This window comes from Rhodopseudomonas sp. BAL398, assembly GCF_033001325.1.
GTDB lineage: Bacteria > Pseudomonadota > Alphaproteobacteria > Rhizobiales > Xanthobacteraceae > JARJEH01.
The window spans coordinates 5648588-5706258 of sequence record NZ_CP133111.1; the positions used below are offsets into that span (position 1 = coordinate 5648588).

54 protein-coding genes (2 of these 54 running past the window's edge) are annotated in these 57671 nt (G+C 62.6%); 38 read left to right on the forward strand and 16 right to left on the reverse strand.

Features of this window, described 5'->3' with window-relative positions; genetic code table 11:
- A protein-coding gene (locus RBJ75_RS26590; RefSeq protein ID WP_201776319.1) for an ABC transporter ATP-binding protein crosses the window boundary here: on the reverse strand, positions 1-69 show its 5' end (the start). Its footprint begins 690 nt before the window's first position; 69 of the gene's 759 nt are visible here — the first part of the coding sequence; it begins with the start codon at positions 67-69; the stop codon falls past the left edge of the window.
- A 340-nt stretch (positions 70-409) separates the two neighbouring features.
- Between RBJ75_RS26590 and RBJ75_RS26595 the strand changes: the two genes are divergently transcribed.
- The 4 genes from RBJ75_RS26595 (at position 410) to RBJ75_RS26610 (ending at position 3583) form a co-directional block, all read left to right on the forward strand.
- Positions 410-1072, forward strand: a complete 663-nt coding sequence (locus RBJ75_RS26595) for a TetR/AcrR family transcriptional regulator (RefSeq protein ID WP_276156903.1) — start codon at positions 410-412, stop codon at positions 1070-1072.
- Positions 1073-1206: 134 nt separating this feature from the next.
- On the forward strand, positions 1207-1965 hold the full coding sequence (locus tag RBJ75_RS26600; RefSeq protein WP_044405064.1) for an enoyl-CoA hydratase-related protein: 759 nt from the start codon (positions 1207-1209) through the stop codon (positions 1963-1965).
- A gap of 29 nt (positions 1966-1994) precedes the next feature.
- Entirely contained in the window at positions 1995-3164 is a 1170-nt protein-coding gene (locus RBJ75_RS26605; RefSeq protein WP_044404960.1) for a thiolase family protein, read from the forward strand.
- The gene (locus RBJ75_RS26610; RefSeq protein WP_044404963.1) at positions 3164-3583 is read left to right on the forward strand and encodes a Zn-ribbon domain-containing OB-fold protein; all 420 of its coding nucleotides are present in this window, start codon (positions 3164-3166) and stop codon (positions 3581-3583) included. Before RBJ75_RS26605 ends, RBJ75_RS26610 begins: the two co-directional genes overlap by 1 nt.
- A gap of 112 nt (positions 3584-3695) precedes the next feature.
- Here RBJ75_RS26610 and RBJ75_RS26615 read toward each other — a convergent pair whose 3' ends face one another.
- Positions 3696-4763, reverse strand: a complete 1068-nt coding sequence (locus RBJ75_RS26615; protein ID WP_052628775.1) for an ABC transporter substrate-binding protein — start codon at positions 4761-4763, stop codon at positions 3696-3698.
- A 479-nt stretch (positions 4764-5242) separates the two neighbouring features.
- Positions 5243-6616 carry a PLP-dependent aminotransferase family protein gene (locus RBJ75_RS26620; protein ID WP_044404966.1) on the reverse strand — a complete coding sequence of 458 codons (1374 nt, stop codon included), beginning with the start codon at positions 6614-6616 and terminating at the stop codon, positions 5243-5245.
- Between the two features lie 285 nt (positions 6617-6901).
- Here RBJ75_RS26620 and RBJ75_RS26625 point away from each other — a divergent pair, with 285 nt between their 5' ends.
- Genes RBJ75_RS26625 through RBJ75_RS26670 form a run of 10 tightly spaced genes read left to right on the forward strand, consistent with a single transcriptional unit; the run spans position 6902 to position 15974 of the window.
- On the forward strand, positions 6902-7228 hold the full coding sequence (locus RBJ75_RS26625) for an NIPSNAP family protein (protein ID WP_044404969.1): 327 nt from the start codon (positions 6902-6904) through the stop codon (positions 7226-7228).
- A gap of 5 nt (positions 7229-7233) precedes the next feature.
- A complete protein-coding gene (locus RBJ75_RS26630) occupies positions 7234-8121 on the forward strand; it encodes an FAD binding domain-containing protein (protein ID WP_044404973.1) in 888 nt (295 codons plus the stop codon).
- Positions 8118-8705 (forward strand): (2Fe-2S)-binding protein, encoded by a 588-nt coding sequence (locus RBJ75_RS26635; RefSeq protein ID WP_044404976.1) that lies wholly within the window; start codon positions 8118-8120, stop codon positions 8703-8705. Before RBJ75_RS26630 ends, RBJ75_RS26635 begins: the two co-directional genes overlap by 4 nt.
- Positions 8702-11098: a xanthine dehydrogenase family protein molybdopterin-binding subunit gene (locus tag RBJ75_RS26640; RefSeq protein ID WP_052628776.1), complete on the forward strand. Its 2397-nt coding sequence runs from the start codon at positions 8702-8704 to the stop codon at positions 11096-11098. Before RBJ75_RS26635 ends, RBJ75_RS26640 begins: the two co-directional genes overlap by 4 nt.
- Positions 11099-11107: 9 nt before the next feature.
- Positions 11108-12082, forward strand: coding sequence for an amidohydrolase family protein (locus RBJ75_RS26645; protein ID WP_044404978.1), 975 nt, complete (start codon positions 11108-11110; stop codon positions 12080-12082).
- 9 nt (positions 12083-12091) lie between these two features.
- Positions 12092-12559: an SRPBCC family protein gene (locus tag RBJ75_RS26650; RefSeq protein WP_052628777.1), complete on the forward strand. Its 468-nt coding sequence runs from the start codon at positions 12092-12094 to the stop codon at positions 12557-12559.
- Positions 12560-12569: 10 nt separating this feature from the next.
- Positions 12570-13379, forward strand: coding sequence for a 3-oxoadipate enol-lactonase (gene pcaD, locus RBJ75_RS26655; RefSeq protein WP_160297896.1), 810 nt, complete (start codon positions 12570-12572; stop codon positions 13377-13379).
- 32 nt (positions 13380-13411) lie between these two features.
- Positions 13412-14392: an ABC transporter substrate-binding protein gene (locus RBJ75_RS26660; protein ID WP_080900821.1), complete on the forward strand. Its 981-nt coding sequence runs from the start codon at positions 13412-13414 to the stop codon at positions 14390-14392.
- Complete coding sequence (locus RBJ75_RS26665; protein ID WP_044404984.1) at positions 14389-15204, forward strand: ABC transporter permease; 816 nt, start codon at positions 14389-14391, stop codon at positions 15202-15204. The genes RBJ75_RS26660 and RBJ75_RS26665 overlap by 4 nt, the downstream gene beginning before the upstream one ends.
- Positions 15201-15974, forward strand: coding sequence for an ABC transporter ATP-binding protein (locus tag RBJ75_RS26670; RefSeq protein WP_044404986.1), 774 nt, complete (start codon positions 15201-15203; stop codon positions 15972-15974). The genes RBJ75_RS26665 and RBJ75_RS26670 overlap by 4 nt, the downstream gene beginning before the upstream one ends.
- A gap of 569 nt (positions 15975-16543) precedes the next feature.
- Here RBJ75_RS26670 and RBJ75_RS26675 read toward each other — a convergent pair.
- Entirely contained in the window at positions 16544-17068 is a 525-nt protein-coding gene (locus RBJ75_RS26675; RefSeq protein WP_152647565.1) for a hypothetical protein, read from the reverse strand.
- Between the two features lie 167 nt (positions 17069-17235).
- Between RBJ75_RS26675 and RBJ75_RS26680 the strand changes: the two genes are divergently transcribed.
- On the forward strand, positions 17236-17757 hold the full coding sequence (locus RBJ75_RS26680; RefSeq protein WP_044404988.1) for a MarR family winged helix-turn-helix transcriptional regulator: 522 nt from the start codon (positions 17236-17238) through the stop codon (positions 17755-17757).
- 862 nt (positions 17758-18619) lie between these two features.
- Here the strand turns inward: RBJ75_RS26680 and RBJ75_RS26685 are convergent.
- Positions 18620-19003 (reverse strand): transposase, encoded by a 384-nt coding sequence (locus RBJ75_RS26685; RefSeq protein WP_044404990.1) that lies wholly within the window; start codon positions 19001-19003, stop codon positions 18620-18622.
- Positions 19004-19300: 297 nt separating this feature from the next.
- Between RBJ75_RS26685 and RBJ75_RS26690 the strand changes: the two genes are divergently transcribed.
- From RBJ75_RS26690 to RBJ75_RS26750, 13 genes are all read left to right on the forward strand, one after another.
- The gene (locus RBJ75_RS26690; RefSeq protein ID WP_044404992.1) at positions 19301-20542 is read left to right on the forward strand and encodes a transporter substrate-binding protein; all 1242 of its coding nucleotides are present in this window, start codon (positions 19301-19303) and stop codon (positions 20540-20542) included.
- A gap of 59 nt (positions 20543-20601) precedes the next feature.
- Positions 20602-22215 carry an urea ABC transporter permease subunit UrtB gene (gene urtB / locus RBJ75_RS26695; RefSeq protein ID WP_044405080.1) on the forward strand — a complete coding sequence of 538 codons (1614 nt, stop codon included), beginning with the start codon at positions 20602-20604 and terminating at the stop codon, positions 22213-22215.
- Positions 22212-23306: an urea ABC transporter permease subunit UrtC gene (gene urtC / locus RBJ75_RS26700; protein WP_044404994.1), complete on the forward strand. Its 1095-nt coding sequence runs from the start codon at positions 22212-22214 to the stop codon at positions 23304-23306. Before urtB ends, urtC begins: the two co-directional genes overlap by 4 nt.
- On the forward strand, positions 23306-24031 hold the full coding sequence (locus RBJ75_RS26705; RefSeq protein WP_044404996.1) for an ABC transporter ATP-binding protein: 726 nt from the start codon (positions 23306-23308) through the stop codon (positions 24029-24031). The genes urtC and RBJ75_RS26705 overlap by 1 nt, the downstream gene beginning before the upstream one ends.
- A 2-nt stretch (positions 24032-24033) precedes the next feature.
- Positions 24034-24726 (forward strand): ATP-binding cassette domain-containing protein, encoded by a 693-nt coding sequence (locus RBJ75_RS26710; protein WP_044404997.1) that lies wholly within the window; start codon positions 24034-24036, stop codon positions 24724-24726.
- A gap of 29 nt (positions 24727-24755) precedes the next feature.
- Entirely contained in the window at positions 24756-25694 is a 939-nt protein-coding gene (locus tag RBJ75_RS26715) for an acetamidase/formamidase family protein (RefSeq protein WP_044404999.1), read from the forward strand.
- A gap of 240 nt (positions 25695-25934) precedes the next feature.
- Positions 25935-27032: a transporter substrate-binding domain-containing protein gene (locus RBJ75_RS26720; RefSeq protein ID WP_152647569.1), complete on the forward strand. Its 1098-nt coding sequence runs from the start codon at positions 25935-25937 to the stop codon at positions 27030-27032.
- Complete coding sequence (locus tag RBJ75_RS26725) at positions 27029-27649, forward strand: ANTAR domain-containing response regulator (RefSeq protein ID WP_044405001.1); 621 nt, start codon at positions 27029-27031, stop codon at positions 27647-27649. The genes RBJ75_RS26720 and RBJ75_RS26725 overlap by 4 nt, the downstream gene beginning before the upstream one ends.
- 349 nt (positions 27650-27998) lie before the next feature.
- A complete protein-coding gene (locus RBJ75_RS26730) occupies positions 27999-28829 on the forward strand; it encodes a nitrilase family protein (RefSeq protein ID WP_044405086.1) in 831 nt (276 codons plus the stop codon).
- A gap of 50 nt (positions 28830-28879) precedes the next feature.
- On the forward strand, positions 28880-30046 hold the full coding sequence (locus tag RBJ75_RS26735; RefSeq protein ID WP_044405003.1) for a substrate-binding protein: 1167 nt from the start codon (positions 28880-28882) through the stop codon (positions 30044-30046).
- 58 nt (positions 30047-30104) lie between these two features.
- A complete protein-coding gene (locus RBJ75_RS26740; RefSeq protein WP_044405005.1) occupies positions 30105-30941 on the forward strand; it encodes a branched-chain amino acid ABC transporter permease in 837 nt (278 codons plus the stop codon).
- 55 nt (positions 30942-30996) lie between these two features.
- Positions 30997-32769: an ABC transporter permease subunit gene (locus RBJ75_RS26745; RefSeq protein ID WP_044405089.1), complete on the forward strand. Its 1773-nt coding sequence runs from the start codon at positions 30997-30999 to the stop codon at positions 32767-32769.
- Positions 32766-33470, forward strand: a complete 705-nt coding sequence (locus RBJ75_RS26750; RefSeq protein WP_044405007.1) for an ABC transporter ATP-binding protein — start codon at positions 32766-32768, stop codon at positions 33468-33470. The genes RBJ75_RS26745 and RBJ75_RS26750 overlap by 4 nt, the downstream gene beginning before the upstream one ends.
- Before the next feature lie 347 nt (positions 33471-33817).
- Here RBJ75_RS26750 and RBJ75_RS26755 read toward each other — a convergent pair whose 3' ends face one another.
- The 6 genes from RBJ75_RS26755 to RBJ75_RS26780 are packed head-to-tail and all read right to left on the reverse strand — an operon-like array spanning position 33818 to position 39013.
- Positions 33818-35041 (reverse strand): ABC transporter substrate-binding protein, encoded by a 1224-nt coding sequence (locus tag RBJ75_RS26755; protein ID WP_044405008.1) that lies wholly within the window; start codon positions 35039-35041, stop codon positions 33818-33820.
- Complete coding sequence (locus tag RBJ75_RS26760) at positions 35038-35976, reverse strand: branched-chain amino acid ABC transporter permease (protein ID WP_044405010.1); 939 nt, start codon at positions 35974-35976, stop codon at positions 35038-35040. The genes RBJ75_RS26755 and RBJ75_RS26760 overlap by 4 nt, the downstream gene beginning before the upstream one ends.
- A gap of 4 nt (positions 35977-35980) precedes the next feature.
- Positions 35981-36841 carry a branched-chain amino acid ABC transporter permease gene (locus tag RBJ75_RS26765; protein WP_044405013.1) on the reverse strand — a complete coding sequence of 287 codons (861 nt, stop codon included), beginning with the start codon at positions 36839-36841 and terminating at the stop codon, positions 35981-35983.
- Positions 36838-37548 (reverse strand): ABC transporter ATP-binding protein, encoded by a 711-nt coding sequence (locus RBJ75_RS26770; RefSeq protein ID WP_044405016.1) that lies wholly within the window; start codon positions 37546-37548, stop codon positions 36838-36840. The genes RBJ75_RS26765 and RBJ75_RS26770 overlap by 4 nt, the downstream gene beginning before the upstream one ends.
- A complete protein-coding gene (locus tag RBJ75_RS26775) occupies positions 37545-38312 on the reverse strand; it encodes an ABC transporter ATP-binding protein (RefSeq protein ID WP_044405019.1) in 768 nt (255 codons plus the stop codon). The genes RBJ75_RS26770 and RBJ75_RS26775 overlap by 4 nt, the downstream gene beginning before the upstream one ends.
- Positions 38309-39013 carry a TetR/AcrR family transcriptional regulator gene (locus tag RBJ75_RS26780; protein ID WP_044405022.1) on the reverse strand — a complete coding sequence of 235 codons (705 nt, stop codon included), beginning with the start codon at positions 39011-39013 and terminating at the stop codon, positions 38309-38311. Before RBJ75_RS26780 ends, RBJ75_RS26775 begins: the two co-directional genes overlap by 4 nt.
- 397 nt (positions 39014-39410) lie before the next feature.
- On the opposite strand from RBJ75_RS26780, the gene hutI reads away from it, so the two are divergent.
- Both hutI and RBJ75_RS26790 read left to right on the forward strand, forming a co-directional pair.
- Positions 39411-40733: an imidazolonepropionase gene (gene hutI, locus RBJ75_RS26785; protein ID WP_317528565.1), complete on the forward strand. Its 1323-nt coding sequence runs from the start codon at positions 39411-39413 to the stop codon at positions 40731-40733.
- A complete protein-coding gene (locus RBJ75_RS26790; protein WP_044405025.1) occupies positions 40733-41623 on the forward strand; it encodes an MBL fold metallo-hydrolase in 891 nt (296 codons plus the stop codon). The genes hutI and RBJ75_RS26790 overlap by 1 nt, the downstream gene beginning before the upstream one ends.
- Before the next feature lie 60 nt (positions 41624-41683).
- Here the strand turns inward: RBJ75_RS26790 and RBJ75_RS26795 are convergent, their stop codons facing one another.
- On the reverse strand, positions 41684-42580 hold the full coding sequence (locus tag RBJ75_RS26795) for a LysR family transcriptional regulator (RefSeq protein ID WP_044405029.1): 897 nt from the start codon (positions 42578-42580) through the stop codon (positions 41684-41686).
- Between RBJ75_RS26795 and RBJ75_RS26800 the strand changes: the two genes are divergently transcribed.
- Positions 42544-43836 (forward strand): PLP-dependent aminotransferase family protein, encoded by a 1293-nt coding sequence (locus tag RBJ75_RS26800; RefSeq protein WP_080900824.1) that lies wholly within the window; start codon positions 42544-42546, stop codon positions 43834-43836. The genes RBJ75_RS26795 and RBJ75_RS26800 overlap by 37 nt on opposite strands.
- A gap of 88 nt (positions 43837-43924) precedes the next feature.
- Positions 43925-44848: an AEC family transporter gene (locus tag RBJ75_RS26805; RefSeq protein WP_044405032.1), complete on the forward strand. Its 924-nt coding sequence runs from the start codon at positions 43925-43927 to the stop codon at positions 44846-44848.
- 535 nt (positions 44849-45383) lie between these two features.
- On the opposite strand, the gene RBJ75_RS26810 is transcribed toward RBJ75_RS26805, so the two are convergent.
- The 3 genes from RBJ75_RS26810 to galE form a co-directional block, all read right to left on the reverse strand.
- Positions 45384-46418, reverse strand: a complete 1035-nt coding sequence (locus tag RBJ75_RS26810) for a glycosyltransferase family 2 protein (protein WP_276156715.1) — start codon at positions 46416-46418, stop codon at positions 45384-45386.
- Between the two features lie 353 nt (positions 46419-46771).
- Positions 46772-48052 (reverse strand): glycosyltransferase, encoded by a 1281-nt coding sequence (locus RBJ75_RS26815; protein ID WP_160297897.1) that lies wholly within the window; start codon positions 48050-48052, stop codon positions 46772-46774.
- 630 nt (positions 48053-48682) lie between these two features.
- Entirely contained in the window at positions 48683-49723 is a 1041-nt protein-coding gene (galE, locus tag RBJ75_RS26820; RefSeq protein ID WP_044405041.1) for a UDP-glucose 4-epimerase GalE, read from the reverse strand.
- 96 nt (positions 49724-49819) lie between these two features.
- Here galE and RBJ75_RS26825 point away from each other — a divergent pair, with 96 nt between their 5' ends.
- The 6 genes from RBJ75_RS26825 (at position 49820) to RBJ75_RS26850 (ending at position 56908) form a co-directional block, all read left to right on the forward strand.
- Positions 49820-50164: a hypothetical protein gene (locus RBJ75_RS26825; RefSeq protein ID WP_160297898.1), complete on the forward strand. Its 345-nt coding sequence runs from the start codon at positions 49820-49822 to the stop codon at positions 50162-50164.
- A gap of 658 nt (positions 50165-50822) precedes the next feature.
- Positions 50823-52793, forward strand: a complete 1971-nt coding sequence (locus RBJ75_RS26830; RefSeq protein WP_044405047.1) for an HAD-IIIC family phosphatase — start codon at positions 50823-50825, stop codon at positions 52791-52793.
- On the forward strand, positions 52790-53041 hold the full coding sequence (locus tag RBJ75_RS26835) for an acyl carrier protein (protein ID WP_044405050.1): 252 nt from the start codon (positions 52790-52792) through the stop codon (positions 53039-53041). The genes RBJ75_RS26830 and RBJ75_RS26835 overlap by 4 nt, the downstream gene beginning before the upstream one ends.
- Before the next feature lie 22 nt (positions 53042-53063).
- Positions 53064-54608, forward strand: coding sequence for a MaoC family dehydratase (locus RBJ75_RS26840; protein ID WP_052628782.1), 1545 nt, complete (start codon positions 53064-53066; stop codon positions 54606-54608).
- Between the two features lie 303 nt (positions 54609-54911).
- Positions 54912-55763 carry a glucose-1-phosphate cytidylyltransferase gene (gene rfbF / locus RBJ75_RS26845; RefSeq protein WP_044405052.1) on the forward strand — a complete coding sequence of 284 codons (852 nt, stop codon included), beginning with the start codon at positions 54912-54914 and terminating at the stop codon, positions 55761-55763.
- Between the two features lie 11 nt (positions 55764-55774).
- Positions 55775-56908 carry an NAD-dependent epimerase/dehydratase family protein gene (locus RBJ75_RS26850; RefSeq protein ID WP_044405055.1) on the forward strand — a complete coding sequence of 378 codons (1134 nt, stop codon included), beginning with the start codon at positions 55775-55777 and terminating at the stop codon, positions 56906-56908.
- A gap of 225 nt (positions 56909-57133) precedes the next feature.
- Here RBJ75_RS26850 and RBJ75_RS26855 read toward each other — a convergent pair whose 3' ends face one another.
- Positions 57134-57671: the 3' portion of a polysaccharide deacetylase family protein gene (locus RBJ75_RS26855; RefSeq protein ID WP_044405058.1), read on the reverse strand. It continues 536 nt past the right edge of the window; 538 of the gene's 1074 nt are visible here — the last part of the coding sequence; its start codon lies beyond the right edge, outside the window; its stop codon occupies positions 57134-57136.

Below are 57671 nucleotides of genomic sequence, written 5' to 3' on the forward strand. Positions count from 1 at the left end.
GCGAACCGAGAACGACAGATCGCGGATGGCGGCGATCGGCCCCCGGCTCGAATTGTAAACCAGGTTCATCTGGTCGATCGAGAGCACCGGATTTGGCGGATCCAGTAAGACGTGGTTCGCTTCGGCAGGGCTAGGCATGATGGATGCGACCTCGGGTCCCTTGCAAAACAATCCGCGATGGGGCGGCGGATTCGTCCTGCTTTGTCAGGTCCGGGTCTGCGCCCGGTTCAGGTTTGGCCGCCGCGCGGCGGCGTGCCGGTGCCATTTTGCATAATTCGCACGGTCGTGCAAATAAATTCCAAGAATTGGATTTATTGCAGCGCAAAGCTGCTATTATGTTGCGGCCGATGACGCCCGGACGTTTAAGTCTCGGATGGCGAAAGAGCCGTGAAAGCTGGATCCCAGGAAAATGAAAAGCAAGGCGAAATCCACCACTCAAAAGCGGCCTGGTCGGGTTCAAAGACGCAAGGACATGCTCGGCATCGTCTACGAAGTGATATCGGAATCGGGCATTGATGGCGCCAGCATGCGTCAGATAGCCGAACGGGCGCAGGTCAGCACCGGGACGATCAATTATCATTTTGGAAATAAGCAGAAGCTGATCATGGCCGCGCTTCAGGCGGCCTACGAGACGCCGTCCGAGCAGGAGCCGAGCTCCTCGCCGCTGGCGCAGCTCAAGGTTTTCGCCTTCAGCCACATCTTTCGTTCGACAAACGACCGGTTTTGGCGGTTTTGGGTGAATTACGCAGCAGCCGGCACGCGCAATAACGAATTGCGGAAGCACCAGAACCGACGCTTCGAAAAGCAGCTCGGCTTCTGGAGAAAATTGATCGAGAGCGCGATCAAGGCCGGCGAGCTGCCGGCGGAGCTCCAGGCCCACCGCGCCGCCGAGCACCTCCTGATCTTCGTTCATGGGCTCGTGATGCGCCAGATCTTGCGACCGGACGCCGACAACCGCTCGCATTGCGAAAGCCTTCTGACCGATTACTTCGAGGTTCTCGAGCAGGCCCAGTCCGGGGCCGACCGCAAGTCCCCGCGTCTCCCGGCCCGGATGATGTCCGAGATCAACTGACACTCGGCAATCTAGTCATCGAGAAATGCCGGCCGCGAGTGCCGGCTTTTCTTTGTCTGAACCATAATTGCACGATCGTGCGAATTGTGCTAATCGGTGGCGCGATGCCCTTGCACGAAGGAGAAATGACCAGCATGTCCGTAGTCCTCGTCGAACGCCCATCACCGCACGTCGCCGTGGTGCGCTTCAATCGTCCGGAGGTGCGCAACGCCCTCAACACCGAAGTGCGGCGCCTGCTGCACGGGCATTTTCAGGAGCTCGCTGCGGATCCCGAGGTTCGCTGTGTCGTCCTGACCGGCGGCGAACAGGCCTTCGCGGCCGGCGCGGATATTCAAGAGCAGGCCGGCCGCGACGTCGTCGGGGCGATCGAGGCCTACACCACCCGGGCGATCATGGATTTTCCAAAGCCGATCATTGCGGCGGTGAATGGCTTCGCGCTGGGTGGCGGATGCGAATTCGCGATGCAGTGCGACATCATCATCGCCAACGACAAGGCGAAATTCGGCCAGCCGGAGATCAGGCTGGGCCTGATTCCGGGGGCCGGCGGAACGCAACGCCTGCCGCGCACGGTCGGCAAATACAACGCGATGTACATGCTGCTGACGGGTGCCTTCATCAACGCCAGTGATGCCCATCGAATGGGGCTCGTCAGCGAGGTCGTGCCGGGGAATTGCGAGCCCCGCGCCCTCGAGATCGCCGCGCAGATCGCGACGCTCGCGCCACTGGCCGCCCAGCAGATCAAGGAAATCGTCAACTCCGGCCTCGATACCTCACTCGACGCCGGTTTGAAGCTCGAGCGACGCGGCTACCAACTGATGTTCGGCACGGCCGACATGCGGGAGGGCGTCAAGGCATTCACGGAAAAACGCGCGGCGGCCTTCGCGGGAAAATAGACGTCGGGGAAACTCCAAGGAAAAAATCAATGATAAACCGCGATATTGCAATTATCGGCTTCGCCGAGACCAAGATAGAATTTCGTTCGGGACGCAGCGTTTACGATTTCGCCGGAGAAGCGATGGCCGGCGCGCTTGCGCATGCCGGCATCGAAAAGTCGGAGATCGACGGCATGGCCGTGTCGTCCAGCTTCGCGGATGCCGGAAATCCGTTTTACGGTCCGATCCTGTCGGCCTATCTCGGGCTCGAACTGGACTGGTGCCAGGTCACGGATCTCGGCGGCGCGTCGGCCTCCGGCAACATTGCCCGCGCCGCCGCGGCGATCAAGGCGGGCTTGTGCGAGACCGTATTGGTCATCGCATCCGATCCGCAGTCGAGCCAGAACAAGCAGTCGATCGGCGCGTTTCGCGGCGAGTTCCAATATCCGATGGGGATCATGGGGCCGCCCGGATACTTCGCCCTGATCAGCCAGCGCTATGATCATCAATACGGTCTCGATCCCAAGGCGTTGGGCAAGCTCGCGGTGACGCAGCGCAACCACGCGCTGATGAACGACCTCGCATGTGAGAAGCTCAAGAAGCCGATCACGGTGGACGACTATCTGGCGTCGCCGATGATTTCGGATCCGATCCGCATGCTGGACTGCGTCATGGTGTGTGACGGCGCCAGCGCCTTCATCGTGACATCGACGGAGCGAGCCAAGAAGATGGGGGCCAAGAAGATGGTCCACCCGATCGGATATGGCGAACGGGTCAACTATATGGAGACCAACCAGACCCCGGATATCACCGAGGGCGGCCACCGCGCCGCCGGCAAGCGGGCGTTCGAGCGGGCCGGCATGACGCCGTCCGACATCAAGATGTTTCAACCTTACGACGACTTTCTCATCGCCATCGTGATGCAGCTCGAGCATCTCGGCTTCTGCGAAACCGGCCGCGGTTGTCAGTTCGTCAACGAGCGTGACATGAGCTATCGCGGAGATTTGCCGCTCAATACCGGAGGTGGACAGATTTCCGCCGGGCAGGCGGGGCTGGCGGGTGGCGCCCACAACCTCTCCGAGGCTCTGCGCCAGCTGTTTGGCGAGGCAGGGAGCCGGCAGGTCAAGGATCACGCCAATGCCATCGTCACCGGCATCGGCTGGATACCATACGGGCGCAATTGGGGCTCGAGCACCGCATTGATTTTGGAGGCTGCATAATGTCGATCGAATTCGATCCTCTGGCGGGACAGCGTCCTGCGCCGATTCCGTTGAATCTCACCAAGCCGTTCTGGGACGGCGCGCAGGACAAGAAGCTGATGCTGCAGTATTGCACGCAATCGGGCAAGTATCAGTTCTATCCGCGACCGGTCAGCGTCTACACCGGAGGCCGCGACCTGGAATGGCGGGAGGCCAGCGGCAAGGGACATGTGTACTCGTTCTCGCTGTCATACAAGGCGCCGCCGCCGTTCAAGGACGTCAAGCCTTACATCGTCGCGAGTATCGAGCTTGAGGAGGGGGTGCGGATTCTGACCAATATCGTCAATTGCGATCCGAGCACGGTCAGGATCGACATGCCGGTGCGTCTCACCTGGGTGCTGGCCGGGACCGTCAACTACCCGGTATTCGAGCCGGCATAACCGGCCCGTGCCGTTTCGACGAGTTGATGAAAGCAAAGGAAAAGCCGCCGACGAGACGTCGGCGGCTTTGTTGCGACGGCAGTCGTTTTGACTGACGGCGATCCGGTCGCGGCTATTTGGTCGCGGCCTTGGCGCGGCGGATGATGTCCGCGCGGTCGAACTTGTTGAAATCCGCGACGAAACGATTGGTGTAGAGCTTATCCATCGGCAGGTCGGTGACGGTGATGACGCCGCCGAGCTTGAGCGATTTGATGATGCCCTGCCATTGCGCATCGGTGAAGCTCCCCAGCAGCGGCTTCTCTCCGGGAGCAAAATGCATCAGCTTCTTCATCCGCGCGGACAGGATCGTCATTTCTTTGGCCATAGCCGCGGCTTCCGGCCCTTGCGGCTTCTGCGCCGGATAGGCCCGCCAGAACGATCGGATGCACTCTTCAAGGTTGGCGTCGCAGGCGACGATACTTTTGGCGATGGCGCGGCCGAAGCGGGCGACGAATTCTGGCCGGTTCTTGATCAGATCTTCGGTGACGGCGAAACCGTGGCTGGGATTGCCGTCGAACTCGGTGGGAAAGTCGAGCTCGCGCAATTGATAGCCGGTCGCTGCGAGGGTCGCATGCATCGTATCCCAGAGATTCAAGGCGTCGACCTGGCCGGTCGTGAGCGCGCGAAAGGCGGGGCCGCCGGTGCCGACGGTGAACAGCGTATACTGGTCAGGCTGCAAGCCGACGCTGCCCAGCGCGGCCTTCGTCACCGGAACGTTGCCGAAAGTCGGGCCGGCGATGCCGATGGTCTTGCCCTTAAGGTCGGCGAGAGTCTTGATCGGGCTGTCTTTCGGGACCACGATTTCCCAAATCGATTGTCGCGCATAGTTGAAGACAAAACGCAGCGGGATCGGCGTCGCCCCCGGTTGCAGCGCGTTGACAACGGTTTCCACCCCGACATACCCGGTATCGAAGCCTCCGGAGAGGATTTGCTGGATCACCGGGAAGGTGCCGCGCATCGACACCACCTCGTAGTCGAGGTTTTCATCTTTGAAGAGACCGAGCTCCTTGCCGAAGGTCAGGTGCGCCATGTTCGAAGCGAAGGCGGCGGGCCAGCCGATCTTGACGACGTCGAGCGGCGCGGCCGACGCGGCGGTGGCGAGAAATTGAATACCCGCCGCGGCCGTAACCGCGAGCTTCAACAGCGATGGTCGTCGTCGCGTAATGCAGTGTGACAATGTTGTTCCTCCCTGTGACAATTATTTATTTGCACGATCGTGCGATTAGGGCCGGATCGAGTCAAGCGCTTCTTTGGGGCGGCAGCAAGTAGATCCGGTGTTGGATGCCGCTGCCAGCCGGTGGTGCGTCGCGGAATGAATGGCGTGTTGTTGTTACTACGCGCGCCGAATGACGCCGACGGCGACATTGCGCTGCGGCGACGGATTTAGGGGCAACAGCGAGACCGCGGCATCGTCTGTTGGTCCAAAAGGCTGCACATGCCGAGGTGCGCCGGGCGGAGGCGCGGCGATGACGCCGTGCGTCAATTGATAGCGGCAGCGAGTTGCGCCGCCCGGTCGTGGGGTAGACCTCGATGGGCCGGTACTGGATGCAGAAAGGCCGCGAATGCGATGGCGAGACGGGGAGATCGGCTATCGGGTCTCGGCCATTCAGACGAGCGGCGTCAGACGTATGAGATCGCTTCGGTCATTTCCAGAATTCGTTTGATCTCGACCATCGCCTTTTCCAGGTCGGCGTCCGCAGAGGGATGGCCCAGGCAGAGCCGGATGCCGAGCGTGCCGCGCTCGACCTGCTGCAGCGCGCCGGGCGGCGCCAGCGTGATCCCCGCATGGGCCGCCTGCGTCACCAGCGCATTCAGAGTGCGACCCGCGGGAAGCGGCAACCAGCGATGGAAGCCGGGTGGCGAGGCGATCGGCGGCAACCAGTTGCTCAGCACCCGGCTGGCGATTTCGTTTCGCTGCGCGGCTTTCTCGCGCTTGCGTTTCACCTGGCGGATCAGGTCGCCATTGTGAATCAGCCTGGCGACGACTTCGGCCATCACCGGCGTAGCCATCCAGCCGGTCGCACGAATGGCATTATTGCAGCGGTCGCGGAACGACGCCGGCGCAATCATCGCGGCGATGCGCAATCCCGGCGCCAGGCACTTGGCAAAGCTCACGACATAGAAACTGCGCTCGGGAATCCGGGCCGCGATCGGCCGCGGCGGGGATTCGAACAGGAATGCGTAGGCGTCGTCCTCGAGCAGATAGGCGTCGTGCTTGCGAACGATCTCGGCGACCGCGTCGCGGCGCTCCTCCGGCATCACCACGCCGGTCGGCGTCTGCAGCGTCGGCATGCAGAACAGCGCCTTGGCGCCGGTCTCGGAGAAGGCGCGATCGAGTGCTTCTGGGACGAGCCCATGCGCATCGGTCGCCACGCCGTGTAGCGGATAGCCGTTCTGCGCCGACAGCGCGATCATTCCCGAATAGGTGAAGCGCTCGGTGAGGATGGTGTCGCCCGGCGCCGTCGTCAGATTCAGCGCGACGGACAGCGCATGCTGGCCGCCATGGGTGATGAACAGATGATCGGGATCGGCGGTCACGCCGAGCGATGCCAGCCAGACCACCATGGCCTCGCGGTGGCGCCTGATGCCCTGATGCGGCAGGTAGCCGAGCAGATTGGCCATCTCGCCTTGCGCGGCGATCTCGGTCAGCGCCGATGCGATGACATCGTCTTCGCCGGTATAGGGCGGGACATTCAGCGCGAGGTTGATCGGGGCGTCGGCGGGCCCATAGCCGTTGCGGTGTTCGGCCTTGCGACGCTGCACGAAGGTGCCGCGTCCCACCTCCCCGGAGATCAGTCCGCGCTGCTCCGCCTCGGAATAGGCCTTCGAGATCGTGCCGATGCTCAAGCCGAGCCGCTGCGCCATCTCCCGCTGCGGCAGCAGCCGCATGCCCGGCTTCATCTCACCGCTGGCGATATCCTTCTGTAGCGCGTCGACAAAGGCGAGGTAGCGGGGGCCGCCGCCGGCGGCAAGCTTCGGAACCCAGTCAGTCATGTCATCCCCATCGTCGCGAATCCTGCCTGCATATCGTCACACCATTTTGACTAGTACAATCGCCAAATGACGTAGCCCGCCGGGTCAATCGTCGCCAAAGGGGCGCCGAAGCACCTCAACTTACCCAATTTATAGTACAATATAAAAATTGAACCAGTCTCAAACAAGCAAAAAATCACGAATTGACCCATTTTCTGTTTGACAATCGGTCTCATGAATTCTTAGTTCGCATCAACAGCGCCTTCGCAACGGCGCCGCGACAACCGATCGTCCAGGGAGAGAAACTTGCTTTACGAAATCCGGATCTATGAAGCCGTCGACGGCCGTGGCGAAGCGATGCGCAAGCGCTTCCAGGACGTCGTTGCTGCCAAGTTCTTTCCCCGTCACGGCATCGAGCTGGTGGGCGCCTTCGTCGCCCCGGACGAGGATGGCCGTCTCACCTACATGACCCGGTTTGCCGACGAGGCGGCGCGAAAAGCCGCATGGGCCGCCTTCGGCGCGGACAGCGAATGGGCTGCGGCGAAGAAAGCCAGCGAGGTCGACGGACCTCTGCTGAAGACCCAGACCATTTCGGTGTTGTCGCCGGCCTTCGCCGGCCTCCAACTCGGCTGATCCATATGAAACCCGCGCCATTCGATTATGTGAGACCGGGCACGCTTGCCGAGGCTTGCGAGCTGCTCGCCGCCGATGAGGATGCGCGGGTCATCGCCGGCGGTCAGACGCTGGTGCCGATGCTGGCGATGCGGCTGGCGCGTCCGGCGCGGCTGATCGACGTGCTGCGGCTGCCGGAACTGTCCGGCATTCGCGAAGACAATGGTGCGATCGTGGTGGGCGCTACGACGCGGCAGGCCAACGCGCTGGACAATCCGCTGATCCGCGCCTCGGTGCCGCTGCTGGCGCTGGCGTTGCCATGGGTCGGGCATCCGCCGACCCGCAATCGCGGCACCATCGGCGGTTCGGTCGCCAATGCCGATCCGTCCGCGGAAATTCCGCTGGTGGCGGTGACGCTCGGCGCCGAGATCGAGGCGGCTAGCCCCGACGGTCCGATCTCGACTCCGGCGGACGACTTCTTTCTCGGCGCGATGCTGACCACGATCGGGGTCGGCGAGTGCCTGAGCGCGATCCGCTTCCCGGTTTGGACCCACAAGCGGATCGGCGTCGGCTTTCACGAGATCAGCGCGCGGCGGTCCGACTTCGCCTTCGTCTCCGCCGCGGCGCAAATCGCGCTCGACGATGACGGGCGCTGCCTCGACGCGGCGTTGGGCCTCGGCGGCGTCGGCGACCGGCCGATCAAGCTGGATGTCGCCGCGCTGATTGGCGGCCGTCTCGATGCCAAGTCGCTGACCGATGCGGTTGCGGCCGCGACCACCGATCTCGAGGCGACAGACGATCTGCATGCGAGCGCGGCCTATCGCCGTCGCGTCGCCGTCACGCTGTGCACACGGGCGCTGCAAGACGCCTGCGACCGCGCCAATGGCGCAGAAGTCCGGGGAGCCGCCAGATGAAAATCGACCTCGATATCAATGGCGCGCCGCGCAGCTGCGACGTCGAACCGCGCACCACGCTGCTCGATGCGCTGCGCGACAATTTCCTGCTGACCGGCACCCATGCCGGTTGCGAGCACGGCGTCTGCGGTGCCTGCACGGTGTTGCTCGACGGCGAACCGGTGCGGTCCTGTCTGATGCTGGCGGTGCAGGCCGACGGCTATGCAATCACCACCATCGAAGGCGTCGCCACCTCACCGGGCGAATTGAGCGTGATCCAGGATGCGTTCTGCGAAACCCACGGCATGCAATGCGGCTATTGCACGCCCGGTATGATCCTCACCGCGCAGGCGCTGCTCGATCGCAGCCACGACATCAGCCGCGAGGACATCGTCGAGGCGATCTCCGGCAACATCTGCCGCTGCACCGGTTACGGGCAGATTATCGAGGCGGTGCAGTTCGCCGCCGATCGCCTGAAGAAATCCAATGCGCCGCGCGGCCACAAGCTCGGCACCGCAACCGACGTCGGCGAGCACGACGCGCCGCTGGAAGGCGTGCTCGAAGCGGCCGAAGCCGACGCGCCTGGAAAGGGTCCGACCACATGAGTGCCGATCCGTCGACCTTCCGCTTCGTCTCCACCAATCGCCGCGTCCGCGAGGATCGCCGCTTCGTCGTCGGCCGCGGTCACTATGTGGCCGACATCACGCCCGAAGACATGCTGCACGTCGCGCTGCTGCCGTCGCAATATCCGTCGGCGCGGATTCTTTCGATCGACAGTTCCGCCGCGCTGGCGATGCCGGGCGTGCACTACGTGTTGACCGGCGAAGAGCTGGTGACCGCGGTCGATCCGCTGATGAACGGGCTCGACACCCCGAATGTGCGGCGCTATCCGCTGGCCGTCGGCCAGACCCGCTATGCCGGCGAGTGGGTCGCGGCCGTCGTCGCCGAGACCCGCGCCCAGGCCGAGGACGCCACCGAAAAGCTGCGCGTCAGCTACGAGCCGCTGTCTTTCGTCATGGATGCCGAGCAGGCGCTGTTGCCTGACAGCCCGCCGGTGCACCCGGCGCATGGCTCCAACGTGCTGCTCGACAAGACCTTCGTCTGGGGCGAGGTCGACAAGGATTTCGCCGACAGCCCGCGGCATCTGTCGTTCCGCGTCACCTGGGGCCGCAATTCGACGGTGCCGATCGAGACCTTCGGGGTGGTGGCGTCGTGGGATCCGTGGCGCGAGATCCTCGATGTCTGGGCCTCGATCCAGATGCCGAAATATCCCGACCAGATCGCCCGCGCCTTGCGAATTCCGGCCAACAATGTCCGCGTCCATCAGGATGTCGATGTCGGCGGCAGCTACGGCGTCAAGCGCGGCATCAAGCATACCGTGCTGGTGTCGCATCTGTCGCGCCGGCTCGGCCGGCCGGTGCGGCTGATCGAGGACCGGCTGGAAAACATGCGCGGCGGCGACCAGCACGGCCCCGAGCGGATCTTCGACGTCGAGATCGCCTTCAGCGACGACGGGATTGTCCGCTCGATGAAGATGCGCGCGCTCGACAATGCCGGCGGCTATGCGGGCCGCGCGCCGTTCCAACTCGGCAAGCCGATCGGCGCCATCGTCGGGCCCTACAAGATCAACAGCGTGCAGTATCGCGCGCAATCGGTGACGTCGAACAAGGCGGTGCAGGAAGCGGTGCGCGGCTTCGGCCAATCGCCGACCAATTACGCGATCGAGACCGCGATCGACCGCGTTGCGGCCGCGCTCGGCCTCGATCCGATCGAGGTTCGCCGCCGCAATTTCATCCGCAAGGACGAGTTCCCCTATCTGATCCCGAGCGGCACGCGCTACGACAGCGGCGACTATCACACCGTCGTCGAGAAGGTCCTCACCCATATCGACTACGCAACCTTGGAAGCCGAGCGCGATCGGCTGCGCGCGTCCGGCATGCTGGCCGGGATCGGCATCGCCGCCTGCCTGGAGCCGAGCGGCGGCAACTCCTCGTTCGAGCCATTGCTGAACGAGAAGAACACCACCACGACCTGGATGGAATCCTGCCGCATCAACATCGACGGCGTCGGCTTCGTCACCGTCACCATCCACACCACCTCGGCCGGGCAGGGGCACGAAACCCTGGTCGCCACCGTGGTCGGCGAAGTGCTGGAGATCGATCCCGATCTGATCCGCGTCGTGCGGCCCGACACGCTGGCGTCGCTGCCGTCGAATACGCCGGTCGGCAGCCGGATGGCGATCATGATGGGCGGCGCTGCTTTTCATGCGGCACAGAAATTGAAGGCGAAGTTCGTCAGAATCGCCGCCCACCAGTTCGGCTGCGCCGAGGATCAGGTGGCATATTCCAATGGCGGCGTCGCCGCGACCAAGGGCTCCGGCGCGTTGAACTGGGCCGATCTCGTCAACATCGCCCATCGCACTTATCACCTGTTGCCCGCGGGCATGGAGCCGGGGCTCGAATCTACCCATGTGATGCAGGTGCCGACTGGCGACAAGCTGCCGGAAGGCGGCCGGGTGCAGATGTATCCGTGCCACTCTTTCGAGTTTCACGTGGTGCTGATCGCGATCGACCCGGTGATCGGCAAGCCCGATATCCGCCGCTACGTCATCGGCCACGATTGCGGCACGGTCATCAATCCGCACATCGTCAAGGGCATGACGCTGGGCGGCATCGCCCACGGCATCGGCGCCGCGCTGCTCGAGGAGTTCGTCTATGACGGCGAAGGCCAGATGCTGACGCAGAGCTTCATGGACTATCTGCTGCCGTCATCGCACGAGATCCCGAGCGTCGAGATCGTGCACCATTGCACGCCATCGCCCTACACCGTGTTCGGCCAGAAGGGCTCCGGTGAGAGCGGCTATCTCGGCGCGCCGGCGGCGATCTCCAACGCCATCAACGACGCGGTGCGCAGCCTCGGCATCTCGTTCGACAAGCTGCCGATCCGCATCACCGCCATCAGCGACGCCGTCGCGGCCGCCAAGCCAAACCAGAAGTAAGGACAACCCGTGATCATCGACTGCCACGCTCACCTCGTTCCACCGAGCCTGCTCGAAGCCATCCGCGCGCAAGCCAAGGACTTTCCGTCGGTTCGCCTGATCGAGGACGGCGCCAGCCTCGGCTTCTCCTTCGCCGGCGGCAAGCCGACCCGGCCGGTGTCGAAGCCGCTGAGCGATATTGCCGGCCGCCTGAAATGGATGGACGAGCAGAAGATCGAGCGCCAGGTCGTCGCCGGGTGGCTCGACATGTACGCCAACGACATTCCGGCTGAAGAAGGCGCGGCGTGGTCGCGCCTGATCAATGCGCATTTGATGCAGGCCGCCAAGGCCGAGCCGCGCTTCGTTCCGCTGGCCACCGTGCCGATGCAGGATGGCAAGCTCGCCGCCGAAGTGCTGCGCGAGGCCCATGCCGCCGGCTTCAAGGGCGTCATGATCGGTACCCAGCCGAAGGGCAAGGGCGGCGTGCTCGACGACCCCAGCCTCGATCCGTTCTGGGAGGCCGCCAACGAACTCGGCTCCATCGTCACCCCGCATCCGGTGTTCGAGAGCGGCGACGATCGCGTCCATGACTACGGCATGGCCAATGCGGTCGGTCGCGTCACCGACACGCTGATCGCGATGTCGCGCCTGATCTATTCCGGCCACATCACGCGCTATTCCAACATCAAGGTGCTGGCCCTGATCGGCGGCGCGGCGCTGCCATTCATCGTCGGCCGGCTGCGCACCAACTACATGCTCGACAAGAAGCTCGGCGATCCCGACGCCGCGCTGGCGGCGATGTATTACGACACCATCGTGCAGGATCCGCGCACACTGCGCTTTCTCGCCGACATGGTCGGCGCCGACCGTCTCATGATGGGCTCGGACATGCCATTCCCGATCGGCGATTTGGCGCCGCTGAAGATCGTCGCCGACACACCATTCTCCGACGCCGAGCGTGCCTCCATCAATGGCGGTCTGGCTCAACGTCTGTTCGGACTTTGAGGGGGCCTCATGAAGCTTGATATCGGCGGTTCCGAAACCATCCAGGCCTCGGTCGAGGCGCTGTGGGTCGCGCTCAACGATCCGATCGTGCTGACACGCTGCATTCCCGGCTGCAAGAGCATGACCGAGCTCGCAACCGACAACTACAAGGTCGACATGCAGCTGCGGGTCGCCGCGGTCGGTGGCTCGTTCGAGGGCGAGATTGCGCTGTTCGACAAGGAGGAGCCGAAGACCTGCAGCATCAAGGTCTCCGGCGCCGGCACGCTCGGCCACGGCAGCGGCACCGCGCGCTTCGAGATCACGCCGGAAGGGCCCGGCGTCTCGAAGCTGACCTACCAGGGCGTCGGCGAAATCGGCGGATTGGTCGCCGGGGTCGGCCAGCGCATTCTCGCCAGCGTCTCGAAACATCTGGTCGGGAAATTCTTCACCACGCTGCGCAAGGAATTCGATGTGCAGGCGCAAGGCGCGGCCGAATAGGATGCCGAAGATGGATGTTGCGGTGGGCGACCTGCGTATGATCGAAGTCGAGCCGGGCGTCCGGCTCGCCGTTGTGGTGTCCGGGGCCCTCGACAAGCCGGCTATTGTGCTCAGCAATTCGCTGGCCGCCTCGTTCGGCATGTGGGACGAGGTTGCCGCCCTGCTGGCGCCCGACGCCTGTGTGATCCGATACGACGCCCGCGGTCACGGCCGGTCAGATGTCCCCGACAGCGGCTATACGATCGAAGCCCTTGGCGGCGACGTCATTGCCATTCTGGATGCCCTGCAACTGCCGCAGGCGGTGATTTGCGGCATTTCGCTGGGCGGCCTGACGGCGATGTGGCTCGGCATCCATGCGCCGGATCGCGTCGCCGGGCTGGTGCTCGCCAACACCGCGGCCGATTTCCCGCCCGCGACGATGTGGCACGAGCGGGCCGCGACGGCACGTGCGAGCGGCGTCGCCGGATTCGTCGAGCCGTCTTTGCAGCGCTGGGTCACGTCCCGTTATCGGGCGTCGCATGATGCGCGCGTCGCCGAGCTCGCGGCCATGATCTCGAACACATCGCCCGCCGGATATGCCGGCTGTTGCGAAGTTCTGGCGACGACCAATGTGCTGCCGGATCTGTCGCGGATTTCCTGCCCGGTTATGGTGATCGCAGGGAGCGAGGACCCATCGACCCCGCCTGCGCGGGCCGACGAGATCGCCGCCGCGATCCCGCAGGCCAAATCCGTCACGCTCGACGCCGCGCACATCTCTTGCGTGGAAGCCCCCGAGGCCTTTGCGGAATCCGTCCGCGACGTTCTGAAGCGCCACCAATAACCGACAATAAAAACCGAACCCGGAGGAACAACATGATCCGTCACAAACTACTGGGAAGCCTCGCCGGCCTTTCTTTGCTGCTTGGCGGCGCCGCGCCGCTTCACGCCCAGACTCCCGCCGATCTGTCCATCGTCGTGTTCGGCGCGCCGTCGTTGGGCGCATTCCTGCCCCCGATCATCCGGGCGCAGAAGCTGGACGAGAAAAACGGATTGCGGATCAAGTTCGAGGAGCGAACGCCCGATGCCTACACCGCGCAATTCAATTCCGGCGAGTTTCAGCTCGGCGGCAGCGCGGCGCTACTGACGGTCGGCCTGGCCGACACCCGCGGCGTCAAGGTGACCTATCTGTTCAATCTGTTCGATTACTGGGGCGCGGTGGTGACCTCGCGGCCCGAGATCAAGACCTTGAAGGACCTCGAGGGCAAGGATCTGGCGGCCGCGAAGGGCACGACCAACTACGTGATGTTTGAATGGTTTGCGCGTCAGGCCGGCGTCGACCCCTCGACGTTCTCGGTGGTCAATACCGCCACGCCCGGCCTGATCGGCTATGCGCTGGCCGACCGGGCCACCGCCGTTCAGCTCTGGGAGCCGGCCTATACGCGGTTGCGCACGAAGAGGCCGAGCATTCAGACGATCGACCTTGGCATTGCTGCGAGCTGGAAGAAATTCAGCGGCAGCAGCAACATCCCCTATCTCGGCGTCGCGGCGCACACCGCCTGGGCGGAGAAGAACCCGGACTTGGTGAAGAAGCTTTACGCTACCTACAAGGAAGCGGCTGACTGGGTTGCGGCTCATCCCGACGATGCAGCAAAGCTGATCGCCAGCAAGGGCACACCCGAAGACCAGAAGGCGATCAGCGAATTGATCCGCTCGAACGAGCGACTCGGCATGAACGTCAAATGGGCTTCCGACGTCGAGAAGGAAATCAAGTCGGTCTACCAGGCCGGCAAGTCGAGCTCCTTCTTGAATGCAGAACCCAACGCGGCGACCATCTACAAAAGGCCGGGACAGTGAGCGGGCGCGTAATCGAGACCGTGGACACGCCGCTGTCGACCCACTTGTTGACGGCGGCGAAGCGGGTAGGCACGTCGTTGCTGCCATTCGCGGTTGTCATCGCGCTTTGGCAGTTCGCTTCGCTGTTCTTTCCGAGCTTCTTGTTCCCATCGCTGGTCACGGTGTTCTGGCGTTGCCTCAAGATCTTGACCGACGGCGCCTTGTTCATCGACGTGGCTGCGACGGTGCTGCGAATTCTCGCTGGGCTTACCGGCGCATTCTTGATCGGCGGCATCCTGGCTCTGCTGATGGCGCGCTCGCAGGCGGTCGACAAGTTCCTGTCGCCGATCCTGACCCTGTTCCAGGGCATACCGGCGCTGTCCTGGGTGGTGTTCGCCATCATCTGGTTTCACGGCGTTGAATTCCGGATCTTCTTTATCATGGTGATGACGACGCTGCCGGCCTTCGCCTTTCAGATTCTCGGCGCGCTGCGGGCGATGTCGAAGGACCTGATGGAAATGGTGTTCAGCTTCCGGCCGACCAGGATGAAGCTGTTCCGCGTCATGATCGCGCCGGCGATCCTTCCGGAAATCCTCACCTCGTGGAAGGTCAATTTGGGCAATGCGTCCCGCGTCGTCGTCGTCGCGGAGTTGGTCGGCGCCACCGGCGGCGTCGGCTATCAACTGCTGCAGCAGCAGCAGATGTTCGACATGGCAGGCGCGCTAGCCTGGACCCTGCAGCTGGTCTTCTTCGTTCTGCTGGTGCAGGCGGCGCTGACCCTGATCGAAAAGACGGCATTCCGTTATCGTGCCGTTTCGGAGCGTGCAATATGAATATAATCGCTGATGTCACGACCGCCCCGGCGATTCACCTGGGCGAGGTCTCCAAGGTGTTCGGCGTCGAGGGCAGCAAAGGGTCATACCGCGCCGTCGATCGCCTCAACCTTGATATTGGGACCGGCGAGATGCTGGCAATCCTGGGCAAGACCGGTTGCGGCAAATCGACCATCTTCAACATGATTGCCGGCCTGACCGAGCCGACAAGCGGAATCGTGCGCGTGAGTGGACGCAATCCGTTTTCCGATTTCGATTCGTTTCGCGGCATCATCTCGATCGTGTTTCAGAACGACCGCCTGCTGCCATGGCGGACGGCGATCCAGAACGTCGAACTCGGGCTGGAGATGCTCGATACGCCGGTCGCGCAACGCCGCGAGGCGGCGCAACATTGGCTGACCAAGCTCGGGCTCGGCGGCCACGAGAACGATTATCCGCACGCGCTCTCCGGCGGCATGCGCCAGCGCGTCTCGATCGCGCGCGCCTTTGCCACCAATGCCAGCATCCTGCTGTGCGACGAGCCCTTCTCGGCTCTCGACGAGATCACCGCGGGCCGGCTGCGCGAGGAATTCGTCAAGCTGGTCAAGGAGAACGGCAAGACCGCGGTGTTCATTACCCACAATATCGGCGAGGCGCTCGAGATCGGCGATCGGATCGTCGTGCTGAAGCGGCCGGCGATGATCGCCTACGACGTTCGCTTCACGGCCGCGACCGGCGCCGAAGAGCGAGACCAGATCCGTGCGCGGATCGGAGAAGTCCTCTCAGGTTAGCAATTCGCCCTGACATGTTCTTTTCAGAACGATTGAGCCATAAGTGCAGATATAGACGGCCGGGACAGCTGCAGACTCGACAACCTTCACCCTCCAAATCGGGGTGACCCAATGGCTTGGGCGACGGAGAGGCGTTCTTCCTCCGATAGCTCGCCTCGGGCCAGCGCGATGACCGGTATAGGCATAGCAATCGGCGGAAGATCTCGCGCGCATCAGCAAAGCTGGCTCCCGCGATGTAGTTCCGGTCACCGATAGTGGCCGAGCCAATTGCATGTCGGGGCGTGATCATGTGTGCATGGTGTGGCCAGCTATCTCCCTTCGGGTCGTCGCTCTCGACCTGACCGAAGACCTTGGCATGGATGATTGGCGGTCTGGTGCCGGCGGCGAAATGCGCTTCCTCGCCGATGCTGCGCGCGCACTACCGAAGCGGCGAGAGCTGCAACCCCGCCGATGAAGACGTCTCGACGATGCATATCGAGGTCCTCCCTGTGGTCAGAACAGAAGTTGGCCCGCTCGCACGGCCCGGTGATCGGGGCGTTTGCGCGGCTGGAGTGCGCGGCGCGGCGACCTCATCCTTCGGGAAGGAAGACGATCCCGAGCAAGCGGTTCACGTCGATGCGGTGGGCGTCGGAAATCTCGCGCACCGACTGCTCGCTGGTGGCGGTGATGCCCTTGGCTTTCATTTTCGCGATCAAGGCTTCGGGCGTCGTGCGGGTCGTGCCTGCCAGCGCTGAGAGCGGAGCATTGGCGATCGCTTTGATTATGGGTTGCTTTAGCTGAGGTCCAGTGATCCGGCCCCACGAAAACATCGAGGCGGCGAGTAGGATCGCGAACACGGCGACGCTGGTCTTTCCCCAGCGGCTCTTCAGCTGGTTCTGGAACGGGCGGACATTGGCGACGACGTGGCTGACGGCCCCGAGCAGAAATAGCCACGACAGCCATTGATGGGCGATCGTCACCAGCCCGAACTCGACATCGAAGAACATGAGCACACCGGTCACCGACATGAGGAGAAAAGCCCCAATGGTGAGCGGGGTCGCCCATGTCCGGACGGTGATCGGGCGCTTGGGCGAGCAATGGGCGATATCAGTCATGGGGGACAGCCTCCAGGCGAGGTTTTGAGGAACTGGCGTCGGACGAAAGCGAGATGCTCGACCGGTGAGAAGGGGGTGAGGCTCAGATGGTCCCAACATCGGATACTTCCCTCGTGACGGGTCCTCTAAGAATGTGTATGTTGCATGTATGTCATGGAGCAGGGTGAATGCCAAGAAAGAATGTGCATAATACACGCACTCAAGGTGTCAGGATGATGTTCGGAGCGCTGGTTGATCTCGTCGGCGTGATGAATCGGCCGCAACGGGACGCGCGGATGATCCAAGAGGCGGGGATCATGCTCGATCGAGCACTATTCCCCCTGCTGGTCGGTATCAGTCGGGTCGGGCCGATCAACGTCAGCGAGCTCGCCGACCGCGTGGGTCGGGATTACACGACGGTGAGCCGGCAGATTGCCAAATTGGAGAGTCTCGGCCTGATCGAGCGGCGGCAGGGCACTACCGACAAGCGCGTGACCGAAGCGTTGATCACGGCGGAAGGCCAGAAGATGGCTGCCGCGATCGATGCGGCACGCGATCGCCTCCTGGGTCTTATGCTGGCGGACTGGAGCACCGAAGATATTCAAACGCTGGCGCCCCTCATGCGGCGGTTGGCAGATAGCGCCCTTGCGACGGATACGCCGCAGCGCGAGGGAGGCGAGCAAGCTCGGCCAAGTGCGGGGCGCCGTTAACGGCCTGGGATTCGCCTTCGTCAGGCTGACGTGTCGTGGCGTCCTGCGGCACCACGCGTCCAAATTCGCGCGACGCAGTGCAGTGCAGACCAGCCAGTATGGGTGCTATATACACATATCTTGACGATGGCGTTGGCCACCTGTATATGTGAAAAATACACGTAGAAAGGTGCTCCGATGACGAATCATAGCGATCCTCGCGCACTCAGCAGCGAAGCCACGGCGCCTGTGAGCGCGTTTGCGCAACCCGATGGCTGTATCCGGCCGGTGCTGCCCGGCCATCTCTGAAGCGGCTTCTGGTCGCGGCGGGTGGTCAGGAAGAACGTTTCAACCTTAAACGTCGCTTTGGCAAACGCGCGTGGCGCGAATGGCTCGGTCGGCCGAGCTGGCGCGATCGGCTGCTTGCCTGGCTGGCGCGCTAGCTTTCGACCGCACCGCCCCGAAGGCGACCTGCCGTCGCGGTGCGCCTCGGCCACGAGGCCCCGCCTGAGGCGACCGGACGACGGTCGCCGTGAACTCGACCTGAGAGGCGCTTAGTTGTGTTTAGCAAATTTTACCAACGCTTTTCACCTCAAGAGGATATGTGCATGTCCAGCGCGTCTAAGATTCTCGTCATCTTGGTCGCGTTCAGACGCGGCGCATTTGTCCGCAGATTGTCGACTGGGTCGCACAGATTGGGCGGGAGGTCTCGGGCGCGCTGCTTTGGCTGCTTTGGCCGTTGTTGATCGGTGACCCGGCGCCACTTTTCAGCGTTGCGCCTGCGCATTCTTGTTTCGTCACCATCCATGCCTTCGACTACAGGACCTGCCCTATTGCACGCGCAATTGCCGACGCCGCTCTTGAGCAGTCGGAAGAAGCTCGCTTAGCGCGTGCCGCGGACGAAGGCGAAGCGGCCGAGCGATGCGCCACGAATCGGCTCCGAGGCGTTGGCCGACGAACGTTGCTGGCCAAATCCGCAGTCGGGTCGAAGCGGACCTCGCGGTGGCGCGAGCGATGCGTTGTTGGGGATCTGGTTCGGGCGCTCGGAAAGCCGGTCGACGAGGTTTCTCAAGCGCCGGTTCTCGGTCTGCAACTCTTTCATCGCCAGCAAAGCGGGCGGCGTCAGGCTGCCGTAGCGCTTGCGCCAGCGATAGAAGGTGCGTTCGGAAATATGAGCCGTCCGGCAAATCTCCAGAATGGGGATGCCCGCATCGGCCTCGTGCAGGAGATATAAAATCTCGGTGTCGGTGTGCTGAGAGTGACGCATTGGACTGACGCTTTCATCTGTCTTTGCGCAAAGCTGTAACCCCGCAGTGCCGTGCAGATCCGCGCAAAGCGCGCGTGGCACTCGGCCATTCGCGGCTGGCCGAGACGAAACAGCGGCGGCGATGGTTGAACCAGACTATAGCGCTGCTGCGCCGATCCAAAATGACAAAATTGACATCAAAGCGATCAAATGCGCGGCTTTGCTGCCTCATTGAGCAGCATTGGATGTTATTTGGCGTTGCCCTGCGGTCGCTGGCGGACTCAAACTCGCGCCAGCTTGCACGAAGGGGTTTGGCATATGAGCAACTTTACACGGCGTTCGTTTCTTCAGACAACCGGGCTCGCGGCCGCGGCATTGGCATCGCCTGCGATCATCCGCCCGGCCCATGCGGCGGGCGGCACCGTTAAACTCGGCTGCCTGTTTTCGTCATCGGGCACCATGGCCAATATCGAGGGCCGCCTCAATCACGTGGTCAAGATGGCCGCTGATGAAATCAATGCCAAGGGCGGCGTCAACGGCCGCACCCTCGAGGTTGCGGTGTCCGATCCGGCGTCGGATTGGCCGCTCTACGCCCAGATCGGCAAGCAGATGCTGGAGCAGGACAAGGTTGCCGCGCTGTTCGGCTGCTGGACCTCGGTGTCCCGCAAAACAGTGCTGCCGGTGGTCGAACAGGCCAACGGTTTGCTGTTCTATCCCTTGCATTTCGAAGGCGACGAAAATTCCAAGAACATCGTCTATGTCAATTCGCCACCTGCCAGTTCGGTGCTTCCGGCGGTCGATTATCTGATGGGAGACGAGGGCGTCAGCGCCAAACGCTTCTTCATGATCGGCTCGGACTATGTCTGGCCGCGTACCATCAACAAGCAGCTGAAGGGCTATTGGAAGTCGAAGGGGATTCCGGAAACCGCCTGGAAGGAACAATACGTTCCGCTCGGCTTCTCCAATTTCCAGACCATCGTCAATCAGATCCGGGCCTTCGCCGACCAGGGCGGCGGCAAGCCGATCGTGGTGCTGACGGTGGTGGGGTCGTCGATCCCCGACTTCCTGCGCGAATTCGCCAATCAGGGCATCAAGGCAACCGATATCCCGGTGCTCGGCCTCGACATGGTTGAAGCCGATCTTGAGGGCCTCAATACCGAGCCGTTGGTCGGCCACCTCAATTGCTGGGCCTATCTGCAGAATGCCAAGGGCGAAAAGAATGTCGCGTTCCTGAAGCAGTGGGCCGACTACGTGAAGGCCAACAACGTGCCGTTCAAAGGTGACGTCGCGATTGACCCGATGGTCTCGGCCTATGATTCCGTGCATCTGTGGGCGATGGCGGCGAAGAAGGCCAATTCGTTCGACGTCAACGAAGTCCGCAAGGCGTTTCCGGGTCTCAGCTTCGATGGTCCGTCCGGCTACACCTTGAAGATGACCGCGGAAAACAACTACGTCTCGCGCGGCGTGTTCATCGGGTCGGTGAACGAGAAGCAGGGATTTGACGTGTTGTGGCAATCCAAGGATGCGCCCAAGCCCGTTCCGTTCAGCCCCTATAGTTGATCGTGATCGGTTCAAGTAGCGGAACGGCCGGGGTCGGCCGGCCCCGGGTGGCCGCGCTGATGCGCCGCTTCTGTGTTGCGGTGACGCTCCTCGTTACGGCCTGCGCGTCCTCGCAATCGATCGCGGCGGGGGCGCAGCGCGCCGATTTGCTCGGCAAGCTGTGCGGCGACACCGCGTCGCTCGGCGATGCCGGCCGCATCTTGACCAGCCTGGCGGCGGATGGCTCGCGGGACGATCGGCTCTGGGCGGCGCCGATCGCGCGCGCCGTGATCGATCGCAAGCTGCGCTGCGATGCTAGCGGGGCTGTGCTGGTTTCCGGCGAAAAAACGCTCGACGTGTTGACACAAGCGCCGCGAATGCCGACCGAGCCAAGTCGTTCGCCGCTGCTTAGCCTGAAGAACCGTGGCCTGTTCGAGACCGCCGAAGCGGCGCTGGCGTTGCGCACCGCGCCCGATGTGGCGGGCCGTGCTGCGGCATTGCATACGCTCGAGCGGCGGGCCGCGAGCCTTCCCGAGAAATTGTTTGAGGCTGCGGCCGAACAGGAGAGCGATGCCGAGTTGAAGGCGCAGATGATCGCGGTGGCGCAGGCTGCGGCGTTGAATTCAGCCGACCCGTTGAAGCGGATCGCGGCCCTGAAACAGATCTCGGCGACGCCGGACCGGCGGGCCCTGACCAAGGTCAGCGCGCTGCTCGGGGATCCTGCCTATGCGGCCAATCCCGCGTTCAAACGCGCCGTCGACGATGCCGTCACCACGATCGGGCGCGGCATCGCGATCGGCGATGTGTTGGCGACGTTGTATAACGGCCTCAGCTTTGCGAGCATCCTGTTCATGGCGGCGATCGGCCTGGCGGTGATCTTCGGCCTGATGGGCGTGATCAATCTGGCGCAGGGCGAGCTGATCATGATCGGCGCCTATGTCACCTGGCTGGTGCAAGAAGGCTTGCGGCATTTTGCGCCGATGCTGCTCGACTACTATCTCATCATCGCCATCCCGGTGGCCTTCCTGGTGACGGCGGCCATCGGCATCGCGCTGGAGGCGATCCTGCTGCGCCATCTCTATCGCCGGCCGTTGATGAGCCTGCTGGCGACCTGGGCGGTGAGTCTGTTCCTGATCAATCTGGTGCGGGTAACGTTCGGCACCCAGAACCTCAATTTTGTCACGCCGTTCTACGTCACCGGCGGCGTGCCGGTGATCGGCGACTTCATCTTCACCTGGAACAGGATGTTTGCGATCGTCTTTGCGGTCGTCACGCTGGCGCTGACCTGGGGTGTGATGCGGCTGACGCCGCTCGGACTTAACATCCGCGCGGTGATGCAGAACCGCACGATGGCAGGTTGCATCGGCATTCCGGTGCGTCGCGTCGACATGCTGGCGTTCGGGCTCGGCTCGGGCCTGGCGGGCCTCGCCGGCCTCGCATTATCGCCGATCTACAGCGTCAATCCGCAGATGGGGCAGAACTTTGTCATCGACAGTTTCATGGTCGTGGTGCTGGGCGGCGTCGGGACCATTGTGGGCACGGTGGTCGCGGCGCTGGGGATTGGCCAGATCAACGTGTTGATCGAGCCGCTGTGGGGCGCGGTCGCCGCCAAGGTGATCGTGTTGCTGATGATCATTGCCTTCCTGCAATGGCGGCCCGAGGGGCTGTTCGTGATCAAGGGCCGCCGCAAATGAAGGCGCTCACCTCGGATCGTCCGTTCCTTGCTCTGCTAGCCGTCGTGCTCGCCGTGGCTGTGTTGCTCGGCATTTCGATGGTGTCGCCGTTCGGCATCTCCGCCTATTTGGCCAATGCCATCGGCCAGTTCGCGGCCTTCGCGGTTTTGGCGCTCGCGCTCGATCTGGTGTGGGGCTATCTCGGCATTCTGTCGCTGGGGCACGGGTTGTTCTTCGGCATCGGCGGCTATGTCGTCGCCATGCATCTGTTGAAGCATTCCTCCGAGGTCACCGGGAAGGTGCCGGATTTCATGCAATTCATGGGCTGGTCGACCTATCCATTCTACTGGGCCGGCCTCGGCTTCTTTCCTTACGCGTTGCTGTTCGCGGCGGCGGTGACGCTGCTGATTTCCGGCGTATTCGGTTACGTCTCGTTTCGCTCCCGGGTCGGCGGCGTGTATTTCGCGATCATCACCCAGGCGCTGGTCTATGTCGCGATGCTGCTGATGTTTCGCAACGACACCGGATTCGGCGGCAACAACGGCATGACCGGATTTTCGGTGCTGTTCGGCTGGTCGATCGGCTCCAGCGGCGTGGTCATCGCGATGGCGGCGGGGTCGGTGCTGGTGCTGGCGGTGACGCTGCTTGGCTGCCGCATGCTGCTCGGCAGCCGGTTCGGGATGTTGATGATCGCCACGCGCGACGACGAGGTGCGGCTGCGCACGCTCGGCTATGAGACATTGCGGCTGAAGCTCGCGGTGTGGTGCCTGTCGGCGCTGATCGCCGCGCTTGCCGGCATGCTCTATGTGCCGCAGGTCGGCATCGTCAATCCGCGTCTGTTGGCGCCGGAACTGTCGCTTGAGATCGCGGTGTGGGTGGCGATCGGCGGACGCGGCCATCTGATCGGCGCGGTGATCGGTGCGGTGCTGGTCAATGCGTTGAAATTCTGGCTCTCGGCGGCGGCGCCGGATTTGTGGCCGTTCATCCTGTCCGGGTTAATCGTGCTGGTAGTGCTGGTGTTCCCGAACGGGCTGGTCGATCTCGCCAAATGGAAATTGGCTTGGCCGATGGGCGCCAAGCGCCTTGCATCCGAAACCCCGGAGCTGCGCTGATGGCCGTGGCCTTGCTGATCGATAACGTCACCGTGGAGTTCGGTAGCTTCCGCGCCATCGATGCGCTGTCGCTGGCGATCGATTTCGGCGAGGTTCGCGCCGTGATCGGCCCCAACGGTGCCGGCAAGACCACGATGCTCGACGTGATCTCCGGCATCACCCGCGCTAGGCAAGGCCAGGTGATGTTCGACGAATCCATCGACATCACACGGTCGAGCGAGGCCGCGATCGCGCGCGCCGGGGTGCGGCGCAAATTCCAGAAGCCGAGCATTTTTGAAGGCCTCGACGTGCGCCAGCATATCGCGATCGGAGCGCAGGGCGGTTTGCGCCGCACGCTCGCGCCGGCCGCGCTCGACCAGCGCGTCGACGAGGTGCTGGAGGCGATTGGACTGTCGGATCTGGCGCAACGTTCGGCGTCGGAGCTCGCGCATGGACAAAAACAATGGCTGGAGATCGGCATGGTGCTGGCGTCGAATCCGAAGGTGCTGATGCTTGATGAGCCGGTGGCTGGGCTGACCGACGAGGAGACCGAGCGCACCGTGGCGCTGGTGCGTAAGCTGAAGCGGCCGGATCGCGCCATTGTGGTAGTCGAGCACGACATGGATTTCGTCGAACGAATCGCCGATCGCGTCACCGTGCTGCATGAGGGCAAGACCTTGTTCGAGGGCTCGATGCGGGATGCCCGCGCCGACGAGCGCGTCGTCGACGTGTATCTGGGACGCTGATCATGCAATTTCGCGTCGAGGGGTTGGATCAGCATTATGGCAGCGCGCAGGTGTTGCGCCGCGTCGGCTTCGAGATTCCGCCGGGCGAATGCCTGGCCGTGCTCGGCCGCAACGGCGCCGGCAAGACCACGCTGCTAAAATGCCTGATGGGCGTGCTGCCGGCGACGAGTGGCCGGGTTCTGCTCGATGACGTCGATATCACTGGCTGGTCGTCGCATCGCCGTTCCGACGCCGGTCTGGCCTATGTGCCGCAAGGCCGCGAAATTTTTTCGGAGCTGACCGTCGGCGAGAATATCGAAGCCGCGGCCCGCGCCCATGGCAGCTTCGGCACCGCGACAATGGATGAGGCGATCGCGCTGTTTCCGGTGCTCACGCAGATGTGGCGACGGCCCGGCGGTGCGCTATCCGGCGGCCAACAACAGCAACTCGCGATCGCGCGCGCGTTGGTGACGCGGCCAAGTCTTTTGATCCTCGACGAGCCGACCGAAGGCATTCAACCCAATCTGGTGGCGATGATCCGCGACGTGCTGGCCGCGTTCAAGGGCCGGATCTCGCTGCTGCTGGTCGAGCAATATCTCGATTTCGCGATCAGTCTTTCCGATTCCTTCGTGGTGCTGTCGCGCGGCAGCGTCGTCGAGGCCGGCCGTACCGAATCGGCCAGCCGGGAGACTCTCGCCCGCCACATTGCGATCTGATCTCACCTTCACGCCAACGGAGTAAACCTATGTCTCGCCGCCACGAAATCTCGTCTGCCCCCGAAAACATGGTGTGGGGATATCTCGATAGCGCGACGCCGCCGGTACTGGAAATCGCCTCGGGCGATACCGTGACGATGCACTCGTTCCCGGCTGGCGGCAAGGAAACCCTGCCGGAAGACCGCAGCCTGGTGCCGGAGGATTATCTGCTGGCGCTCGACACCATGGTGCAGGGACCCGGGCCGCATTTCATCACCGGCCCGGTCTATGTGAAGGGCGCCAAGCCCGGCGACGTGCTGCAGGTGGATATCCTCAATGTCAAGATACGCCAGGATTGGGGCTTTGTCTCGATCCTGCCGCTGCTCGGCACCTTGCCGGACGAGTTCACCGAATATGAGACCATCCATCCCAAGGTCGACCATGAGCGCAACGTCTGCATCATGCCGTGGGGCACCGAAATTCCGCTCGATCCGTTTTTCGGCATCATCGCCACGGCGCCACCGCCGGCCTGGGGCCGTTGCGGCTCGCCGGTGCCGCGCAGCTTCGGCGGCAACATGGACAACAAGGAGCTGCGCGCCGGTACCACTCTGTATTTGCCGGTGTTCACCGAAGGCGCGCTGTTCTTCGCCGGCGACGGTCACGGCGTGCAGGGCGACGGCGAGGTCTGCATCACCGCGCTGGAGACCGGCGTCACCGGCAGCTTCCGCCTGACGGTGCGCAAGGACATGGACCTGGTCTGGCCGTTCGCCGAAAGCGCCACCCATCTGATGTCGATCGGGCTCGACGAGGATTTGGATGACGCCGCCAAGCAGGCGGTGCGCGAGATGGTCAAGCACATCTGCGACCGCACCAACCTGTCGCGCAATCAGGCCTATATGCTGTGTTCGCTGGCGGGCAATCTGCGGGTGACGCAGCTGGTCGACGGCAACAAGGGCATCCATATGATGCTGCCGAAAGCCTATCTGTAAGAGCCTCCGGTCTCGGTGGGGGCAGAGTTCCCCCGGCATCGGGCCTGTTATGCTGCCAATCCGCAGCCCAAAGCTTCGGATTGGCATGGTGCGCGATCGCCGGCTGCCTAGTGACTGACGCGGCCGGGGTTGTTAAGGACGGTCCTTCACGTCGTGATTGAAGGACTTGCCATCGTGAGCAACACCACTTCGGGCTCGGACCCCTGGCGGGTCGGCGTGCTGTTTTCGCGCAGCGGGCTGATGGCGGTCACCCAGACTGAGCATTTTCTCGGCACCGCGCTGGCGATCCAGGAAATCAATCAGGCCGGGGGTGTGCTCGGGCGAGAGATCGAGGTGGTCGCTTACGATCCGGAATCGGACCCGGCGACCTATCGCCGGCTCGCCGATCGGCTGCTGACCGAGGACGGCATATCGGTGATCTTCGGCTGCAGTACCTCGGCCGAACGCAAGGCGGTGCTGCCGGCGATCGAACGGCGCAACGGGCTGCTGTGGTATCCATCGCTCTATGAAGGCTTCGAGTATTCCCCCAACGTCATCTATACCGGAGCCTCGCCGAACCAGAACAGTTTTCCGCTCGCCGAATACCTCGTGCGCAATCACGGCCGCCGGGTATTCATGGCCGGCACTGACTACATCTATCCGCGGGAATCGAACAGGATCATGCGCGATCTGATCGAGTCCTATGGTGGTGAAATCGTCGATGAGATCTATGTCCCGATGGGGGCGAGCGAGGCGTCGTTGCGGGATCTGGTGGCGCGGATCAAGCAACAGACCCCGGACGTGGTTTTTTCCACCGTGGTCGGACGCGCGGCGCAGGGTTTTTATCAGTTCTATCGCGAGGCCGGCCTCGATCCCGCGACGCTGCCGATCGCCAGCCTGACCATGGCGGAAGGCGAGGTGCAGGAGATCGGCGCTGCGCTGTGCGAAGGCCATATCACCGCGGCGACCTATTTCGCGTCGCTGCCGGGCGCCACCAACCGGAAATTCATCGACGACTTCCGCCGCGCCTTTGGGGTGGATCGGCCGGTCAGCATGTGGAGTGCTGGTGCCTACGCCCAGGTCCGGCTGTTCGCGATGGCTTTGGCGCGCGCCGGCACGCTCGATACCCAGCGGCTGGTCGAGGCGGCGCTCGGCCTGTCGTTTGAAGCCCCGGAGGGCAACATCCACATCGATCCGGACAACAACCATACCTGGCTGACGCCGCGGATCGGACGGGTCCGCCTCGACGGCGGGTTCGATGTGATCTGGCAGGCGAAGGCGGCGGTGAAGCCGGATCCTTACCTAGCGGTGTCACCGCTGGGGGCGCGCTGGATCGGCGATGAGGTGCGTGCCTCATGAAACCGGGGATTCGCCGTCTCATCGAGGAGCTACGGGGCGCGCGCGTTCTGGTTGTGCATCCGCGCGATGTCGAAGGCGACGCTCTGATCGATCAGTTGAAGCGGATCGGCTGCAATGTCCGCGGGATGTGGCCGCCGCCGGCGGAATTGCCCAACGACGTCGACACGGTGTTTCATTTGGTCGAGACCGCCGAGACCCCGGCCTTCGTCGCCTCGGCGTCGGAAGACGGTCCGACTTTCGTCGCCATCGTCGATTACGAGAATCCGACGGTGCTGAAGCGGTTGCTCGACAGCAATGCCCATGGCGTTGTCAACAAGCCGCTGCGTCCGTTCGGGATCCTGTCGTCGATGGTGCTTGCCCGTTCGTTGCGCGGCTATACCCGCCGGCTCGAGATCAAGGTGCAGAAGCTGGAAGAGACGCTGAAGGCGCGGCGCGACGTCGACAAGGCGGTGAAGATTCTGGTGACGCTGAAGAAGATCGACGAGGCGCAGGCCTATGAGTTGATCCGCTCGCAGGCGACGCAGAAGCGATTGTCGATGGCGCAGGTCGCAGCGACCGTGATCAGCGCGCAGGACGTGATGACCGGGCTGGGTTTGATCGGCGACGGCGAACGCTGAGACGTCTTCATGCTTTATCTCCGAGTCGTATCTTGGAGTCGGACCGCGACTGCACTGCACAATGCTTAAGCATCGCTGCTGATAATTCAGCCCTGCCTCAAGATTGACATCGCGCCGGCTTTTCTGCTGTAACTTCGATATTGGCGATGCGTGACAAGTAGTCCGGATCGTCATGGCGGCCGGTCGGCCGTTTTCAAATCTGGCTATGTAGCCCTCGATGTGTGCCTGACGGCGCTATCGGGGGTTTTTTGTTTTGCGCAATGTCGACTGCGCGATCATGGAGTTGTGCGCGATGACATTGGATGTTCCGGCTGCGACCTCGAATGAGATTGTCGTCGCCTGCGTGCAGATGCAGCCGGCATTCGGCGACGTCGCCGCCAATGTGGCGCATAGTCTGGATCTGATCGAACAGGCCGCCGCGCGCGGCGCCAAGCTCGTGGTGCTGCCGGAGCTGGCCAATACCGGCTACATGTTTTCCTCGCGCGAGGAAGCGTTCCGGCTGGCCGAAGAGATTCCATCCGGTCCGACGGTGGCCGCATGGACGGATTGTGCCGCACGGCATGGCCTGCACCTGGTCGCCGGCATCACCGAGCGTGCGGGTGGCGACCTCTACAACAGCGCCGTGGTGATCGGCCCCGAGGGCTATATCGGTACCTTCCGCAAAGTACATCTGTGGAACGAAGAGAATTTGTATTTCGAGCCGGGCAATCTCGGATTCCCGGTGTTTCACACCGCGATCGGCCGGATCGGCGTGGCGATCTGCTATGACGGCTGGTTTCCCGAGACCTATCGGCTGTGCGCGCTGCAAGGTGCCGATATCGTCTGCGTACCGACCAATTGGGTGCCGATCCCCGGCCAGGCCGAGGGCCGCGAGGCGATGGCCAATATTCTGGCGATGGCCGCCGCGCACAGCAATTCGCTGTTCATCGCCTGCGCCGATCGTGTCGGCACCGAGCGCGGCCAATTGTTCGAGGGGCAAAGCCTGATTGTCAGCTACACCGGCTGGCCGATTGCCGGGCCGGCCAGTCGCGACGGCGAGCAAGTGCTGACCGCCGCGCTCGATCTCGGCGCGGCGCGGCGCATGCGCAATTGGAACGCATTCAACCAGGTGCTGCGCGACCGTCGCACCGACGTCTATGACCAGATGCTAGGAACCGGCCTCAAGCCCGGCTGGTACTGACCAACGCCTCGAACATGAAACGTCACCCCCAACCCCAGGAGTATCGATCGATGACCGTCTCTCGTTCTGTTACGATGTTGCTTGCGGCCGCCGCCACCTCGGCGATCTTCGCCGGCACGGCATTCGCCGCCGATGCGATCAAGATCGGCGTGCCGGTCGGTCTGTCCGGCGCCAACAGCGTGGTTGCCCCTTCGGTCGTGCAATCGGCCGAATTGGCGATCGCGGAAATCAACGCCAAGGGCGGCGTTCTTGGTCGCCAGCTTGCGCTCGAAGTCGCTGACGATGCCTCTGGCGCCGCCGGCGCGCAGAAGGCGTTCGACAGTCTGGTGTTCCAGAAAAAGGTCGACGTGCTGATCTCGATGGAGACAAGTGCGGCGCGCAATGCGGGGCTGCCGATCGTGGCGCGCGGCAAGGTGCCCTATATCTACACCTCGTTCTATGAAGGCAAATCCTGCAGCCCCTACATGTACGTCAATGCCTGGGTGCCGGAGCAGCAGGTGCCGCCGATCGTCGACTATTTCACCAAGGAAAAGGGCGCCAAGACCTTCTTCCTGATCGGCTCTGACTACGCCTTCGGCCGTGGCATGCTGGCCTTCACCAAGGCCTATATCGAAAAGACCGGCGGCAAGGTGGTGGGCGAGGAATATCTGCCGATGAACGGCACCGACTGGACCCCGATCATCTCCAAGCTGAAGAGTGCGGCTCCGGGCGCGCTGATCACCTCGACCGCGGGCGGCGCACCGAATGTGACGCTGACCAAGCAGCTGCGCGCCGCCGGCGTCACGCTGCCCTATGGAAATCTCGCGGTCGATGAAGGCACCGCCAAGAGCATGGGCGCCGACGCCGAGGGAATCTATCTGTCGGCCTCCTACGTCACCGGGATCGACAGCCCCGCCAACAAGACGTTTCTGGCGGCGATGAAGAAGAAGTTTGGCGACGATCTGAAAACCCCGAACGATCTGTCGGTGCCGGAATATGAGGCGGTCTACGCCTACAAGGCGGCGGTCGAGAAGGCCGGCAACACCGACCATGCGGCGGTGCTGAAGGCGCTGGGCGAGGTCTCGGTCGACGGGCCGCGCGGCAAGATCGCGATGTCGGACCAGCATCATGCGGCGTTGACGATGTATCTTGGCCAGGTGCAGGCTGACGGCAGCGTCAAGGTGATCAGCAGCTTCGCCAATGTCAGCCCCGGCGAACAGTGCCCGAAGCTTAAATAGTCAAATGTCCGCGCGGCGGGGCATCGCGTCCCGCCGCCGCGATCACAGGTAGTATCTCATGGTCACGCTCGCTCTCGATATTGTCAGCACAGCCGCGATCCTGTTCATCGTTTCGGCCGGTCTGTTGATCGTGTTCGGCGTGATGAAGATCGTCAATTTCGCCCATGCCTCGTTTATCACCGTCGGCGCCTATGCGGCGTTGCTGACGGCGCGCTCCGGCCTGCCGCCGGTGCTGGCGCCGCTGGTGGCCTTTGTGCTGGGAGGATTACTGGGAGCCGCGACCGAGCGCATCGTGGTGCGACGGCTCTATCGTCGGCCGCTCGATGCGATCCTGGCGACCTGGGGCCTCGGCATCGTGATTGGTCAATTGGTGACGCTGATTTTCGGCCGCGAGGTGCAGTTCGTGCCGTCCCCGATCCACGGAACGTTGGCGCTGTTCGGCGTCGACTACTCGCTCTATCGGCTGCTGTTGGTCCCGGTCGCGCTGGTGATCGCGGCGTTGTTCGCCGGATTGCTCAACGGCACTCGCCTTGGCCTGTCGACCCGCGCGGTGATTATGAACGAGAATCTGGCGCAGGGGCTCGGCATCGACAGCAGCCGGGTCCGCCTCATCACCTTCGGCATCGGCTGCGGTCTTGCCGCGGTGGCGGGCGCGCTGATCACGCCGCTCGCCAGCGTCGATCCCAATATGGGCCTGGCCTATTTGATTGGCGCCTTCATGCTGGTGATGGTGTCGGGCGGCTCGCTACTCACGCTCGGCCTGTCGTGCTTCGTACTCGGCGGCTTGCAGGTCATCACCAGCACCTTCATCAGCCCGATCCTCGGAGGCTTGACCATCGCGGTCCTGGCCGCGGTGGCACTCCGGCTTCGCCCGCAGGGATTCGCCCGTGCCTGACATCAACGCCATTGACATCAAGACGCCGGCGCGACGCTCCGGCGAGCCACGGCCGATGCTGCGCATTGCGGTTGCGGCGCTGGGTGCGGCGGCCGTCATCATGGTCGGGCCCTGGCTGCTCGATACCTATACGGTCAACATCCTGGTTCGCGCCTTCTTTGTGGCGATCGCCGCGCTGACGGTGGATGTGCTGTGGGGCGTCAGCGGCACGCTGACCTTCGGCCAGTCGGCCTTTTTCGGCATCGGCGGCTACGCGCTGGCGATCGTTTTTACCCAATTGGGGTTTGGTCCGGGGCAGGCGTTGCTGGCGCTCGCAGCCGCAGTCGGGGTTGCGGCCATCGTGGCCGCAATGGTCGGCTGGTTGTCGTTCTATCCCGGATCGACGCCGCTCTACGCCTCGGTGATCTCGCTGGTGCTGCCGATCGTGGTGGTGCAGATCCTTTATTCGGGCGGCACCTTCACCGGCTCCTCCAGCGGGCTGGTCGGCTTTGAGAGTTTCGATCTCGATCTGGAGAGCTGGTTTCGCCTGTCGGGCCTAGCGGTGATATCCGTGCTGGTCGTCACCTGGATCGCGCTGCGCAGCGATGCCGGACGCGTGCTCGGGGCGATGCGCGACAATGACGAGCGTTGCAGCTATCTCGGCATCGATACGCCGCGAGTCAGGATCGGCTTGTTGGTGATCGCGGGCGTGGTCGCGGCGCTGGCCGGATTCGGCTATGTCGGATTCGGCGCGGTCGCGGCCCCGGAGAATGCCGGCTTCGTATTCGGCACCCAATTGGTGGTGATGGTGGCGCTCGGTGGCCGCGGCTCGCTGATCGGCGCGGTGATCGGCGCGGTGGTGATCGAAGTCGCCAGCGCCTATCTCTCCAGCAGCCTGCCGTTCGTCTGGGAGTTGCTCGTCGGCATCGCCTTCGTCGTGGTGATCGTCGTGCTGCCGGGCGGGCTGCTCGGAGGCTTGCACGATCTGGGCCGGATGCTGCGCCGGCGTGTCGCGGCGGCGCCTGCCGCGGCCCCGGTGATGCTGCGCACACTGCCGCAAGCGGATGCCGCGCCCGATTGCGCCGACGTGGTGGTGGAAGTTGCCGGGCTTTCCAAGCATTTCGGCAGCCTGTCGGTGCTGAGCCAGATCTCGTTCACGGCGCGGCGTGGCGAACTGGTCAGCCTGGTTGGACCCAATGGGGCAGGCAAGACCACGCTGATCCGCTGCCTGGCCGATGGCGCCGAACGCTCCGAAGGCAGCGTGCGGATTGCCGGGCAATCGATCGAGCGGCTGCCGGCCAATCGCATCGTCGGTCTTGGGCTGGGCCGAAAATTCCAGGCGGCCTCGGTGTTCGAGACCCTGAGCGTGGCCGATTGCCTGCGCGTCGCCCGCGTCAAGAGCGAGCGGCCGTCGTTTCTCTATGCCTCGCCGATCCTGACCTTGCCGGCTGCGGCACGCGCCGTCGTCGAGAGCTCCGGGCTGGCCGAACGGCTGGGCGAGGAGGCGCGGTTTCTCAGCCACGGTCTGAAACAGGCGCTCGAACTCGCGATGGTTCTGGCGCTCGAGCCGAAGGTGTTGCTGCTGGATGAGCCGACCGCGGGGCTGACCCGTGTCGAACGCCAGGGCTTTGCCGAGATTCTCACCGCGCTGGTGGCGCGCGACCGATTATGCGTGCTGATCATCGAACACGATCTCGATTTCGTGCGCCAGATCTCGTCGCGGATCATCGTTTTGCATCAAGGCCGGATCGCGCTCGATGGCGCCGTCGCCGAGGTGGTCGATGCGCCGTTGGTTCGCGAGATCTATACAGGCCGGCCAGTGGCGGATGCCAAGGGAGTGACAGCATGACCGCCGCCGCGCTCGAACTGATTGGCGTCACCAGCGGCTATGGCAGCTCGCCGGTGGTACACGACGTGTCGTTGCAGATTGCGCCGGGCGAGATCCTGGCGCTGGTCGGCAAGAACGGCATGGGCAAATCGTCTTTGCTGAAGACAATTCTGGCGTTCCTGCCGGCCTGGAAGGGGGCGGTGCGCCTCGATGGCCACGACGTCACCAGGCTGGCGCCGCATCGCAAGCGCGCGCTCGGGCTGGCCTATGCGCCGCAGGAGCAGGCGCTGTTCCAGGACCTCACCGTGCGCGACAATCTGCGGCTCGGACTTGCCGACGACCGCAAATTCGAAGCCTTGCTGGCCGATGTCAGCGGCTGGTTTCCGATTTTGACCGCGCGTTTGGCGCAACGCGCCGGCACGCTGTCGGGCGGTGAGCAGAAGATGCTGATCGTGGCGCGCGGACTGATTGCGGAGCCGCGGCTGTTCTTGCTCGACGAGGTGACCGAAGGCCTGCAGCCCTCGGTCGTCGACCGGCTCGCCGAGGTGCTGGCGACGACGCGACGCGAGCGCGGCACCGCGATGCTGGTGGTCGAGCAGCATCTGCCCTTCGTGCTGGGCCTTGCCGATCGTTTCGCGGTGTTCAAGCGCGGTGAGGTGGTCGATGCCGGATTCGTCGATGCCGGTTCTGCCGAGCGGATCGACGAATACATGAGCCTGTAAAGCGGACGTCAACAGGACGGCGCGGACGAGGGTGCCCCCCGCGATCCAAAGACGTCGATCGCAATGCAAGGGGTGGTCTTCGTCGACCCTCCAATGTTCTCAGTTCGAAGTGCTGTCTGGAAAGTCATTCGAAGGGTTGCGGGTCCGGGTTTTGAACCTACACGGCAGGCTCAGGCAAATGAGGGAAGAAATATCGAAGAATTGGGTGATGCGGGGAAGACGGTAACGCTCTCCGGCGACCAGATTAACGTCAGGCAATCACGCTACGAGCGTGTTCTTCAGCAGGCCCTAGCAACGAGTCATGGAGATCGAATCTCCATGACTCGTTCCAAAAATGGCAATCGGGATTATTCCGCGCTGCTGCTGATGGTCAGGATCGGCACGTCCTTGCCGTCCTGGATCTCGTAGAGTGCGAAATCACGGCTCTTGAGCATGCCATTTGGCAGGAAATCCGCCGATGAACTGGCGCCGTCATAGTTGATGGACTTGCCCGCCGCGAGAAGCTTGGCGCCTTCGGCGAAATTGGTCGCTCGTTCGCCGGGGCCGTTTGCGACCTTCATGATGTGATCCGCCACCGCGCGCGGGTCGGTGGATTTGGCGCTGGTCATGGCGAGCAGGAGGAGGTTGATCTCGTCATAAGCGGCGCAACCATAGGGGTTCAAGATCTGACCGTTGGGCTTGAGGCCGACCAGGCGCAGATAGGCGTCATAGGTATCCTTGCCGACCGGAGGAACCGGTGATCCGTGCAGGATGCCATTGGCGGCGGAGCCGACTGTCTTCTTGAAATCGGGGCCGATGGCGAAGGATAGCGCGATCACCTTGCCGGTGTAACCGCCACGAATGAGCTCGCGGTACAGAGCCGTGAAATCGGTCACGTAGCCTGCGAGGAACAATGCCGGCGCCTTGCTGGCGATCAGCTTCTCGGCCTCGGCACGATAGGAGATCTGAGTGGGGTTGTAGTAAAGCGGTTCGCCGACGATCTCGCCGCCGACATCCTTCAGCGCCTTGCCGAAGGACGCGCCCATCGAGGCTGCGAAGTCGTTTTTGGGACCCGCGAAGCCGACCTTCAGCAAGCCGCGCTTGGCGGCGAGGCCGGCCAATGCGACGCACCACGCCTTGTTGAGCGGCTGCAGATTGTAGCAAAGATGCTTCTTGTCGCCATCCGGCAGGAAGTCGGACGAGCCGGTGAAGAGCTGGACCACGTTCGCTTCCTGGCACAGCGGCATGATGCCGAGCGTCACGGATGACGCCCAAGTCCCGATGATCGCCGAAACCTGGTCGGCATCGATCAGTTTGCGCGCTGCCCGCACGGCTGCTTCCGGATTGGTTTCCGAATTCTCGGTGATCAACTCGATCTTCCGACCTAGGACGCCTCCGGCGGCATTGACCTGCTCCACGACGGCCAAATGCGCCTTGTTCTTCTCGGGCCCATAAGGCGCGCCACCGCCGGACAGCGGGATGAGGCTGCCAATCTTGATCGGCGAGGATTGCGCCAGTCCCTGGCGAAGAAACGCCGGCGCCGCGAGGGCGATCGTCGATCCAGTGAGGAACAATCTGCGTGATAGCTTCATAGGGTTGATCCTTTGGGTGAGATGATACGGGGCGCGGCTTCTGCTGGCCGTTGATGTACCTCGGGCAGGAGTCCCTCCGGTCGAAAACGGATCATCACAATCAACACGCTGCCGATGATGATGAAGCGCAGGGCCGAGACTTGTTCGGCGTCGAGAAACGCCAGCCACGGCGAGAGGAAGCGGGTCCCCTCGTAAATCGACACGACGGCGAGAGAGCCGAGCACGGTGCCGACCATGTTTCCGGCGCCGCCGACGATGACCGACATCCAGACGAGAATTGCCACGGGGGTGGTGAAGTTCTCCGGTGTGATGGTCTGAACGTAGTGGGCGTAAAGCGATCCGCCGCCTGCCATGACGGCGCTGCCGAGCACGAAGGCCTGCAGCCGGTAGACGAAAATATTCTTGCCCAGCGTCGCCGGCACGAGGTCATCCTCGCGGATGGCGCGCAATACGCGGCCGTAGGGTGCCGTGGCGAGTCGCCGCATCAGCACATATACGATGACGGCTGCGACGACGACGACGCCGAGCACCATATAGGCCGTCAACGAACGTCCGAGCCCCTCGATCACCGGGCGGGTCGAGATCAGAAAACCGCGCGGCCCACCGGTCAGCCAGTCCTCATTGTTGAAGACGAGGCGCACGGTCTCCGCGAATCCCAGCGTCACGATCGCGAGAAAGTCACCCGAGAGCCGCAACGACAGCAATGATACGGCGGCGCCAGCGATCGCGCCGACGATCATCGCGCAACCCAGACCGGCGATGAAGGGGACGTGAAACGTTTCGGTGGCAATGCCGCTGGCGTAAGCGCCGAGGCCGTAGAACCCCACCACGCCGAAATTGATCAGGCCGGTCAATCCAAATTGAAGATTGAGTGCCAAAGCGAGGATCATATAGATCCCCGCAACGGTCAAAATGGAGACGAGATAAGCATCCATGCGATTACTTGCGCTCCACCTTGTCGCCCAGCAGGCCCTGCGGTCGCAGCATGAGGACGAGGGCGATAACCGCGAAGCCGACCGCGCCTTTGTAAGTCGGCGACAGGAAGGCCACGGTGAGTTCCTCCGCGAGGCCAATGATCACGGCGCCCGCGGCTGCGCCGACCGGCGAGCCGAGGCCGCCTACAATGGCGGCGGCGATGATCGGAATCGTCACCGCCCAGTTGAGATTGGGATCGATCGACAAATCGACGCCGACCAGTGCCCCGGACAGTCCGAGCAGGGCCCCGGCAACCGCAATGCCGAACACTTCAACGCGTGGCACCGGGAGGCCCCGGACATTGGCGAGCGAGGGATTGTCGGCGACCGCGCGCAGCGCGCGGCCGATCGGCGTCAGGACAAGCAATGCGCCAACGGCAACGATGGCGAGCAGCGAAACCGAGACCACCGCGAATGTCTCGCGCGTGATCCGCGCGCCCCAAATCACGAGCGGACCTGTGAGGGGGATGTCGAACCCCTTCATCTGGGCGCCGTATATGAACCGAACGATGTTCTCGAGAACGAAAGAGAGCGCGATGGACACCAGCAACAGCGTGCCGCCGCCGCGGCCGCGCAGCGGCCGAAACACGAGGCGGTCGCTCATCGCGAGCGCCACCGCGCAGACGATCATGGCGCCGACGCCGGCGATCCACAGCGGCAGTCCCAGCGGGACGTTGATGGTCCAGGCCGCGAAGGCGCCGATGGTCACAAAGCCGCCGACCGCGAAATTGGCATAGCGAAACAGCGTGAAGACCAATGTGAAGGCGACGGCCGCAGGCGCGATGATGGCAGCGCTGGATAGCGTGTTGATGGCCATTTGAATCATGCGGCTTCACCGAAAAACAGCGCACCAAAGTCAGGTTCTTCGGCGAGCGCTGCGGCATCTCCCTCGCGGACGACGCGTCCGTCGACGAGAACAAGCGCGCGGTCGGCGCGTTGAAGCGCCGCGCGGGCGTTCTGCTCGACGATCAGGATGCCAAGATTTGCCGTCGCCGCGAGTTGGCGAAGCGTGTCCAGCATGTCGCCGACGAGGAGCGGCGAGAGGCCTGCGGTCGGTTCGTCGACCAGCAAGACGCGCGGTCGGGCCATCAGCGTCATGCCCAGCCCAACCATTTGGCGTTGACCACCCGAAAGGCCGCCCGCGCGTTTATGAAGGTAGTCGCGGATGGTGGGCAGAAGGGAGAGGACCTCTTCGCGGCGCTCGGGGATGTCGCGGTGGCCCCAGGCGCTCACGCCGAGATTCTCGGCGACGGTCAGCGTGCGGAAGACGTTGCGCTCCTGCGGCATGAATACGGCGCCGGCCTGCGCGCGCGCCGATGGCGGCAGCGGGATCAGGTTTTTCCCATCCAGTTCGAGGACGCCGCCGGTGACGTTCGCCACGCCGGCGATCGATTTCAGCAGCGTCGATTTTCCGGCGCCGTTCGGTCCGACCAGCGCGACCATCTCGCCCGGCGCGAGTTGCAGATCTATTCCGTGCACAATGTCGCTGGCTCCATAGCCTGCGCGGAGACCCTTCAACAGAAGTAGCGTCATGCGGCCTGTCCCAGGTAGGAGTCGATCACCGCCGGATTGGCGGCGACGTGATCGAAGCTTCCCTCCGCCAGGACCTTGCCTGAGGCCATGACGACGACGCGCGATGCGAGGCTGCGAATGAAACCGATATTGTGCTCGATGATGACGAACGTCTTGCCGTGCTCGCGGTTGAGGCGCTGGATCAGGACAGCGATGGCGTCGACAAGATGAGGCGCGACGCCCGCGGCGATCTCGTCGAGCAGGATGATCTCGGCCTCCGCCATCAGGCAGCGTGCCAGCTCAAGCAGCTTCTTCTGCCCGCCGGACAGATTGGCTGCGAGCTTCGATTCATGAGCGGACAGCGACACCAGCGCCAGAACCTCGCGCGCCCGCTGCGTGATCGCGCGTTCGGCGGCCCGGGTGGCGGTCGGCCGAAACAGCGCGCCCACCAGGGACTCGCCGACGTGATCGCGGGCGGCCAGTTGGACGTTCTCGAGCACCGTCAATTTGTCGAGTTCACGCGCCAGCTGAAATGTGCGCACCAGTCCTAGCCGTGCCAGCCGATAGGGTGGCAGGTTGGTGGCGTCGACGCCGTCGATGGTCAGGCTGCCGGCATCGGATTTCAGGACACCGGACAACAGGTTGAACAGGGTGGTCTTGCCGGCGCCGTTGGGACCGATCAGGCCGACGATTTGACCGGGATCGACGTAGAACGACACGTTGTCGACGACGGTCGTTCCACTGAAGCGCTTGGTGAGGCCGTCGGCCATCAGGCGGGACGTCATCGCTTGCGCCCCCGCGTTTTTGTGGTCGTCTTCCTCCCGGATCCTCCAGAGAGTGCTGGCGCCGCGGCCTGATCCTTCTGCAGCAGGGCTTCCACGGCCTCGACCAGCGTGGCCAGCACGGCGCGAACCCGCGCTTCGTCGGGGTGGATGTTGTCCTGGATACGCAATCCGCGCAGGGTCGAAACGATCAGCGTGATGATGACGTGAATGCGCTCGGGGGGGAGGCCCGAGGCCTGAAAGGCCTGGGCGCCCAATGCCTCGTAAGATGCGAACAGATCGGTCAGGATCCGGTTGACGGCCTCGCCGATCCGGGCTTCGGAGCGGCCTGAAACCATGAGGTCCAGCATGGTCACCAGCGCGTTGGCGCGAAACACTTCCTCGTAGAGGCGCCCCACGAAGGTCGCGACATCGGTGCGGCCGTGGCTGATATCTTCGGCGAGGCCGGCGACGATGTCGCGGGCCTTCTGCCAAAAGTGCGTCGCCGTGTCGATGATGATGGCGTCGCGCGTCGGGTAGTGGTGCAGCATCGCGCCGCGCGACACGCCGCATCGCAGGGCGATCGCGGCAGCCGATGCGGCGTTCACGCCAACTTCGGCAATGAGGGCTTCGGTCGCAGCGCGCAATCGGGCGCGCATGATCGCCCCTTTGGCCTCGCGCCCATCGGTGGTTTCAGTCGGGTCTTTGACGGCAGCATTTTCCATGCGTGGAAACTGCCACAGAAATTTCGTCCGCCGCGCGCAAAAAAAGCAGGCGTGACTGCTTGTTTTTTGCGCGAGGTAGCCCGGTGCCGGTCTATTCCAAGTAGAAATTCAGCCAAAAGAAAGCGGGATGACGCCGTTTCTGCCAGAGCAAGCATTCGTAACGCCAAACATTTCACCAAATGAGTATCTGTCATCACCGATGACTTTGCATTTCTCTTAAATCGGAATCCAGAACCGAATTTGTTACTGAATATGAGTTCTAATAATCGAAGATTTACCTGGGGTGCGTGGATTTAGACGTGTTTGCGCGCCGCGCAAGGTGGGATGTAAGCAGAGCGGCGAGTGGCACCGAGGATCGGTTGCGACCGATCGCAATGTTTTGAATTGGGGAAATTCATTGCTCGCCCCGCAGTTGAGCGTCCGGAATTCGGATCAATCGTCAAATATCGGGCCCGCCGATCTCGTCATCGCAGGGGCGCGTCAAGTGATCATCTGCGATCCCAAGAAGCCAGATGGCATCGGTGTGATCGAGAACGGCTGCGTCGCCATCCGCGGCGAGACCATCATGGCCGTCGGCTCCGCTGACGAGATCGCGCCCTTGCGTGGCGTAACCACGGCGATCGTCGATGCGGACGGCGGCGTGGTGACCCCGGGGCTTGTCGATTGCCACACCCATCTGATCTTCGCGGGCGATCGCGGGCACGAGTATTTTCAACGCACCAAGGGCCTTGATGACCGCGGCCTGACCGCGGCCGGGATTGACTGGGGAGTCCCGGCGTCAACGAAAGTCAACGCCGGCGTCTCGGTCGAGCGGCTTGTGGACGCGTCGATTGCGCGTGCGCAGACCATGCTCCGCTGTGGAACGACGACGCTCGAAACCAAATCCGGCTATGGCCTCGATCATGCGAGCGACATTGCTTCGCTGCAGGCTGCTCAATTGATCGCCGCGCGAACCGGCATCGAGATCGCCGGCACCTATCTCGGCGCGCATGCGCGACCTTCCGAACAAGTGGACCGCTACCTGGACACGATGATTGCCGAGACGATCCCCGCTATCGCCGAAAAGCGCCTGGCCGAATTCTGTGACGTCTATGTCGATCCGGATGTCTTCACGCTGCCCGAATGCAGCCGGGTGCTCTCCGCCGCCGCGGATGTCGGTCTCGGCGCGAAGCTGCATACCGACGCGCGGGTCAATATCGGCGGTGCGCGGCTTGCCGCCGAAATGCGCGCGGCGTCGGTCGATCACGGCAACATGCTCAGCGACGACGATCTGCGTGTGCTCGCCGATGCAGGGACCAGTGTGGCGTTCTTCCCGGGGTTCGATTGGGCGGTCAATCATTCGCATCCGGTCGACGGACGGCGGCTGCTGTGCTCGGGCGTCAACGTCGCCGTCGCCACCGATCTGTGCCCGGTATGCTGGCATCTGTCGCAGCAGATGAGCATGGGATTCGCTTGCCGCCTGTCCGGACTGACACCCGAACAGGCGCTGCTTGGCGTCACCTTGAATGCGGCGAAAGCGATCCGCCGCGACCACCGGATCGGTTCGATTGTTCCGGGAAAACAGGCCGATCTCGTGGTGTTCGACGTCCCGGACTATCGCCAGGTCGCGTTTCGCTTCGGCGCGAACTCGGCCCGCTGGGTCGTCAAGAAGGGACGAATTCTCGTCGACCGCAATGCCTATACCGCAAGCTCTGACTCTAGCAATGATCGGAACCAGTGATGAAGGACAGAATGGACGAAGGCCTATGGGCGTGGCGCCAGACCGAAAACCACAACCATATGATCGATCTGCAGGAGGTCGTGCCTGCTGTTGACGGCGAACCCGCGGTGGAGCTCGCCTATTTCGGCGCATCGGCGTTCCGGATCACGGCGCCATCCGGCCTCACCATCATGATCGACCCATGGCGCAATCCGCCGTGGGGCACCTGGAATTGGTACCTGTACGATTTCCCGGAGGTCGTCGTGGATATCGCGATGTCGACCCACGCCCATTTTGACCATGACGCCGTCCACCAGCTGAGCGCCAATGTGATCCTCGATCGGCTGATCGGGACTTATCAGTTTGCCGACGTCAAGATCACGGGCATTGCCGACAAGCACGTCTCCGACAGCACGCACAACGCCTATGACTGGGCCGAGATGACGCGCAGGCTGACACCGATGAAGACCAATCCGCCGGACAATTGCCGATCGTTCGACAATTGCCTGTTGGTGATCGAGGTCGCCGGATTGAAGATTTTGCATTGGGGCGATAACCGTCCCAATCCGCCGCAGAGCGTCTGGGACAAGATCGGCGAGGTCGATATCGCCCTGTTGCCCATCGATGGATCGCAGCATGTCATGAGCTATGCTCAGGTCGACGAAGTGGCCGAGCGTCTCAAGGCGCGCCTGGTCGTGCCGCACCATTATGGTGTCTGGGATGTCACCACCCGAGGCTCGACATTGCTGCCGCCCGACACATGGGTGAATGGACGCGCTGACGCGATCTGGACAGAGAGCGGTTCGGTTCGGCTCACACCGTCCTTCGTCAAGCAGCAGCACAATCGCGCTTACTGTTTCGGCGAGCACGTGGCTTTCGAAAAGCCTGTCCCGCGCGGCGCGGGCAAGTAGCCCAAAGGCGCTCCGGCCCGGCTCGCGATCGCGAGCCGGGCCGCGACGTGGCGTCGCGCACTATCTCGACAGCGCCCGTTCGGCTGCGGTGTCCCACACGATTTCGGCCGCATGCGAGGCAAATCCGCCGATCCGCCGCGCCAGGCAGATGGTGCGCGGGAAGCCCGGCGCCAATGGCACCGTGACCACGCCCGCATGGGTTTCGGGCACCGCCATTTCGGCGATGATGGCGACGCCCATGCCGGCGCGGACCATGGCGAGGATGGACGTGATCTGCTGGATCGAGTGCTGGATCGACGGTTCATGACCGCCGCGGGCAAACCACGCGCGGATCAATGGTTCGCTGCCACCCATCGACAGAATAAAGGGTGGCGACGAGAGCGCCTTGGCGTCGAGCGTCGCGCGCTGCGCCAGCGGATCCTTGGCGCGGATCAGCGCCACCAGACGGTCCCGCGCCAGCGGCATCAGTTCCAGATCCGGATCGTCGTTGTCGTTGACGATGGAGAAATCCACTAGCCCGTCGCGCAAGGCCTGCAGCGCCGGCTGATCGGTCCGCTCCAGGATTTCGATGAGCAGGGCCGCCCGCCGCCTTGCGATCGCGGCGACCAGCCCGGGCAGAATATGGGTGGACGCCGATGCGCCGAACGAGGCGATGCGGACGAGGCCGCTGCCATGTGCCCGGCTGTCGTGCAGCCGTCGCGCCGTTTGCTGTGCCAGCTCGTCCTGCCGCAATGCGTGCTCCGCGAGGATCCGTCCCTCCGCGGAGAGAACCACCGGGCGCCGGCCGCGAACCACAAGGGCGACGCCGCACAGCGCTTCGGCCCGCGCGATGGCCTTGCTGGCGGCGGGCTGGCTGACCTCCAGCGCCCGCGCCGCCTCGGAGAAATTGCCGTAGCGCTCCAGGAGCGGAAGCAGCCGCAATGCCAGATGCGGGATGTCTTCGAACGGAGCGCGCACAGATATATAACCTCAAGTTATTGGATTATGCTTGCCATTCCTATCAGGAATTTCCCCGTCGTCATCAGAAAACGTCGGGGCCGCCAGTGACTCTCGCCATCAATCCGTTCATCGCCGCCATACCGACCAACCCCTTGCGCGCGCTGTTTCCCTACGGTGCCAGGCCGGGAATGCTGAACCTCGCCAACGGCCACCCGTCACGCGATGCTTACGATCACGAAGGGCTGGTCGAAGCAGCGAGCCGCGCTAGCCAGGACTTCTCGGCCTGGACGTATGGCTCCAGCGCCGGCGATCCTGCGCTGATCAGCGCGCTGACCGAGACCGTTGCGACATTGCCGCCGGGACGTCGGCTACTGGTCACCTCGGGCGCGCAGCAAGGCATAGATCTGGCGATCCGGACCTTCGCGCCCCCGGGCACCAAGGTGCTGGTGCCGGAGCCGGTCTATCCCGCCGTCCTATCGACCTGCGCGGCCGTCGGCGTCGAGGCGCTCGGTTACCCGATCGCGTCAGACGACATCGAACTCGCGGGGCTCAAGGCCGTCCTCGCGGGTGCCGGGGACGTGCGGGCGCTGTATGCGCTGCCGACCTTCGGCAATCCGACGGGCGACACGCTGACCCTTGAACAGCGCATGCAGTTACTCACATTGTGCGCCAAGCACGACATACCGGTGATCGAAGACGCGCCCTATAGCGATCTGTGGTTTCGCGCGCCGCCGCCGCCGAGCCTGCTTGATCTCGCGCCGCAGGTCGACGGGGCGATCGTCATCTATCTAGGCAGTCTGTCCAAGATCATGTCGCCGGGCTTGCGGATCGGTTGGCTGGTCGCGCCCGAGGCAATCGCGGCGGCGATGCAGGATGCGCGACAGGCCAGCGATCTGCAGCCGAATGCGCTGGCCCAGCGCGTGGCCTATCATTACCTGCAGCTGGGTCGGCTGACCGATCATGTCGCGCGGGTGCGCAAGCTCTACGCCGAACGCCACGACGCGCTTGTCGAGGTGCTCACCGCCGCGGGCTTCACCGTCCCGAATGTCGGGGGCGGCATGTTCATCTTCCCGTTTCTTCCGGCCGACAAGGGCAACAGCAATCTGTTCGAGCGCACGGTCGCACAGAACGTGCTGTTCGCGCCGGGACCAGCCTTTTGTACACGGGCCGACAGCGGCCTGTTCAGCGATCGGATGCGTCTTTGCTTTGCCGGTCTCGCCACGCCCGAAATCGTTCAGGCGGCCGAGCGGCTCGTCGCCGCGATCAGGAGCTGATGATGCGGGTCTTTACGGCGAAACTGGAGCTCGGGGCCTCTAATCGCATTTGCGGGCTGGCGTTGGCAGATCAAGCGCGAGGCTTGTCATGATTGGGCCGATCGTTCTTGCGCTGATTCCCATCGTGTTGCTGATCGCTTTGGGTCACGCCATGAAGCATCGTAAGTTTCTTGCGGACAGGTTCTGGATGCAGGCCGAGCGCCTGAGTTACTTTGTTCTGCTGCCCGCGCTGTTCGTCCATGGCCTGGCCACGGCGAATCTCGCGGGCATCCCGATCTGGGGGCTTGTGGTGGCATTGATCGGCTCGACTCTGGTGGCCTCGGCGGTGCTTCTGCTGTTCGGTCACTCGGTGGCGGCGGATGGCCCGGCCTTTACGTCGGTGTTTCAGGGCGGCATTCGGTTCAACAACTATGTCGGTATCACTGCCGCCGTTGGATTGATCGGCGCGCACGCCATCCCGCTGGCGGCGGTAGCCAACGCTGCGGTGGTACCAACCGTCAACGTGCTGTGCGTGATCGTGTTTGCGCAATATGGAACGGCCAAACCGACACTGCGCGGGATGCTGCGGGGCATTGCGTTCAATCCCTTGGTGGTCGGCTGCGTCATCGGCATATTGTTGCAGGTCACCCACATTGGCCTGCCGCCAGGCATTGAGGGTTGCGTCAAGGCGCTCGGGCAAGCCTCGCTCCCGCTCGGCCTACTGTGCGTCGGCGCCGCGCTCGACTGGGAGGCGCTTGGTCGCGGATTGAAGCCGACGATCTTCGCATCTGGTGCCAAGTTTATCCTGATGCCGCTCGCGACGGCCTTGATCTGCTTCTGGCTGAAGCTCGATCGTGAGGCGATCATCATCGCGGTGCTGTTCCAGGCGCTGCCCACGGCCTCGTCATCCTATGTGATGGCGCGGCAGCTCGGCGGCGACGCCGAACTGATGGCCGGCATTGTGGCATTCCAGACGATCCTTGCCATCCTGGCGGTGCCGGCTGCGTTGCTCGTCTTGAATGTTTGGCTGTGATTGCGAGCGGTCAATTCGGCTACACCACGTCAGGGGCACGATCTGCGAGAGTCGCTTGAGGCGCTCCTCGGTATCGAGCATCCACCTTGGATGGTCAGGCCAGCCGACGATGCGTACGCCGATCGATGAGTCTGTTCAAACGGGCCGTTCGGAAGGTGAATCGGCGTTCGCCATAGGCGTCGCCTCCTGCCTGAAGGCATCCTCGGCAATGTCATCCGCGTAGCGAAACAACGCTCACCGGCGCGACGCTGGGGCAGATCGGCCATGACGATCGCCAGGCTCTTAAAGCTCAAGATGCGGGCGCAGCGCGCGAATGATTGCCGCTAGATCGTTCCATTAGAATCCCAATGATGGACCTGGACCAGATGGGGCGGCCATGCCAGGTGAGCCTCTGGTGGAGGGCCATTTGCATGCCACAGCAGACGATCCATCATCTCGTGCAGGCAGCGGTCGGAAACACAACTGTGGATACGACGGCCGATCCAGACGTTCATCTGATCCGGGCTCGGCGCGCGTGAGCATTCGCCGCAACCTGCTAGAGACCGGATGCTGGGAGCAAACAGGCCCCCCAGACATACCCCATCAATCTCCCGCGCGAGATCGCCTCAGTTATGCCGGACAACGCCAGCAATGATCGTAGCCGTCGCCAGGGAAAGCCCAGGATATGAATCAGCAGCGAAGGGCGCAGCGTAATCGCTTGAGACAATTTCTTGGCCCCTGCGAATGTTTCGCCGTTGCGGATTAACCTTGTGCCCCAATGGTACGTCTGCCAGGCGATCGCCTTGCGCTTGAGCGTTGATCGGGAGGCGCCAGTGGCGTGTTTCACCATCGGATGTGCGTAAATTGTTTCAATCGCCTCAAGGGCCGGGTCGGGAAAATCCTTCTGTATGGGTGCCCCCATCGCTGATTGCGCATGTATCCGGTACCCCATCACATGAACCGGGCAAGACAGGAAAGATCCGAGGCACGCCAGACGGCACCAGAGGTCCCAATCTTCGCCCACGCGGAGTCCTTCGTTCCAAAGCCCGGCAGCCTCCAGCGCCTCGCGTCTAATGATCGCGGTCCCGGTGTTTTGTAGGAAATTTCCTTTGAAGATGCGCGGGAAAGCCGCGGCATCGTTTACGCCCTCCGCGCGTGTCGAAGGCAATGACGGAACCTCGCTGCTATCGCCATGAATGAGACTTCGCCTGCCGAAAGCCAAAACCGCATCAGTATTCGCCTCCAAAGCGGCGATCATTGAGGGCCAATTCTCCGCAATGGCGATATCGTCGGCATCAAATGGCAGAATGAACTTGCCGCGCGAATGACGAAATGCAGCGTTGCGGGCTGCTGAAGGCCCCCGATTCGACTGGTTCAACAGAGTCAGGCGAGGGTCCTTGAACGAATTGACAATCTGTTCGGTGTTGTCAGTCGAGCCATCGTCAACAACGATGATCTCCACATCCACAGCGCGGAATTCCGTCAGGGGCGCAAGACACTGTGCTATGTATTTCTCGGCATTATAAGCCGCGATGATGATGGAGAGCGTAGGTTCCATCGATAGATCTCGTCTTCCATTCGAACGCGTCAACTGCCCAATCCTATCTGTCATTCCAACTGTTCTGCTATCTCTTTCATAACGCAACGTCAGATTGAGACTTGCGGACCGTCAAGTCTTATCGACGGTTTCTTTGTCCGAAACGGAGTAACCGATTGCAGATGCGACGCGGCCCAGGCTTCGGCGCTAGGGTTCGATATTGATGCGGTTAGATGGTTTGCTTTGTGAAGGTGCGGTGCCAAGTTTCGGCGACGTCCGGCCGGACAGGCGACGCGTGCTGGAAGCTATGGCGAGTGGCCGATCCGGCAGCGTTGCCGGCCTCGAACGACATCAATGTCGCTCACATCCGGCGAAACAAGGTCCCGCCGACACCGGCATCCACCGCATCAGGGACGAGTCGCAGCTGGCTTCGCGGTATTCTCAGCGGTGAATCCACGTTTGCGCCGCGTTGACCGACCGAGTAAATCATCGGAGACCAAGTCCGAGAGCTCCAGAGACAAGCGGTGGATGATGCCCGGCCGACTCCAGCGTTCGAGCGCGCGCTCTCTGGCATTATTGCCCAATATTTCGGTGAGAGCTCGCTCGTCGTCCAGCAGGCCGATTGACTCAACGAGGCCCAGAACATCCCGGGGTGCGACGATCAGCCCGACATCCTCGACCTCATCGGCGAAGCAGGTGCCGCTATCGGCGATTGCGATAGCCGGGCGGTTCGATGCGAGGATCTCGCCGAGCAAGGGAGGCAGTAAAGAGTCCGCCGTATTTTGCTGCACAATATGAAAATCCGCGGTGGCGAGCAGCTCGCTGCAAGGTGCTGGCGGCAGATCGAGAAGGTGCAAATTCGGAGTTTCGGTGGGGACCGACGCCGCTTTGCCATAGATCACCAAGTGAATATGGCTTTGACGTTGACTGAAGATCATTGCCGCGCTGACGACCATGTCGAGCGCGTCCTGATCGAGCGATGCGCCAGGCACAAGACCTAAAAAGTGAGCCTCGTTCAATCCTAACTGGCGGCGAATCCGTGTCTTACAGCTACCGGGTTCGATTGCGCTGAGATCGATCCAATCACGCAATTCATAAGTCTTTCTTGCATCGACGCCTCTGCTCTGGAGTTCTCGCCTCATCTGCGGCGAGATTGTCGATACGCGATCGAACAGCATGAGGGAGAGCGTTTCGAGATAGTATAACATCGTCTTGATGGGCCTGATCGCGAATAACCGCCCTTCGCAGGCTTCCGCAAAAGCGGGTTCACGAAGATGAAGCCACGACCTTGCGCCGATGCATCGGGCCGAGAGGGCGACAAGAGCCGCGTAAATCGAAGTTGGCGCAATGAGGAGGATGGTATCCGGACGGCCTTTCAAGATGCGCGTCACCATGGGCCCGATGCCTGAGAGCGCAAAGGACGTATGTTGCCAAAACCGAATTATCGCTGAGCTGGGCTTTGAATGTGCAGCCTCCGCTCGCACATAGTCCGTGATTTTCGAAGTGCGGCCTGGGCCGGTTGTCGCTTGGTCATTCGCATCGCCTGTTGCGCGCCGGGCAAGTGTTGGGAGTGCTGTCGCCTCCACGTCATGGCCGGCGTCGATCAGGCTTTGACAAAGTTCAGCATTGGATCTGGCGATCCGATCTGGATCTGATGCGCAATCGACGGCTACTACTAAAATCCGCACGGCCTCACCCAAACGCAAAATGATACGATTGATTTTGGTTCGTTCGAAGAGAAAATCTGCAATTAAAATAATTATCGATTAAATGATATCAGCGTTGCTGAGTCAACACGCGGAGTGGGTTCTATTACATCGTTCCGACAGGTGTTGCGACGCGACTGTCATGAATTAGCAAGCTGCGGTCAATCATTGCAAACATAGTTGGATCGGCGAGCGTCAACTGCACTCGTTGAGGTCGGTGCGACAAGTTTCGGCTCTCGAGCGCGATTGAGGAGCTGCGGAATTGACGCGGCCATCGCGCCGTCATCGACCGCGGCATCGCTGGGCTCATCGCACCCCGGTGTAGTGGTAAGATAACTACGATGTATCGTGCTGGCGGTCTTGCAGCCATCAAATATAACGCGAACCGAACCGGGGTTGCGACCAGCGCCAATAATGACGCCAGTCTGACGTCGAAGTTTCGGAAACCGTCTTTTGCCCAAGGATGTCAATTCGAATCGAACCTTGAAATCAGGGCGTCGTTTCATGCAGCCTCCCACCGATGGGCATCGCAGAAATCACAATACTCCACACTAAGTTGATTCGCTGATTGTTTCTAGGGATCCGTTAATACAAGAAAATGAGAATAGTCAATTAGTTGCCTGGCAACTGGGGTGCAAGTGTGGCCGCACGTTCGAAGCCGAACGGGTTCATTCGCTGCCAGCGCCAGTGATCTGAGCACATCTCGGCGACCGATCGCCGCGCCTTCCAGCCGAGAACCAGTTCAGCTCGACGCGGGTCGGCGTAGCACGCCATCACGTCGCCGGCACGGCGAGGGCCGACGACTTTGGGAATGGAGCGGCCGCTGGCGGCAGCGAAGGCATCCACAACCTCCAATACGCTGGTGCCGAGTCCGGTCCCCAGATTGACCGTCAAAAGCTGCCCTTCCTTGAGCTTGTTCAAGGCCATCAGGTGACCGTTGGCCAGATCGACGACATGGATGTAGTCACGGATGCAGGTGCCATCTGGCGTAGGATAGTCGTCGCCGAAGATTTGCAGGTGCTTCCTGCGCCCGACCGCCACCTGCGCCACGAAGGGCACAAGATTATTCGGGATGCCCAGGGGACTTTCGCCGATCCGCCCGCTGGGATGCGCGCCGACCGGGTTGAAATATCGCAGGATCGCGATCGACCAGTCCGGCGCGGCGGCGTGGTGGTCGCGCAGCATCTCCTCGATCATCAATTTGCTGCGGCCGTAGGGATTGACGGCGAAAAGCGGATGATCCTCGTCGAGCGGCAGACGTTGCGGCTCGCCGTAGACTGTGGCCGACGAACTGAACACTAGTGTTTTGACGCCGACGGCTTGCATGGCCTTGAGGAGGACGACAGTGCCGCAGACATTGTTGTCGTAATAGGCGACGGGGGTGCGGATCGAGTCGCCCACGGCTTTCAGGCCGGCGAAATGGACCACCGCCGTGACGCCGTGGCGACGCATCACGTGCTCAAGGAGGGGGCCGTCGCGAATGTCGCCCTGGCAAATGATTGGCGGACGTTTGCAAAGCGCCTCGACCTGCGCGAGCGAGGCGCGGCTGGAATTGCTGAAATTGTCGACGATGACGACGCCATGGCCAGCGTCGAGCAGTTCGACGCATGTGTGCGAGCCGATATAGCCGGCTCCACCTGTCACCATGATCATGGGAAACTCACCTCCGGCGAGAACAGTTGGCATAGTTGGTCCGCTGCGTGGATCGCTTGGGCGCAGGGGGATCGTCTCGTCGTGGTTTGGGCTTGGTTGGACCTCGACGCGCGGCGCATCGCGATTGCCCCCGGGTATATGGCTCTATCTTTGATGTTCGACCGCGGCGATGGTGTCGGCGTGGTCGGGAAAGCGGGTCGCGAGAACGGCCTTCAGGGAATTGAAATGGTCAATGTTGGTCTCGAGCTCCCGCAGCCGTTGCTCGCCGTCGGCGATTTCCCGATTGAGCCTGTTTTGCAGCCCAGTATTCGTTGGCTCGCGGTCGAGATATTCGTCGGTGTCATTGCCAATCGTGACCGCGGTTCGGGCGATGACGTCGTTGAGCCGCCGATTCAGACCATTCAATTCGATGCGCGACGTTTGCAGCGCGGTCTCGATTGATCGGGCTATCGAGCCGATTCGAGCGGCGTCAGTCTGGAAGTTACGGCCGGACGAACGGACCTTGAGTACATCGCCGAACCGCCCGCCTGAAAGCGACTTGAACATAAGCGTTTCCCCTTGCTGTTAGCGTCCCCAGGTGGGTTAGAATTGTTGGTCCATTTTCGACAGTTCGTCGGAGTTGGCTTCTCGGTGCCGCATTCCACCGGTGTTGGCGGCCAGAACGGAGTGCTAATAGAGCGTCGCTCAATTCGGAGACGGCGGGTCCGCAAAGCGCTTCAGAAACGTCTCGAGACAGAGATGTTGCCCTGGTGCGGGAGTCGTTTGATCGAGCTGGAGCGGGCTCTGCCGAATGGTCAGAGGCGGAGAATTTCGATTGGCCTGTCGAAATTCTCGGATCTCCTCGAGGTTCAGGCGTTCAAGAGCGTGGCGCGAGATCGCGTGGCTGTGTCGTCCGAATGATCTGTCCATAGCCAATTCTCCAACAATTCTGTCAGGTGGGAGCTGCGTGGAATGGCCGTGCGCTTCGGTGAATGTGCGAATTTAATGCTGGTGCAAGTTGACGATGCTCAAGTTTTCGAAATGCAAATGGCTGAGCCTGTGCGCTCATCAGCGGGACGCGTAGCATCCTGCTGCGAGATTCCTATTTCCGGCGTCACCTATGGAACAACCGCTCGCTTGGCTTCCCCGACACCCGGACCTGGTCGCCGAAATCCGCAGGGCGAAGGCGGATGACGCACCCGATCGCCAATTCGCGGCCGCCTGCAGGCTTGCAGGAATGAGCCGGGATTTTGTGGCGACCGAGCGTATCGACCGCCTTGCCACATCGGCGCTGGACAGGCTGGGTCCGGGCCACGAGGCTGATTTCGGGCTCGCGAGCAGACGCGTCGCGCTGCTCGGATCGCACACGCTCGGGCATTTGGCGGCCGGCATTCGTGTCGCAGGCCTGGCGCGTCGGCTGGCCCTTCAAGTGTTTGTCGGGTCGTATAACAGCTACCGGCAGGAGCTGTTGAATGGAGATCCGGCGCTGGCTCATTTCGCTCCGGACTTCATCGTCCTGGCGCTGGATGAACATGCGCTGGGCCTGTCCTTTCCGCCTGATATCGATGGCGCGGATCTGGACGCGGAGATTGATCGCGAACTCGACGAAATCCGGCAGCTCTGGAGGTGTATCCGGGAGCGTTACGGAGCGCAGCCGGTGCAGCAGACGCTGGTGTGCGGCACGACGCTGCCGGTGTTCGGCAATTACGAGGGGCTGGTGCCCGGAGCGGGCGTCTCGGTCGTGGAAAGCTTCAATGCCAAGCTGCGCCAGGCGGCGCGAGAGGACAAAGTGCTGCTGCTCGATCTCGCCTGGGAGGCGGCACGCCGCGGCTTCATCCCAGATCTCGTACACCCTGTGAGGTGGCATCAGGCCAAGCAGCTCGTTAGTCCGCCATTTGCTCCGTTCTTCGGTGATCTTCTCGCGCGTGTTGTTGCTGCAGCATCTGGCCTGTCGCGGAAAGTCCTGGTACTCGATCTCGACAACACATTGTGGGGCGGGGTCGTTGGCGATGACGGGGTCGGCGGACTCCGCTTGGGCCAGGGATGCGCGGAGGGCGAGGCCTATGTCGCGTTCCAGCGCTACGTGGCGATGCTCGGCGGGCGCGGGGTGGTTTTAGCGGTTTGCAGCAAGAACGACCCGGACTTGGCCGAAACGGCATTCACGACCCATCCGGACATGGTGCTCAAAAGGGACGACATTGCGGTGTTCGTCGCGAATTGGGACGACAAGGCAACCAACATCCGCAAGATTGCCAGGACGCTCGACATCGGCTTGGACAGCCTGGTCTTCGTGGACGACAACCCGGCCGAACGCGAGATCGTCCGGCGCGAGATCGCCGAGGTCGCCGTGCCCGAGCTACCTGAGGACGTCGCATATTATCCCCGATGTCTCGCCGATGCCGGCTATTTCGAGGCGTCGTCCTTCACCGCCGACGACGTCTCCAGGAGCCGGAGTTACGCTGCGCGCGGTCGGCGTTTGGCCGAGATCGAGGAGGCGACGGATCTTGATGGATATCTGCGCGGCCTTTGCATGACGATGAGCGTTGAAAGCGTGGGCTCGAACAATATTTCGCGGGTGACGCAGCTCATCAATAAGACCAATCAATTCAATCTGACCACGCGCCGCTATTCGGAGGTCCAGGTTGAGAAATTTGTGGCCACGCCGGGAAATATTGGACTGGCGTTCCGGCTGCGAGATCGGCTGGATGACGCGGGGCTCATTGCCGTCATCCTTGCGCAAGCCGAAGAGGCCGGTGCTCTACGGATCGACAGCTGGCTGATGAGCTGCCGCGTCCTTGGCCGCCGGGTCGAGGCGGCGTCGCTCGAAGCGCTCGTGCAGGTGGCGGGCCTGGTCGGCGCAACCGGACTCATTGGAGAATACATCCCTACCGCGCGCAACGCGCTGGTCGCGCCGCACTACGAATCGTTGGGATTTGCGCCGTTGGCCGCGCGCGAGGGCCAGCCGGAGGGCGCGACGAATTGGTACTTCAAGATCGGCGAGCGCCTTCCGACGCACAACATCGTGGTGGACGTCTGTCCGAGCGTCGTTCCCCCGCAAACCCGGACCAACCTGTTGAGGAGAACGGCATGAATCGCGCGATGATCTACGAGACGTTGACCGGCATCTTCCGCGACGTCTTCGATGATGAAACGATCATCTTGCAGCCGCAGACCACGGCCAGGGAAATCGCGGGGTGGGACAGCCAGGCGATGATCACTCTGGTCGTCGCCGTCGAGGACCGCTTCGGCATTTCCTTCCGCACCTCGGAGATCGAGCAGCTCGACGCAGTCAAGGACTTCGTCGAGTTGATCGCGGCGAAATGCAAGATCGACGCGTGAGCGTCATACCAAGGGGTAGCCGATGGCCGACATCGTTGCATTGCTTCGGCTGACGATGGACGACCAAGAGGCGTTCGCGCGTCTGTCCGGCGATCGAAATCCGATTCACATGGATGCGGCAGCGGCGCGCCGAACTCAAGCCGGTGCGTGCGTCGCGCATGGGATGCATATTCTGCTGTGGGCGATCGAGAATCTGGCCAGCTCCGGCGTGGATCTGAGCCGGCTGAAAGGAGCAAGGGCAAAATTCGTATCCTTCGTCCCGGTCGGATCGCTGGCAAGACTATCGATCAGCAGGGACAGCGGCGACGAGTTGCGGATCGAAGTTGCCCGCGACGACGGCGTTGCGATGATCGCACGCCTCGATTTCAGTGGTGTGCCGCCGCGCCGCCTCGATCGGCCATTCCCGTCAATCGTCATACCAGCCACGCCGCTTGAGCCCGATTTTGGAGATCTGCCGGGGAGTGCGGGTCGATTTCATGTCTCCGCCGACGCTATTCAGCAGGCCGAGGCGATGTTCCCGACACTTTGCCAGGCATTGGGGATTTCAGCCCTCTGTGAATTGGCGTTGATGTCAACGGTGGTCGGGATGGTCGCGCCAGGGCTGCATTCGATCCTGTCGGAAATCTCCGTCAAGCTTGCAGAACCGTCTTCAAATGACGCCGGCCTGGGTTTCGCCGTGGCGCGAGCGGATTCGCGGTTTCGGAGGGTCGATATCGAGGTCGAGGGCAAGCAGGTCGTCGGAAACATCGCCGCCTTCGCTCGTCTCGCGCCTCCACCTGTGCCGTCGATACGTGAAGCTGCAGCCTTGGTGGCTCCCGGCGAGTTCCGCGACCGCAGAGCGCTTGTCGTCGGCGGTTCGCGGGGCCTCGGTGCCGCCACGGCCACCCTTTTGGCCGCCGGCGGTGCATGCGTCACTTTGAGCTATTGCGAGGCCCAGCAGGACGCGGATTTGGTCGCTGACGACATCCGAAGGGCTTGCGGAATCCGGAGCTGCGAGGTCATCCGCTACGATGCCGGCGCTCCCGCGGCCGCGCAGCTGTCGGCCTTGCCCTCCGCGTTGACCCATGCCTATTACTTCGCGACACCGCGCATTTTTGGCGGCTCCAGCGCCATCTATACGCGGTGCCGACTGGATTGCTTTCTGTCGATCTATGTGGACGGCTTCGTCGACCTAATTAAAACGATTCTGCAGTTGCAGGGGCCAATGCCGCTGACGGCGCTCTATCCGTCGACCGTAGCGATCGACGAGCGGCCGACTCGGATGACGGAATATGCGATGGCGAAGGCCGCAGGCGAGATCGTCTGCGCCGATCTGGTGAGGGCGGTCCCGGGGCTGACGATTACGGCACCACGGCTGCCGCGCGTCGCTACGGCGCAAACGGCGACCGTCCCGCCGGTGTCCGCCGCGGACCCCCTCGCGGTGATGCTTCCGTTGTTGCGGCAGCAAGCCGGTCGGGAGCTATTTGCGCGAAACGGCGAGGCGTTGCGGCCAGCGCTTGTTGAGTCCCGACCGCTGTCGGAGTTGCGCAACAGCGATATCCGGCCATTTGAGGCGCGCACCGGTTAGTGCTGCCGAGGATGGCGCCCGGAATTCGAGCGGATTGGAACCCAGACCTGGTGCTTGCCGCCGATCCGACAATGATCGCATCTGATCGGCCTGCGGATGCGGATCAAGGCGACCATCGCGAGGAGACAGATCGTGGTCATGCATAATTCGTGTGGCAGTCTGGGCGAGTTGATAGTCGTCAAGTTGCCCAACCCGAGAGCCCAATACATCAAATGAGAATGACGATCGGCGTTGAACATCGCCAGTGCCAAGTTCCAGTCAGTTCGATGATCGCCGATTGCGGGCAAAGATAGGAGCGCGCCGATGAAAGTAGTCATTCTTGCCGGAGGCTACGGCACCCGATTGAGTGAAGAGACCGGAATCGTTCCCAAGCCGCTGGTGGAGATCGGCGGAAGGCCGATCATCTGGCACATCATGCAAATATACTCGCACTATGGACTGAACGACTTTGTGATCTGCTGTGGCTACAAGGGCGAGGCGATCAAGGACTATTTCCTGAACCGCTTGCCCCATCAGGGTGACCTGACGATAGACCTCGCCAGCAATCGACTCGAATTTCATCGCAGCACCACCGAGCGCTGGAAGGTGACGCTGGCTGACACCGGCGAGAAGACGATGACCGGCGGTCGCCTGAAGCGGGTCAAGGATTATGTCGACGGTTCGACCTTCTGTCTCACCTATGGCGACGGCGTCTCCGACATCGACGTTCGCGCACTGATCAAATTCCACTATGAACAGGGGGCGCTGGGGACGGTGACGGCCGTGCAGCAGCCCGGCCGCTTCGGAACAATCAATCTATCGACCGACAGACCGCGCGCGGCCGGTTTCCGCGAGAAGGGTGCAACCGACGGCCCGGTCATCAATGGCGGATTTTTCGTCATCGAGCCGGAAGTGCTGGACATGATCGAAGGCGACGAGACCGTATGGGAGGAGGGGCCATTGCGATCCCTCGCCGAGCGCGACCAATTGGCCGTCTACCGTCACGGCGGGTTCTGGCAGAACATGGACACGCTGAGGGATAAGATGTTGCTGCAATCGATGTGGGATGCCGGCACTCCGCCGTGGCGGATCTGGAATGAATCCGGCGCCGGCTTCCGCAGCGAGAGCCCGATCCAATCCATCCGCCGAACGCCTGTGCAACTGTCGGCCAGCTAAGGAGAGCATCGATGCGTGTGATCTATACAGGGGCCGATGGCTATATCGGAACGGTGTTGGGTCCGAAATTGCTCGCCCGCGGCCATCAGGCTGTTGGTGTCGATACCGGCCTTTACCGGCGGGGCTGGCTGTTCGAGGACGGCCGAACGCGGCCGTCGGTGATCACTCGGGATGTCAGGCTGTTGACGGAGTCGGACCTCGAGGGAATCGACGCCGTGGTGCATCTTGCCGAACTCTCCAATGATCCCCTCGGCAACAACGATCCGACCATTACCGAAGAGATCAATCACATTGGAACGGTCGGGTTTGCTACTCGGTGCCGCGCCGCAGGGGTAGGGCGATTCGTATTCGCATCATCCTGCAGCATCTACGGTGCCGCAGGCAGTGAGATGAAGACCGAGATGTCGACGTTCGACCCGCAGACTGCCTATGCGCGCTGCAAGGTGATGGTCGAGCGGGATGTGGCGCTGCTGGCCGATTCCCATTTCACGCCGGTCTTCCTGCGCAATGCGACGGCGTTCGGGGCGTCGCCGCGTCAGCGCTTCGATCTGGTCTTGAACGACCTGGCCGGCTCCGCTTTCACTGCCGGCGTTATCGACGTCAAGAGCGACGGGTCGCCGTGTCGGCCTCTGGTCCACATCGAGGATATCTGCGAAGCCATTTTGTGCGCGCTGGAGGCGCCGCGTGAAGACGTGTGCGGCGAGGCGTTCAACGTTGGAAGCGATCAACAGAACTACACCGTCCGCGAAATCGCGAATATCGTGCATGATGTCTTCCCAGAGGCAAAGGTCACGTTCGGAGCGAGCGGCCCTGACAACAGAAGTTACCGGGTCTCGTTTGCGAAAATCCGACAGGTGATGCCCCAATTCCGCTGTCGATGGGATGCGCGCTCGGGGGCCGAGCAATTGAGATACGTGTTCGAGCGCATTCAAATGGACGAAGCCGTCTTTCGCTCATCGCCGTTTACCCGGTTGATGGAGCTCAAGCATCTGCGGCAGACCCGGCAGATCAATCCCCATCTGCTATGGACCGCGATGAAGACTTTTGATCGGAGCTTGGAGCAGGCGCGCGATCAGGAAAGCGAATCGATGCCGGCGTTCACAACCAATGCGAAGCCCGGCCTCGCCATCGCAGCAACAAATTGAATCTCTCCGGCCGCGCGCGCCGGTTTCCTTCTAGATTGGACAGGGTGGCGTCAGGCGAAGTCGTCGGACGCCACTTGCGTTCAGCCATCGAATGCGAGAGGCCAGGGTGTACCCCGCATGCAGCCATGCCGGCTATTGACCGGCCGCGGGCCGATTATCGCGCATCAGTGATTGCGAAAAATCCAGGAATCGATCTGGTGCGGCCGATCGGCGCCCCGCGCTGGATCAGGCGCGTGGCGACGTCCGGTACGCCGGCGACATTGTCGCTGCTGCCTTGACCTGGCGGACGGCCGCCACCAGCCCGTCGATTTGAAGCCGAGCCAAGGCGACGGACTCGTAGGGCCGGTTGATTCCGACCCTGGGCAGCAGATGCAGGTCGCGGTTCAAGGGCTCCGTCAGGCAGCCGTGGTGCGTGGTCGTGGCGGTGCAAAATCCGGCCTTGCGGACCAAAGCGGCTTCGCGCGGGCCACAACTGTCGGGCCGCCCGAACGGATAAGCGAAATGGTCGACGGGTTGGCCGCCGAGCTCTTCGAGAAAGCGCTTGTTCTGAGCAATCTCATCGTAGGCGTGAGCCTCGGATAGTTGGCCGAGGCTGGGGTGGGTGACGGTGTGGCCGCCAATGGTCACGAGCGGATGATGTGCCAGCATCTTCAACTGATCGACCGTCAACCCGACCTCGCGCGTCATGCTTCGGAGATCGATGCCGTATCGTCGAAAGCTCGAAGCCAGCGCGCCGGCGTTGGCACAAACATCCTGACTGACC

Coding starts and splice junctions, on each gene's coding strand:
- RBJ75_RS26595 (WP_276156903.1), top strand. CDS start 410: ATGAAAAGCAAGGCGAAATCCACCACTCAAAAGCGGCCTGGTCGGGTT.
- RBJ75_RS26600 (WP_044405064.1), top strand. CDS start 1,207: ATGTCCGTAGTCCTCGTCGAACGCCCATCACCGCACGTCGCCGTGGTG.
- RBJ75_RS26605 (WP_044404960.1), top strand. CDS start 1,995: ATGATAAACCGCGATATTGCAATTATCGGCTTCGCCGAGACCAAGATA.
- RBJ75_RS26610 (WP_044404963.1), top strand. CDS start 3,164: ATGTCGATCGAATTCGATCCTCTGGCGGGACAGCGTCCTGCGCCGATT.
- RBJ75_RS26620 (WP_044404966.1), bottom strand. CDS start 6,616: ATGACTGACTGGGTTCCGAAGCTTGCCGCCGGCGGCGGCCCCCGCTAC.
- RBJ75_RS26630 (WP_044404973.1), top strand. CDS start 7,234: ATGAAACCCGCGCCATTCGATTATGTGAGACCGGGCACGCTTGCCGAG.
- RBJ75_RS26635 (WP_044404976.1), top strand. CDS start 8,118: ATGAAAATCGACCTCGATATCAATGGCGCGCCGCGCAGCTGCGACGTC.
- RBJ75_RS26640 (WP_052628776.1), top strand. CDS start 8,702: ATGAGTGCCGATCCGTCGACCTTCCGCTTCGTCTCCACCAATCGCCGC.
- RBJ75_RS26650 (WP_052628777.1), top strand. CDS start 12,092: ATGAAGCTTGATATCGGCGGTTCCGAAACCATCCAGGCCTCGGTCGAG.
- pcaD (WP_160297896.1), top strand. CDS start 12,570: ATGGATGTTGCGGTGGGCGACCTGCGTATGATCGAAGTCGAGCCGGGC.
- RBJ75_RS26660 (WP_080900821.1), top strand. CDS start 13,412: ATGATCCGTCACAAACTACTGGGAAGCCTCGCCGGCCTTTCTTTGCTG.
- RBJ75_RS26670 (WP_044404986.1), top strand. CDS start 15,201: ATGAATATAATCGCTGATGTCACGACCGCCCCGGCGATTCACCTGGGC.
- RBJ75_RS26675 (WP_152647565.1), bottom strand. CDS start 17,068: ATGACTGATATCGCCCATTGCTCGCCCAAGCGCCCGATCACCGTCCGG.
- RBJ75_RS26680 (WP_044404988.1), top strand. CDS start 17,236: ATGCCAAGAAAGAATGTGCATAATACACGCACTCAAGGTGTCAGGATG.
- RBJ75_RS26685 (WP_044404990.1), bottom strand. CDS start 19,003: ATGCGTCACTCTCAGCACACCGACACCGAGATTTTATATCTCCTGCAC.
- RBJ75_RS26690 (WP_044404992.1), top strand. CDS start 19,301: ATGAGCAACTTTACACGGCGTTCGTTTCTTCAGACAACCGGGCTCGCG.
- urtB (WP_044405080.1), top strand. CDS start 20,602: ATGCGCCGCTTCTGTGTTGCGGTGACGCTCCTCGTTACGGCCTGCGCG.
- urtC (WP_044404994.1), top strand. CDS start 22,212: ATGAAGGCGCTCACCTCGGATCGTCCGTTCCTTGCTCTGCTAGCCGTC.
- RBJ75_RS26705 (WP_044404996.1), top strand. CDS start 23,306: ATGGCCGTGGCCTTGCTGATCGATAACGTCACCGTGGAGTTCGGTAGC.
- RBJ75_RS26710 (WP_044404997.1), top strand. CDS start 24,034: ATGCAATTTCGCGTCGAGGGGTTGGATCAGCATTATGGCAGCGCGCAG.
- RBJ75_RS26715 (WP_044404999.1), top strand. CDS start 24,756: ATGTCTCGCCGCCACGAAATCTCGTCTGCCCCCGAAAACATGGTGTGG.
- RBJ75_RS26720 (WP_152647569.1), top strand. CDS start 25,935: ATGGCGGTCACCCAGACTGAGCATTTTCTCGGCACCGCGCTGGCGATC.
- RBJ75_RS26725 (WP_044405001.1), top strand. CDS start 27,029: ATGAAACCGGGGATTCGCCGTCTCATCGAGGAGCTACGGGGCGCGCGC.
- RBJ75_RS26730 (WP_044405086.1), top strand. CDS start 27,999: ATGCAGCCGGCATTCGGCGACGTCGCCGCCAATGTGGCGCATAGTCTG.
- RBJ75_RS26735 (WP_044405003.1), top strand. CDS start 28,880: ATGACCGTCTCTCGTTCTGTTACGATGTTGCTTGCGGCCGCCGCCACC.
- RBJ75_RS26740 (WP_044405005.1), top strand. CDS start 30,105: ATGGTCACGCTCGCTCTCGATATTGTCAGCACAGCCGCGATCCTGTTC.
- RBJ75_RS26745 (WP_044405089.1), top strand. CDS start 30,997: ATGCTGCGCATTGCGGTTGCGGCGCTGGGTGCGGCGGCCGTCATCATG.
- RBJ75_RS26750 (WP_044405007.1), top strand. CDS start 32,766: ATGACCGCCGCCGCGCTCGAACTGATTGGCGTCACCAGCGGCTATGGC.
- RBJ75_RS26755 (WP_044405008.1), bottom strand. CDS start 35,041: ATGAAGCTATCACGCAGATTGTTCCTCACTGGATCGACGATCGCCCTC.
- RBJ75_RS26760 (WP_044405010.1), bottom strand. CDS start 35,976: ATGGATGCTTATCTCGTCTCCATTTTGACCGTTGCGGGGATCTATATG.
- RBJ75_RS26765 (WP_044405013.1), bottom strand. CDS start 36,841: ATGATTCAAATGGCCATCAACACGCTATCCAGCGCTGCCATCATCGCG.
- RBJ75_RS26770 (WP_044405016.1), bottom strand. CDS start 37,548: ATGACGCTACTTCTGTTGAAGGGTCTCCGCGCAGGCTATGGAGCCAGC.
- RBJ75_RS26775 (WP_044405019.1), bottom strand. CDS start 38,312: ATGACGTCCCGCCTGATGGCCGACGGCCTCACCAAGCGCTTCAGTGGA.
- RBJ75_RS26780 (WP_044405022.1), bottom strand. CDS start 39,013: ATGGAAAATGCTGCCGTCAAAGACCCGACTGAAACCACCGATGGGCGC.
- RBJ75_RS26790 (WP_044405025.1), top strand. CDS start 40,733: ATGAAGGACAGAATGGACGAAGGCCTATGGGCGTGGCGCCAGACCGAA.
- RBJ75_RS26800 (WP_080900824.1), top strand. CDS start 42,544: ATGCCAGATGCGGGATGTCTTCGAACGGAGCGCGCACAGATATATAAC.
- RBJ75_RS26805 (WP_044405032.1), top strand. CDS start 43,925: ATGATTGGGCCGATCGTTCTTGCGCTGATTCCCATCGTGTTGCTGATC.
- galE (WP_044405041.1), bottom strand. CDS start 49,723: ATGATCATGGTGACAGGTGGAGCCGGCTATATCGGCTCGCACACATGC.
- RBJ75_RS26830 (WP_044405047.1), top strand. CDS start 50,823: ATGGAACAACCGCTCGCTTGGCTTCCCCGACACCCGGACCTGGTCGCC.
- RBJ75_RS26835 (WP_044405050.1), top strand. CDS start 52,790: ATGAATCGCGCGATGATCTACGAGACGTTGACCGGCATCTTCCGCGAC.
- RBJ75_RS26840 (WP_052628782.1), top strand. CDS start 53,064: ATGGCCGACATCGTTGCATTGCTTCGGCTGACGATGGACGACCAAGAG.
- rfbF (WP_044405052.1), top strand. CDS start 54,912: ATGAAAGTAGTCATTCTTGCCGGAGGCTACGGCACCCGATTGAGTGAA.
- RBJ75_RS26850 (WP_044405055.1), top strand. CDS start 55,775: ATGCGTGTGATCTATACAGGGGCCGATGGCTATATCGGAACGGTGTTG.